Origin of the sequence: Methylobacterium adhaesivum (assembly GCF_022179065.1) — a bacterium.
In the GTDB taxonomy this organism is placed as follows: Bacteria; Pseudomonadota; Alphaproteobacteria; order Rhizobiales; family Beijerinckiaceae; genus Methylobacterium; species Methylobacterium adhaesivum.
This window is the reverse complement of record NZ_BPQD01000042.1, coordinates 1-44,165: the sequence shown is the minus strand read 5'-3', so window position 1 is coordinate 44,165 and position 44,165 is coordinate 1. Positions and strand designations below refer to the sequence as shown.

35 protein-coding genes and 1 other RNA gene are annotated in these 44,165 nt (G+C 69.0%); 17 read left to right on the top strand and 19 right to left on the bottom strand.

What is annotated here, in order from left to right; all coding sequences use genetic code 11:
• Positions 1 to 270 precede the first annotated feature (270 nt).
• The 6 genes from MFF01_RS20840 to MFF01_RS20815 all read left to right on the top strand — a co-directional run bounded on the left by MFF01_RS20840 (position 271) and on the right by MFF01_RS20815 (position 7,049).
• Positions 271 to 1,362, top strand: coding sequence for a branched-chain amino acid ABC transporter substrate-binding protein (locus MFF01_RS20840; RefSeq protein ID WP_238228278.1), 1,092 nt, complete (start codon positions 271 to 273; stop codon positions 1,360 to 1,362).
• A gap of 136 nt (positions 1,363 to 1,498) precedes the next feature.
• A complete protein-coding gene (locus MFF01_RS20835) occupies positions 1,499 to 2,593 on the top strand; it encodes a TRAP transporter substrate-binding protein (RefSeq protein ID WP_238228277.1) in 1,095 nt (364 codons plus the stop codon).
• A 464-nt stretch (positions 2,594 to 3,057) separates the two neighbouring features.
• Positions 3,058 to 4,455 carry a deoxyribodipyrimidine photo-lyase gene (locus MFF01_RS20830; protein WP_238228276.1) on the top strand — a complete coding sequence of 466 codons (1,398 nt, stop codon included), beginning with the start codon at positions 3,058 to 3,060 and terminating at the stop codon, positions 4,453 to 4,455.
• 100 nt (positions 4,456 to 4,555) lie between these two features.
• Positions 4,556 to 5,878: a chloride channel protein gene (locus MFF01_RS20825; protein ID WP_238228275.1), complete on the top strand. Its 1,323-nt coding sequence runs from the start codon at positions 4,556 to 4,558 to the stop codon at positions 5,876 to 5,878.
• A gap of 103 nt (positions 5,879 to 5,981) precedes the next feature.
• Positions 5,982 to 6,161, top strand: a complete 180-nt coding sequence (locus tag MFF01_RS20820) for a DUF1328 domain-containing protein (RefSeq protein WP_238228274.1) — start codon at positions 5,982 to 5,984, stop codon at positions 6,159 to 6,161.
• Positions 6,162 to 6,179: 18 nt separating this feature from the next.
• Positions 6,180 to 7,049, top strand: coding sequence for an SDR family NAD(P)-dependent oxidoreductase (locus MFF01_RS20815; RefSeq protein ID WP_238228273.1), 870 nt, complete (start codon positions 6,180 to 6,182; stop codon positions 7,047 to 7,049).
• Between the two features lie 343 nt (positions 7,050 to 7,392).
• Here the strand turns inward: MFF01_RS20815 and MFF01_RS20810 are convergent, their stop codons facing one another.
• Positions 7,393 to 9,072 carry a lysine--tRNA ligase gene (locus MFF01_RS20810; protein WP_238228270.1) on the bottom strand — a complete coding sequence of 560 codons (1,680 nt, stop codon included), beginning with the start codon at positions 9,070 to 9,072 and terminating at the stop codon, positions 7,393 to 7,395.
• A 160-nt stretch (positions 9,073 to 9,232) separates the two neighbouring features.
• Positions 9,233 to 10,054, bottom strand: coding sequence for a transporter substrate-binding domain-containing protein (locus MFF01_RS20805; protein WP_238228279.1), 822 nt, complete (start codon positions 10,052 to 10,054; stop codon positions 9,233 to 9,235).
• Between the two features lie 161 nt (positions 10,055 to 10,215).
• Here MFF01_RS20805 and MFF01_RS20800 point away from each other — a divergent pair, with 161 nt between their 5' ends.
• The gene (locus MFF01_RS20800; RefSeq protein ID WP_238228268.1) at positions 10,216 to 12,072 is read left to right on the top strand and encodes a glycosyltransferase family 2 protein; all 1,857 of its coding nucleotides are present in this window, start codon (positions 10,216 to 10,218) and stop codon (positions 12,070 to 12,072) included.
• Between the two features lie 16 nt (positions 12,073 to 12,088).
• Here the strand turns inward: MFF01_RS20800 and MFF01_RS20795 are convergent, their stop codons facing one another.
• Both MFF01_RS20795 and MFF01_RS20790 read right to left on the bottom strand, forming a co-directional pair.
• Positions 12,089 to 12,667: an SCO family protein gene (locus MFF01_RS20795; RefSeq protein WP_238228266.1), complete on the bottom strand. Its 579-nt coding sequence runs from the start codon at positions 12,665 to 12,667 to the stop codon at positions 12,089 to 12,091.
• A 94-nt stretch (positions 12,668 to 12,761) separates the two neighbouring features.
• Complete coding sequence (locus tag MFF01_RS20790) at positions 12,762 to 13,106, bottom strand: metalloregulator ArsR/SmtB family transcription factor (protein WP_238228265.1); 345 nt, start codon at positions 13,104 to 13,106, stop codon at positions 12,762 to 12,764.
• Between the two features lie 126 nt (positions 13,107 to 13,232).
• Between MFF01_RS20790 and MFF01_RS20785 the strand changes: the two genes are divergently transcribed.
• Positions 13,233 to 14,150, top strand: a complete 918-nt coding sequence (locus MFF01_RS20785) for an acyl-CoA desaturase (protein WP_238228264.1) — start codon at positions 13,233 to 13,235, stop codon at positions 14,148 to 14,150.
• Positions 14,147 to 14,629: a hypothetical protein gene (locus tag MFF01_RS20780; protein ID WP_238228263.1), complete on the top strand. Its 483-nt coding sequence runs from the start codon at positions 14,147 to 14,149 to the stop codon at positions 14,627 to 14,629. Before MFF01_RS20785 ends, MFF01_RS20780 begins: the two co-directional genes overlap by 4 nt.
• 24 nt (positions 14,630 to 14,653) lie before the next feature.
• On the opposite strand, the gene cysG is transcribed toward MFF01_RS20780, so the two are convergent.
• The 10 genes from cysG to MFF01_RS20730 form a co-directional block, all read right to left on the bottom strand.
• Complete coding sequence (gene cysG, locus MFF01_RS20775) at positions 14,654 to 16,147, bottom strand: siroheme synthase CysG (RefSeq protein ID WP_238228262.1); 1,494 nt, start codon at positions 16,145 to 16,147, stop codon at positions 14,654 to 14,656.
• Positions 16,148 to 16,317: 170 nt separating this feature from the next.
• On the bottom strand, positions 16,318 to 18,987 hold the full coding sequence (locus tag MFF01_RS20770) for a nitrate reductase (protein WP_238228261.1): 2,670 nt from the start codon (positions 18,985 to 18,987) through the stop codon (positions 16,318 to 16,320).
• 244 nt (positions 18,988 to 19,231) lie between these two features.
• On the bottom strand, positions 19,232 to 20,830 hold the full coding sequence (locus tag MFF01_RS20765) for a sulfite reductase subunit alpha (RefSeq protein WP_238228260.1): 1,599 nt from the start codon (positions 20,828 to 20,830) through the stop codon (positions 19,232 to 19,234).
• Positions 20,827 to 22,614 carry a NirA family protein gene (locus MFF01_RS20760; protein ID WP_238228259.1) on the bottom strand — a complete coding sequence of 596 codons (1,788 nt, stop codon included), beginning with the start codon at positions 22,612 to 22,614 and terminating at the stop codon, positions 20,827 to 20,829. Before MFF01_RS20760 ends, MFF01_RS20765 begins: the two co-directional genes overlap by 4 nt.
• 11 nt (positions 22,615 to 22,625) lie before the next feature.
• Entirely contained in the window at positions 22,626 to 23,855 is a 1,230-nt protein-coding gene (locus MFF01_RS20755) for an NAD(P)/FAD-dependent oxidoreductase (protein WP_238228258.1), read from the bottom strand.
• Between the two features lie 16 nt (positions 23,856 to 23,871).
• Entirely contained in the window at positions 23,872 to 24,666 is a 795-nt protein-coding gene (locus MFF01_RS20750) for an ABC transporter ATP-binding protein (protein ID WP_238228248.1), read from the bottom strand.
• An 11-nt stretch (positions 24,667 to 24,677) separates the two neighbouring features.
• The gene (gene ntrB, locus MFF01_RS20745; RefSeq protein WP_238228245.1) at positions 24,678 to 25,544 is read right to left on the bottom strand and encodes a nitrate ABC transporter permease; all 867 of its coding nucleotides are present in this window, start codon (positions 25,542 to 25,544) and stop codon (positions 24,678 to 24,680) included.
• Positions 25,544 to 26,833, bottom strand: a complete 1,290-nt coding sequence (locus tag MFF01_RS20740) for a CmpA/NrtA family ABC transporter substrate-binding protein (protein WP_238228243.1) — start codon at positions 26,831 to 26,833, stop codon at positions 25,544 to 25,546. The genes ntrB and MFF01_RS20740 overlap by 1 nt, the downstream gene beginning before the upstream one ends.
• A gap of 402 nt (positions 26,834 to 27,235) precedes the next feature.
• Positions 27,236 to 28,267: a CmpA/NrtA family ABC transporter substrate-binding protein gene (locus MFF01_RS20735; RefSeq protein ID WP_238228241.1), complete on the bottom strand. Its 1,032-nt coding sequence runs from the start codon at positions 28,265 to 28,267 to the stop codon at positions 27,236 to 27,238.
• A 24-nt stretch (positions 28,268 to 28,291) separates the two neighbouring features.
• The gene (locus MFF01_RS20730) at positions 28,292 to 28,879 is read right to left on the bottom strand and encodes an ANTAR domain-containing response regulator (protein WP_238228240.1); all 588 of its coding nucleotides are present in this window, start codon (positions 28,877 to 28,879) and stop codon (positions 28,292 to 28,294) included.
• A gap of 242 nt (positions 28,880 to 29,121) precedes the next feature.
• Between MFF01_RS20730 and MFF01_RS20725 the strand changes: the two genes are divergently transcribed.
• The 6 genes from MFF01_RS20725 to pgl all read left to right on the top strand — a co-directional run bounded on the left by MFF01_RS20725 (position 29,122) and on the right by pgl (position 38,913).
• Positions 29,122 to 29,790, top strand: coding sequence for a hypothetical protein (locus MFF01_RS20725; protein WP_238228238.1), 669 nt, complete (start codon positions 29,122 to 29,124; stop codon positions 29,788 to 29,790).
• Positions 29,791 to 29,941: 151 nt separating this feature from the next.
• The gene (locus MFF01_RS20720) at positions 29,942 to 31,813 is read left to right on the top strand and encodes a glycoside hydrolase family 15 protein (protein ID WP_238228237.1); all 1,872 of its coding nucleotides are present in this window, start codon (positions 29,942 to 29,944) and stop codon (positions 31,811 to 31,813) included.
• Positions 31,814 to 31,931: 118 nt separating this feature from the next.
• Entirely contained in the window at positions 31,932 to 34,007 is a 2,076-nt protein-coding gene (gene tkt / locus MFF01_RS20715) for a transketolase (protein ID WP_238228236.1), read from the top strand.
• Positions 34,008 to 34,143: 136 nt separating this feature from the next.
• A complete protein-coding gene (locus MFF01_RS20710) occupies positions 34,144 to 36,996 on the top strand; it encodes a bifunctional transaldolase/phosoglucose isomerase (protein ID WP_238228235.1) in 2,853 nt (950 codons plus the stop codon).
• Between the two features lie 160 nt (positions 36,997 to 37,156).
• Entirely contained in the window at positions 37,157 to 38,131 is a 975-nt protein-coding gene (gene gnd / locus MFF01_RS20705) for a phosphogluconate dehydrogenase (NAD(+)-dependent, decarboxylating) (protein WP_238228234.1), read from the top strand.
• A gap of 59 nt (positions 38,132 to 38,190) precedes the next feature.
• Positions 38,191 to 38,913, top strand: a complete 723-nt coding sequence (gene pgl, locus MFF01_RS20700; protein ID WP_238228233.1) for a 6-phosphogluconolactonase — start codon at positions 38,191 to 38,193, stop codon at positions 38,911 to 38,913.
• Positions 38,914 to 38,918: 5 nt separating this feature from the next.
• Here the strand turns inward: pgl and MFF01_RS20695 are convergent, their stop codons facing one another.
• On the bottom strand, positions 38,919 to 39,569 hold the full coding sequence (locus MFF01_RS20695) for a hypothetical protein (RefSeq protein ID WP_238228231.1): 651 nt from the start codon (positions 39,567 to 39,569) through the stop codon (positions 38,919 to 38,921).
• Between the two features lie 802 nt (positions 39,570 to 40,371).
• On the opposite strand from MFF01_RS20695, the gene MFF01_RS20690 reads away from it, so the two are divergent.
• Both MFF01_RS20690 and MFF01_RS20685 read left to right on the top strand, forming a co-directional pair.
• Positions 40,372 to 40,758, top strand: a complete 387-nt coding sequence (locus MFF01_RS20690) for a hypothetical protein (RefSeq protein WP_238228230.1) — start codon at positions 40,372 to 40,374, stop codon at positions 40,756 to 40,758.
• A 44-nt stretch (positions 40,759 to 40,802) separates the two neighbouring features.
• Entirely contained in the window at positions 40,803 to 41,456 is a 654-nt protein-coding gene (locus MFF01_RS20685) for a hypothetical protein (protein ID WP_238228229.1), read from the top strand.
• A 192-nt stretch (positions 41,457 to 41,648) separates the two neighbouring features.
• On the opposite strand, the gene ssrA is transcribed toward MFF01_RS20685, so the two are convergent.
• The 4 genes from ssrA to MFF01_RS20665 form a co-directional block, all read right to left on the bottom strand.
• Positions 41,649 to 42,022, bottom strand: a transfer-messenger RNA (tmRNA) gene (gene ssrA / locus MFF01_RS20680).
• A gap of 21 nt (positions 42,023 to 42,043) precedes the next feature.
• A complete protein-coding gene (locus MFF01_RS20675) occupies positions 42,044 to 42,394 on the bottom strand; it encodes a hypothetical protein (RefSeq protein ID WP_238228228.1) in 351 nt (116 codons plus the stop codon).
• Positions 42,369 to 42,548, bottom strand: coding sequence for a hypothetical protein (locus MFF01_RS20670; RefSeq protein ID WP_238228227.1), 180 nt, complete (start codon positions 42,546 to 42,548; stop codon positions 42,369 to 42,371). The genes MFF01_RS20675 and MFF01_RS20670 overlap by 26 nt, the downstream gene beginning before the upstream one ends.
• A 135-nt stretch (positions 42,549 to 42,683) precedes the next feature.
• On the bottom strand, positions 42,684 to 44,108 hold the full coding sequence (locus MFF01_RS20665) for an SNF2-related protein (RefSeq protein WP_238228226.1): 1,425 nt from the start codon (positions 44,106 to 44,108) through the stop codon (positions 42,684 to 42,686).
• Positions 44,109 to 44,165: the final 57 nt, after the last annotated feature.

The following is a 44,165-nucleotide window of genomic DNA, read 5'->3' as shown; positions in this document are numbered from 1 at the left end:
GTTCTCCACCGTCACCGCGCCTGTGTCCGCCGGTGCCTCCCTCTACGCCACGGCGCGCTGAGCGGAGATTCGTGCTGGTCCCCGCCGCTCCTATGCGCGCCCGCACGTCCCACTTGCGTTCTCGCGCGGCATCCCGCACGGGTCGGCTGATCCGGGGGCGGAACGGGCCTCCGACACATCCGCTGAAACCTTCCTGAGGTCGAACGAGGCGTGAGACGGGGCGAGACGAGGTTCAGACGCACGACCCGGCGCCTTGGGCTCGACGGGTGGTTGGCGGCCCCCCTCCTCCTGCTCGGCGCCCTGCCGCTCGGGATCGCCGACGCGCGGGCGGATGTCGTCATCGGCGTCGCCGTGCCCCGCTCGGGCGCGTACGTGGCCGTGGGCGAGCAGGTGCTGCGCGGGGTCCAGGCGGCGGCCCGAGACGCCAACGCTCGGGGCGGCCTCGACGGCCAGACCATCGTTCTCGACGTGCAGGACGATGCCTGCGATTCCAACAAGGCCGTGGCGGTGGCCAACCATTACGCCGCGCAGGGGGTGCGCCTCGTGGTCGGCCATGTCTGCTCCAACGCCTCGCTCGCGGCGTCGGACGTCTATGCCGCCAACGGCACCCTGATGATCACGGCGGCCTCCGTCGCCGCCCGCCTGACCGATCGCGGCCTGCCGACGATCTTCCGCGTGTGCGGGCGCGACGACGACCAGGCCAAGCTCTCCGCCACGGTGCTGGCCGAGCGGTTCCGCGACAAGAAGATTGCGATCCTCAACGACGGGACGCCGGGCTCGCGCAACCTCGCCGCCGCGACGAAGGAGAACCTCAACCGCATCGGCATCAACGAGACCCTCGCCACGGCGTTCACGGCGACCGATGCGGACGACGCGGCCCTGGCCGACCGCCTCAAGGAGGCGGGCATCGCGGTGGCCTATTACGGGGGTGACGCCCGCGAGATGGGCCGCCTCGTACGGATCTCGGCCGAGCGGGGCTTCAAGCCACAGTGGTTCGGGACCTCGGCCATCGCCACCCAGGAATTCGCCACCATCGCGGGGCCTGCCAGCAACGGCGTCTTGATGACCTTCTACCTCGATCCGCGCCGGAAGCCGGAAGCCGCCGCCGTCGTCGCGGCCTTCAAGGCGGAAGGCGTCGAGCCCGAAGGGTCGACGATCTACGGATACGCCGCACTCCAGGCCCTGGTGGCGGCGGGCGACTTCGCCCACAGCCAGGATTCGAAGCGCCTCGCCGCGACCCTCCACACCGAGCGCTTCGACCTCGTGCTCGGCTCCGTCGGTTTCGATGCCAAGGGCGACGTCACGGCCCAGGGCTACGTTCTCTACGTCTGGAACGACGGAACCTTCACGTACGCCAAATGACGGCCCGCGATATGATCCGGCGTCAAACGACCCCGCCGGGGATCGTTTCGGGCGCGGCCTCGTTCGTGAACCGCAGGCCGGACGGGCCGCGCGCGCCGGCACGACGGCGCGTGGATCGATTGTGAAGCGAGGCGTCATGCCCCAAACCTTTCCACGACGCGCCCTCCTCGCCGCCGGCGTCGGCGGAGCGGCCGCCGTCGCCGCGCCCGCCATCGCGCAGGGGGCGCCGGAGCTGCGTTGGCGCCTCGCCTGCGCCTACCCGAAGAGCCTCGATATCCTGTTCGGCGGCGCCGAGACCCTGGCCCGCCTCGTGGCGGAGGCCACGGACGCCCGCTTCCAGATCGCCGTGCAGGCGCCGGGCGAGCCGGTGCCGGGGGACGGCGTCCTCGATGCGGTGGCGGCCCGCACGGTGGAGATGGGATACGCCCCCGCCACGCAGGGCGTCCCCAAGGATCCGACCTTCGCCCTCGCCGCCGCCGTGCCCTTCGGCCTCAACGCCCGCGGTCAGAGCGCGTGGTGGCTCGATGGGGGAGCTTCCGAGCTGTTTGCCGAGATTTTCTCCCGCAATGGCCTCGTCGCCCTGCCGGCCGGCAACACCGGCGCGCAGATGGGTGGCTGGTTCCGCAAGGAGGTGAAGGCGGTGGCCGATCTGCAGGGGCTCAAGGTCCGCATCGCCGGCCTCGGCGCCCAGGTCCTGGCCAAGCTCGGCGCCGTGCCGCAGGCGACCCCCGGTCCGCAGATCTACGCGGCCCTGGAGGCCAAGACCCTGGATGCAGCCGAGTGGATCGGGCCCGTCGACGACGAGAAGCTCGGCCTCCAGAAGGTCGCGCCGATCTACCACTATCCGGGCTTCTGGGAGGGAGGCGCCCTCCACCATGCCTGGTTCAACGCCGAGGCCTGGGCGAGCCTGCCGAAGGCCTATCAGGTGATCCTCCGGGCCGCAGCCGCCCAGGTCCATGCCGAAGTCCAGGCCCGCTACGACGCGCGCAACCCCAAAGCCCTGCGCCGCCTCGTGGCGGCCGGGGCACAACTTCGCCCGTTCCCACAGGACGTGATGGAGGCGGCGCTGAAGGCCGCCACGGACGTCTATGCCGAGATCTCGGCCAAGAATCCCGACTTCAAGCGGGTCTACGAGGCGATGCGGACCTTCCGGAACGAAGAATATCTCTGGTTTCAGGTCGCGGAGTACACCTACGACAACTTCATGATCCGCGCCCGCGCCAGGGGCTGATGGGACCCGCCCGAACGGCACGGCCCCCGAGTGGGCAGGCCCGCGCGGGGCCCGTCCAAGACCTCCGGACAGAAAAAAGGCCGCTCCGAAGAGCGGCCCGAAGTCTAGGGAGGAAACGCCCAAGAAGGGCAGCGGGACCGCGACGCCATCGCGTTCCCGCAATGCACAATCTGATCCTCTTGCTTAAAATTGCAAGATCGTTGGGGCAGCATCCCTGTCGCTTTTCAGGCAACCGCTCACATTGCAACAATTCTGTATCCAAAATGACGCAGGGGGCTTGCCAAAGCGCCGACGTCTTCCATTCCGCTTTGCGCCGCCGCAAGTCTTTGATCGGACGAGTCATTTTGCTCTGCCTTCGGGATCATTCCGGTCCATCCGCCGTTTGAAACCTGCTTTCGTCCCCCGTCATGGACGTTCGCCGGACAGTCCATTCTTTCAGCACAGGTACGGGAGCCGAACCCACGATGGCACTTCAGGCGGGGCGAATCAGGGTCCTCAACGACGTTCCGCCGCGTGAGGACGGCGCCTATGTCGTCTATCTGCTTCAGCAGGCGAATCGGGCGTATTTCAATCCTGCCCTGGAATACGCCGTCACGGAGGCCAACCGCCTCGGCGTGCCGGTCGTCGCGTGTTTCGGCCTCCTCGACGGGGCGAACGGCTTTCCCGAAGCCAACGCCCGGCACTACGCCTTCCTGCTCCAGGGGCTGGCCGACGCAGGACGTGGCCTCGATGCCCGGGGAATCGGTTTCTGCCTGCGCAAGGCCTCGCCCGCCGAGATCGCCATCGACCTCGCCCGCGACGCCGCCCTCCTCGTCCTCGACCGGGGCTACCTCGCGATCCAGAAGAAATGGTACGGCGCGATCGTCGCGGCCGTGGAGACCCGCATCGTTCAGGTCGAGGGCGATGTCGTCGTCCCCGTGGAGGTGGCCTCGGACAAGCACGAATTCGCCGCCCGCACCCTGCGTCCGAAGCTCCACCGCCTGTTCGACGAATACATCGAGGGCCTGTCCGAGCGCACCGTGAAGCACCGGGCGGGGCGCGGCCTGCCAAAGGGCGATGTCGACATCGCCGATCCGGACGCCGTGCTCGCCGGCATGACCCTCGACCGGGACGTCCCCCCGGTGAAGCGCTTCGTCGGGGGCGAGACGGAGGCGCGTCGGCGCCTCGACGCCTATCTGACCGGGCCGTTCGCCGCCTATGGGACCGACCGGAACAAGCCCGAGGCGGGCGCGGCCTCCCACATGAGCCCCTATCTGCATTTCGGCCAGATCTCGCCCGTGGAGATCGCGCTGGCCGTCCGGGCCGCCAAGGCCGGCGGCCCGGAGGACAGGGCGGCCTATCTCGAGGAGGTCGTGGTGCGGCGCGAACTCGCCATGAATCACGTCCACTACACGCAAGGTTACGATTCCTACGATCGGGCGGTGCCCGAATGGGCGCGCAAGACCCTGGCCGAACAGGCCGACGACCCGCGCCCCCACACCTACACAGAGAAGGAGCTCGCCGAAGGCCGGACCCACGACACCTACTGGAACGCCGCCCAGGCCGAGATGCGCGAGACCGGCTACATGCACAATCACCTGCGCATGTACTGGGGTAAGAAGATCCTCGAATGGTCGCCCTCCCCCGAGGAAGGCTTCCGGCGCACCCTGCGTCTCAACAACCGCTACTTCCTCGATGGGCGCGACGCGAATTCCTTCACCAACGTCGCCTGGGTCTACGGCCTGCACGACCGCCCCTGGGCGCGGCGCAAGGTGTTCGGCACCGTGCGCTACCAGAGCGAGAATTCCTTGCGGAAATTCGATGCCAAGGCCTACCTCAAGGTCGTCGCGGCCTTGTGCGCGGCGGAGAAGGACGGGGCGTGAGCCCGATGGCGGGTACGGGCCTTGCCTAAGACCGCCGCTCCGCCCGATGCGCCGATGAGCCCGCCGCGCCGCTTTCCCCGACACCAGAGCCGACACTGCGATGCAGCCCCGTTTCCGCGTCCGCCCCGCCTTCACGCGCCTGCGCGGCGGAGCCGCCGATGCCTTCGCCCTGTGGCGGCGTCGGCTCATGTTCCTCCTCGGTGGCATCGGCGTGGGCCTGGCCGCCGTGCTGATGGCCAAGCTCGCCGATGCGGCACAGGGCGGGTTTCGTGCGCTCCTGTCCCTGTCGCCCTGGATCGCCCTGGTGGTGACGCCGGCAGGATTCGGCCTATGCGCCTTCCTCGCCCGCTCGGTGTTCCCGAACTCGCAGGGCTCGGGCATTCCCCAGGTGATCGCGGCCCGCCACACCGCGAATCTCTCCCTGCGCCGTGCCCTGGTTTCCCTGCGCACGGCCGCCGGCAAGATCGTGGTGATGACGCTGGGGCTCCTGTTCGGCGCCTCGACGGGGCGTGAGGGGCCGACCGTTCAGGTCGGGGCGGCGATCATGGCCGCCGTCGGCCATCTGACGCCGCATCGCCAGCCCGGCCTGATCCTCGCCGGGGGCGCGGCCGGCGTGGCGGCGGCCTTCAACACGCCCCTCGCCGGTATCGTCTTCGGGATTGAGGAACTCGGGCGTGCCTACGAGGCCCGAACCGGCGGCCTGATCGTGGCGGCCATCGTGGCAGCCGGTCTGACCGCCATGGCGATCGTGGGCAATTACACCTATTTCGGCACCTCGGGCACGACCCTGCCGTTCGGCCCCGGTTGGATCGCCGTGCCGGTGCTCGGCGTGCTCGGCGGGTTGATGGGGGGCCTGTTCGGCCGCATCGTCATCCTGTTCGCCCTGGGGCTGCCCGGCCGCCTCGGCGGGGCCATCGCGCGTCGGCCCATCGCCTTCGCGGTGGCCTGCGGTCTCGGCGTCGCCCTCTGCGGCCTCGCCTCGGGCGGCACCGTCTACGGTACCGGTTACGAGGAGGCCCGTGCCCTCCTCCACGGCACGGGCGAGGGCTCCTTCGCCTTCGCGCCGCTGAAGTTCCTCGCGACCCTGCTCTCGGCGATCAGCGGCATTCCGGGCGGCCTGTTCGCCCCCTCCCTCAGCGTCGGGGCCGGCCTCGGCGGCGCCCTCCAGGGCGCCTTCCCGGAGGTTCCCGTCGCCGCCCTCGTCCTCATCGGCATGGTGGCCTACCTCACCGGTGCCCTTCAGGCGCCGATCACCGCCTTCGTCATCGTCACCGAGATGACCCAGGATCACGCCCTGATGATCCCCCTGATGATCGCCGCCCTCATCAGCGACGCCGTCTCGAAATCCGTCTGCCGGGAGGGGCTCTACCACGCCCTGGCGGGGATTCTCCTGACGCGGGAGGAAGGACGCCGAGCGCCCTGAGCCTCCGAAATCTCGGCCCGCATCCGCCGATCTGCCGGTTCGGCGGGAACGGAAGCGTGGCCGCAGGGTTGATCGCTCGATTCCGCGTGCTGGAGTGCTGCGCATGACCCTGCTGAAATGGGCCCTTATCTGTTTCGTCGTCTCCCTCATCGCGGGTGGCCTCGGCTTCACCGGGATCGCATCGGGCGCGGGCTCCCTCGCCCGGATCCTGTTCGGCCTCTTCCTCGTCGTGGCCATCGTCATCGTGATCGTGGCCTTCGCCATTGGTCAGGCGGTGTTCTGAGCCCAGGTCCGAGAGTCCATGACGGAGGTGGCGCCGGTGCAGGACAAGATCGCCCTCGTCACCGGCGCCACCTCTGGGATCGGGTTCGAGACCGCCCTGGGGCTGGCCCGGCAGGGTTTCCGGGTCGGCCTCGTCGGGCGTGATGCTGCGCGGACCCGAGCCGCCGCCGAGCGCATCCGATCCGCCGTCCCGGAGGCGCGGGTCGATCCGTTCACGGCCGATCTTTCCGTGCAAGCTGAGGTCCGGCGCCTCGCCGAGGAGGTCCGAGCGCTCTATCCGCGCCTCGGCGTGCTCGTGAACAATGCCGGCGCGATCTTCGATCGCCATGCGCTGACGCGGGACGGGATCGAGCGCACCTGGGCGCTGGATCACCTCGCCTACGTGCTTCTGAGCCTCGAACTCCTCGATCTCCTCAAGGCGAGCGCCCCGTCGCGCATCGTGAACGTCGCTTCGGCGGCGCATCGACGTGGCCGGATCGCGTTCGACGACATCGGGCACGCGCGCCGCTTCTCCGCCATGGCGGTGTATTCCCAGGCAAAGCTCGGCAACGTGCTGTTCACGGCCGCCCTCGCCCGTAGGCTGGCGGGGACCGGCGTGACCGTGAATGCCCTGCATCCCGGCGTCATCGCGAGCGGATTTGCCGGCGATACCGGCGGCTGGTTCGGCCTGGGCTGGCGCCTCGTCCGGCCGTTCATGAAGCCGCCCGAAGAGGGCGCGCGCACGTCGCTCCACGTGGCGACGGCCCCAGACCTCGATGGGGTCACGGGGCAGTACTTCGCCCGGTCCCGACCCACGCCGACCTCGCGTCGCGCCGCCGACCCTGATCTTCAGGAGCGAGTGTGGCGGCTGAGCCTCGATCAGCTCGGTCTGCCGCGGGCGGCGGTTTGAGCGATCCCCGTTGTGCTCCTACGACGTGGCCTGAACCGCATCGAGACGGCCAAACGGTCCCTTACGGTCAAGGTGAAAACGATTCCCTGCATTTTGCGCATACCCCCTCCGCCAATTCCAGGCGTTGTCGGGTGCAGTGCAAAATGGCATTTCACATACATGCACTGCGGCGATGGCGTCGCCACAGTGTGCCCTTCTTGGGCGTTTCCTCCCTAGACTTCGGGCCGCTCCCACCGGGGCGGCCTTTTTTTGTCTCGGTGCGACAGGCTTCTAACCGCACACCCCGCCGCCGACAAGCACAATGATGCGCCGGAGGGCCGGGGTGTGGGTTTTTGTTGCACGTTCAGGCGGTTGGCGAGACGAATGCTCCTGATAGAGCTTTCGCGATGAGCGTTCGCGTCTCGGCAACACCGTAGAGAGCGACGAACGAGCCGAAACGGGGGCCGCGCGCCTCTCCGAACAGCACGTTGTAGATCGTGGTGAACCAAGCCTGCGACACGCCGGGGCGCCCGTCCGGGCTCTTCGCCTTGCCCGACAGGTCGGGGAAGTGCCGGCGGCCGACCTCGTAGACGACGGCCTGCAACCCTTCCGGATCGATCGAACCCTCGTGCGCCGCCAGGGTCTCGGCCAAGTCGCTGAGGGCCGCCGCCTCGGTCTCCGTTGCCGTCCGGTAGGTCTTCTGTGGCCGCACCACGTCGCGGTAATAGGCCAGCGCATGGCCGACGAGTCGCGCCAGCACCGGGTGGGTCTGCGGTCCCACCGTCGGGTCGTACCGGCGGATGAAGCCCCACAGCACCGCCGGGTCCTCGGTGTTGGCCACCGCCGCGAGGTTGAGGAGCATGGCGAAGTTCAGGGCGCCGCCCTTGCCGACCGCCTCCGCCGCAGGCGGACGGCCAGCATGGAGATGCCAGACCGGATTGCCGAGCTGCTGCGTCGGCTCCTGGCCGGGAAACTTCTCGAGGAAGCCGAGATAATCGTCGACCTGGCGCGGCACCATCTCGACGAACAGGCGCTTGGCCTCGCGGGGCTTGTTGTACATGAACAGGGCGAGACTGTCGGCGGTGCCGTAGACGAGCCAGTCATCGATGGACAGGCCGTTACCCTTCGACTTCGAGATCTTCTTCCCCTCCTTGTCGAGGAAGAGTTCGTAGTTGAAGCCCTCCGGCGGCTCGCCGCCCAAGGCCCGGGCGATCTCACCCGACAGCTTGACGGAATCGATGAGGTCCTTGCCGGCCATCTCGTAGTCGATGCCGAGCGCCACCCAGCGCATGGCCCAGTCGGGCTTCCACTGCAGCTTGGCGTGGCCGCCGGTCACGGGGGTCTCGTAGGCTTCCCCCGTCTTCGGGTCGCGCCAGACCAGGGTGCCGGTGTTCGGCCGCACCTCGTCGATGGCGACCTGCATCACCGCGCCGGTGACCGGATGGATCGGCAGGAACGGCGAGTAGCTCGCCGAGCGCTCGGCCCGGAGCGACGGCAGCATGATCGCCATCACGGCCTCGTAGCGCTCCAGCACCGTCAGCAACGCCTCGTCGAACAGTCCCGCCCGGTAGCATTCGGTGGCCGAACGGAACTCGTAGTCGAAGCCGAAGGCGTCGAGGAAGCGGCGCAGTTCGGCGTTGTTGTGGGCGCCGAAGCTGTCGTGCGTGCCGAACGGATCCGGCACCCGCGTCAGGGGCTGGTTGAGCGCCCCGATGAGCATCTCCTTGTTCGGCACGTTGTCCGGCACCTTGCGCAGGCCGTCCATATCGTCCGAGAACGCGATGAGCCGCGTCGGCACGCTGTCCTTCGTCAGCACCCGGAAGGCGTGTCGAACCATCGAGGTCCGCGCCACCTCGCCGAACGTGCCGATATGCGGCAGGCCCGAGGGACCGTAGCCGGTCTCGAACAGCACTTCACTCTTGGGGCGCCGCTCGAGCCGTGCCAGCAGCTTGCGCGCTTCCTCGAACGGCCACGCCGTAGCGGTGGCGGCGGCTTCCAAGAGGGCGGGATCGAGGACGAGCGGTGACGAGATCGGGGACGACATGAGGCCGGGGTGAGTTCCAGTGAGCGCTTTGGCGAAGGGCGCCACCCTAAGCAGGATTGCGCCGGCAGGCCAACGCTATCCCGCTCCGGCCACGACGAGCCCGGGTGCCGTCCTCCAAGACGGCGTCCCGCCGCATGTCCCCGGCCGGGGACATGCGGATTCAGAACGGGCTGACGGGAAAGAACCGCAGGTAGAGTTCGGCGTACTTGCCGTCGTCCCACACCCGCTGGAGGGCGTCGTCGAGGGCGCGGGCGAGGGCCGCGTCTTCAGGGCGGGTGACGAGGCCGATCCCCTCCCCGAAATAGCGGTTCTCAAGGTAGTCGCCGCCGATGAAGGCGCAGCACTGGGCCGACTCGATCCCGCCGACCCACAGGGCGAGGTTGAGTCCGTCGGCGAAGACGTAGTCCACCTCACCCCGCCGCAGGGCGCCCTCGGCGGCGGCCAGATCGGTGAAGTCGCGCACGGTGGCCTTGGGGAAGAACGCCGCGAGATAGGCCGCGTGCGCGCTGCCCGCCACGACGCCCACGCTGCGCCCGGCCAGGGTTGCGGCGGACGGAACCGGCAGTCCCTTGTCCGTGCGGGCGACGAACCGTCCCGGCCAGCGGAAATACGGCCGTGTCGCCAGGAAGCGCGCCCGAAGGGCCGGCGTCAGGGGAATCGCGGCGGCGACCACGTCGCCCTGCTTGTCGGCCAGCGCGTCGAGGAGAGTGTCGAAGCGCCGGGCCTGCACCGTGCAGGTCAGGGCGAGCTTCTCGCAGACGGCGCGAGCGAGTTCCACGGAGAAGCCCGTGGGCGTGCCGTCCGGGCCGGGGAAGTGAAGGGGCGGGAACTCGTCGTCCGTGAGGAAGCGGATCGTACGGCCCGGCTGGGGGGCGTCGATGCGCTCCTGGCGGGCACGGGGATTCCAGAAATTGGGGATCCCGACGCCCTGCCCCGCCGGAGCCGGCTCGGCCCCCGCGCTCGGCGCATCCAGGGCCAACATTCCCATGGCCAACATTCCCATGGCGAAGCCGATAGCCACCGGGAAGAACCGGCGGCGTCTTGACCTCTGGGTTGTGTTCGTGGTGCGCTGGTTGTGCGCGGAAACGGTCTGGCTCACGCCGTCTCCCTAGCACGTTCTCGGGCCATCGGGAGGCGATCCCGTTGTCGATCCTCGGTTTCCCCTTCGCGTCGCAAACCGGCATCTCGCCGTTGCCGCCGGACCTCGCCTTTCTCCTCGGCCACGGCGTCGATCCGGCGGTGCTGGCCCGGGCCGCCGATCGTGCCCGCGCCTGGGGAATCGATGGGTCGAGCGCCCTCCTCGCCACGGGGGACCTCAGCGAGGAGGCCTATTACCGGGCCCTGGCGGCGGAGCTCGGTACCCCCTTCCTCGCGGGTTCGATTCCCCTGGGGCCGGGCGCGCGTTACCCCGACAGCCTCGTGGCCGGCGTCGCCCCCCTCGAGCGGGGCGCGCCCGCCGCCTTCGTCCTCGCTCCACGCGGCGGCGGCATCGCCGAATTGCTGCGCGGGCGCAGCCCTACGGGCCGGATGCCCGCCCTGACGACACCGGGCGCCCTGCGGGCGGCGATCTTCGCCGCCAACCCCAAGGGGATCGCCGCCCACGCGGCCGACGCGCTGCAGGTCCACCGGCCGGACTGGGCCCTGAAGGCCCGGCCCATGGGACCGTCGCTCGCCATCGCGGGCCTCGTCGCGGGCGTCGTCGCCCTGGCGATGCTCCAACTCCCGCCCGCCCTCGTCCTCGGCCTGTGGACCGTCGCCCAGCTCGTGCTGCTGGCCATGGTCGCCCTGCGGGTCGCGGCCGTCGGCATGGAGGACGACGACGCGGACGCGGCCCGACCCTTGGCCGACGCCGATCTGCCCATCTACACGGTGTTCGTCGCCCTGCACCGGGAGGCGGCCGTGGTGCCGCGTCTCGCCGCCGCCCTGTCGGCCTTCGATTATCCGGCGGCCAAGCTCGATCTCAAGTTCGTCATCGAAGCCCACGACACCGAGACTGCCGCCGCCCTGGCGGGGGCCGCCCTGCCGCCGGGGGCGGAGATCGTGGTGGTGCCGCCCGGCCTGCCGCGCACGAAGCCGCGTGCCCTCAATGCCGCCCTGCCCCTCGCCCGCGGCAGCTGCCTCGTGGTCTACGATGCCGAGGACGTGCCCGATCCGGGCCAGCTGCGCGCCGCCGCCGAACGGTTCGCCCGCAGCGATCCGCGCACCGCCTGTCTCCAGGGCCGCTTGGTCATGGACAATGAGCGCGACGGCCCCTTGCAGAAATGCTTCGCCCTCGAATACGCGGCCCTGTTCGACGTGTTGATCCCGGCGCTCGCGGCCTGGAACCTCCCGATCCCGTTGGGGGGCACCTCGACGCATTTCCGCACCCATATCCTGCGCGCCGTCCACGGATGGGATGCCTGGAACGTCACGGAGGATGCGGATCTCGGCCTGCGCCTTGCCCGGGCGGGGTACCGGGTCGGCGACCTCCCGAGCAGTACCTTCGAGGAAGCCCCGGTCACTCTCGGGGCTTGGCTGCTCCAGCGCGCCCGCTGGATGAAGGGCTTCATCCAGACGAGCTTCACCCATGGTCGCCATCCGGGCCGAACATTGCGGGACCTCGGCCCCCTGGGGAGCCTCGCCGCCCTCGCCCTGGTGCCGGGCACCGTGGTCTGCGCCCTCGCCTACCCGTTCCTCATGGGGCACGCCGCCTACCGGTTTCTGTTCGCCGGGGTCGAGCCACAGGCCGGTTTCTGGGTCAACCTGCCCACCGGCACGGCGATGACGGTGTTCCTCTCCGGGTTTCTCGCCATGCTGCTGCCCGCGGCCTTCGGCTGCGTGCGCCGAGGCTGGTGGGATCTGCTGCCCTACGTGCCCGCGATGCCGGCCTACTTCCTCCTCGTCAGCGCCGGGGCTTGGCTCGGGCTCGTCGAACTCATCCTCGCCCCCGACCGCTGGAACAAGACCGAGCACGGCCTGTCCCGCAGCTCCCGCAGCGGTGCGCTGAACCGCGTCGGTTGACCACAGCATCTCGTGATCACAGCATCTTGGCGAGTTCGGCGGCGGCGGCCTCGGGCGGGCGGGCGAGGTTGAGGGCGTTCACGAAGCGGTTCTGGCCGTCCATGACGTAGACGAGGGCCGTGTGCTCCATGGTGTAGTCGCCGTCCTTCGTCGGCACCTTGCGGACGTAGGCGCGATAGCCCTTCACGGCGGCGGCCACCTCCTCGGGCGTGCCCGTCAGCCCGACGATGCGCGGATCGAAGCTCGCCAGATAGGACTTCAGGGCGGCGGGGGTGTCGCGCTCGGGGTCCACGGCGATGAACAGGGCCTTCACGTCGCGGCCCTTCGGCCCGAGGGCCTGAAGCACGTCCCCGATCTGCTGCAGGGTCGTCGGGCACACGTCCGGGCAATGGGTGAAGCCGAAGAACACGAGGTGCGTCCGGCCGGCGAAATCCGCCTCGGTGACGCGTCGTCCGTCCTGATCCGTCAGGGTGAACGGGCCGCCGACGCTGCTGGCCGTGGCCACGTTGGCCTTGGGCACCAGCACGACCACGGCGGCGATGCCGAGAGCGACGAGGCCGATGGCGAAGAGGATGAGCGGCAGGGCACGGCGCATGGGAAAGCCTTGCGGTCGAGAAGGAAGATGGCTTCTGACCACAGGCGCCAGACCCGAGCAATCGATCAAACCGTCACTGGCCTCCCGGCGCCCTTCACGAGCGATCCGAACCGTCCGCGTCGGCCGCCTCTCTGCGCCGAACTTCGGCCAGGGCGGCACTCTCGCGCCGGAGGGGCCGTCCGACTGGGCAGGCCTCCTGCACGAAGCCGTTGAGGGTGTTGAGGAGGCTGTCCTCCACCTGTCGGTAGAACACGAACTGCCCGCGCTTCTCTCTAACGATCAGGCCGGCCGCTTCGAGCACCGAGAGATGCTGCGAGATCGACGGCTTCGACATGGAAAAGCGCCCGGCGATCTCGCCCGCGCTGAGTTCGCTGTGGGCGAGGTAGGCGAGGATTTTCCTGCGCACGGCGGAGGATAGAGCTTCGAAGACGCGCTGCATGGGATGGGGGCGACTCGATGAGCACGGGACGATGTCCGTCTGACATTTAGGTGCTGAACTAACCATTGACAAACTTGACGGTACCTTATTTAGGTAATTACCTAATTGTTATGCACTGAGGGTTTCATGGAATGCGTTTCGACACCGCGACTCGTCGCAGGGGCCGCCACATCGGCCACCGAGGGGCGCGTGGTCTGGGCGCCAGCGCGCTCCCTCTGGGTCGGCGGTATGACGGCAGCGGCCTTGATGCTGGGCCCGATCTTCGTCACGCCCGGTGCCGTGTTGCTGTTCTTCGTCACCAGCGCGGTGACGCTCTGCGCCGGGCACTCCATCGGGATGCACCGGTTGCTGATCCACCGCAGCTTCGCCGCCCTGCCCTGGGTCGAGTACGGTCTCGTCTACCTCGGCACCTTGGTCGGCATGGCCGGCCCCTTGGGCATGGTGCAACTTCACGACACCCGCGACTGGGCGCAACGCCAGACGGCGTGCCATCCGTTGCATGCGCACAGGGCCGGCTTTCTGCGCGATGCCTGGTGGCAGATGCATTGCCGCCTCGTGCTGACGCATCCGCCACGCTTCGTGCCGGAAGCGCGGCTAGCCCAGCATCGGGGGCTCGCCTTCTTGGAAGCGACCTGGATGGCGCAGCAGCTTCCCTGGGCCCTGCTGTTCTTCTGGATCGGGGGGATGCCGTGGCTGGTCTGGGGCATTCCGGTGCGGATCGCGGTCAGCCTCACCGGGCACTGGCTCGTCGGCCACCTCACCCATCGCCGGGGCCCGCAGGGCTGGGCCGTCGATGGCGTGGCGGTCCAGGGGCACGACCTGCCGTCGGCCTCCCTCGTCACCTTCGGCGAGGCCTGGCATGGCAATCACCACGCTTGGCCGGATTCCGCCCGGCTCGGGCTCGAGCCCGGCCAGCACGATCCGGGCTGGTGGGTGCTGCTGGCTATGCGTCGGCTCGGGTTGGTCTGGGACCTTAAGCAGCCGGGGGACCTGATGCGGCGCGCGGGGCTTCGCCGCCTCGGGCGAGCGGAGAGCCCGTCATGATCGGCAGCTCTGCCTCATGGCCCATCTCGGTCCGCATCGCATTTTCGGGATTCGTCGGCGTGGTCGTTTCGGTGCTGCTGGTTCTGGCGCACGCCGACCATGGCGATCCATCGTCTGACAGTTCCCTGTTCGTCGGCGCCCTAAGCGCATTCGCCGTGGCGATGATCGTCCTCGAGCTCGCTCTGATCCTTGCCGGACCACTCATCGTCATCGCGATCGTGTGCGGCGTGCTGCTGAGGCGGTCGATCGAACGGCACCTCCTGACGTGGAGCCTCGCGGCGCCGATCATCGTGTGGCTGTTCGCCTGCGGGGTGATGGCGTCGACGTCCGCAAGCCCGGCCGCCGCCGCGCAGGGGTTACTTCGCCGCCTCGCCGCGGCGATCCTAGCCAAAGAGAACCTGCTTTTTCTCTTCGGGCCGGGCGGGTCCGGCGTGGCCTTCTACGTCCTATCGGCCGTTCGAAAGCGGCGGCGGGTCTGATTCGCCGTCCCTGCAGGGGCCGGATCAGATCGCGAGCTTGTCCGGCTCCATCGTCGCCAGGACCGCATCGGCACCCGTCCGGCGCAGGGCCTCGCCGACCATGAGCAGGGCCGGGCCCTCGAAGCCCGAGGCTTCGACCCGGTCGGCGAGGTCGAGGGCGCTGGCTTCCACCACGCGCTGGTTCGGCCGAGTGGCGTTGAACACGAGGAGCGCTGGTGTGCCGGGGGCGAGGCCCTCGGTCATGGCCCGCTCCAGCAGCACCCGTAGGGTCTTTTTCGGCATGTAGACCACGGTGGTGACGCTCGGGTCGGCGAGCGCCCCCCAATTCAGGTCCTCGGGCAGGCCCCCGCGCCGGTCGTGGCCGGTGACGTATTGCAGGCGTCGCGCCGCGTCACGATTGGTTAGCGAGACGCCGAGCGAGGCCGCAGCCCCCTGCGCCGCCGAGACGCCGGGCACGATGGCGACGGGCACGCCCGCCTGCCGGCAGGCGTCGATCTCCTCGCCGGCCCGGCCGAACACCAGAGGGTCGCCGGATTTCAGCCGCACCACCTGTTTGCCCGACTTGGCGAGCTGCACCATCAGGGCGTTGATGTCGTCCTGGCGGCAGGACGGGCCGTGCCCGGTCTTGCCCACCAGCATGGTGCGGGCCTCGCGCCGGGCATAATCGAGGATCTCGGGCGCCACGAGGTCGTCGTAGAGGATCACGTCGGCGTTGCGCAGGGCCCTGAGCGCCTTGAGGGTGAGGAGTTCGGCGTCGCCCGGCCCGGCGCCCACGAGGGTGACGGCGCCGCCCTTCGGCGCGGCCTCGGTCTCGCCCAGCAGCTCGGCGAGATCCCGGTCGGTGGGCACCCGGTCGGGTTCGGCGAAGGCGCGGTCCGTGAACCGCTCCCAGAAGGCGCGCCGGTCCGAGAAGCCGTGGAAGCGGGCGGTGACCTCTTCGCGCCAGTCGCGGGCGGCGCCGATCCACGCCTTGAAGCCACGCGGCAGCATGCCCTCGATGCGGGCGCGTACGGTCTGACCGAAGACCGGGGCGGCGCCCTCCGTCGAGATGCCGACCACCATGGGCGAGCGGTTGACGATGGCGCCGAACTTCACGTCGCAGAGATGCGGGCGGTCGACGGCGTTGACGATGGCGCCCGCCCGTCGCCCGGCCGCGACGAAGGCGATGCAGTCGGCCTCGTCCTCCATGGCGCCGATGACGAAGGCCGCGCCCTGGAGGTCGGTCTCCTGCCACTGGCGTTCGTGCAGGGTGACGGAGCCGGCCACGATCTCGCCCGGTACGGCCCGCAACTCGTCGCTGGGCTCGGGGGCGTAGACGTCTACGTCGGCGCCGGCGGCGGCGAGGAGCTTCACCTTCCACGGCGCCCCGCCGTTGGAGCCGGCGAGCACCGCGCGCTTGCCCTGCAGCGGCACGAAGACCGGCAGGACGGCCAAGGGTTCGAGGCCGGCCGGGCCTGCACCGCGTGTGGACTCGGGGCTGGCGGGCCGGGTTTCGCGGGGCTGGCGGGAGCTGCTCATCAACGTGTCCGTTACGCGAATTCCTTCTCCCCTCTGCGGGAGAAGGTGGCCCGCGAAGCGGGTCGGATGAGGGGAGCGCGTTGTCTGGAAACGGCGCTCTTCTCTCCCCGTCGCTTCGCGACCACCCTCCCCCGCAAGGGGGGAGGGTGAGGTTCTTCGTGAAAGTGAGCCTATGCTGCGTTGCGCGCAAGCACCTGCGGCAGCAGCTTGCGGATCTCTGGGATGCACGAGCCGCAATTCGTGCCGGCCTTGCAGGCTGCGCCCACCGCCTCGACGGATCCGGCGCCGGCGGCGATCACGCCCGTGATGACGTCGAGGCCGACGCCGTGGCAGGCGCAGACCGTGGGACCGGCGGAGGCCGATTCCGCCCGGCCCGACAGCAGGGCGCGGCGGGCGGCCGGCTCCGGTTCGGCCTGCGCGAAGTAGGCCTTGGCTGCCTCCCAGCCAGGCTTGGCCGCGCTCGGGGCCAATGCGAGGCAAGCGACGAGGCGGGCCCCGTCATAGACGGCGCAGCGGTAATGCCCCCTCGCATGGTCAGCGTATTCGGCAAGTTCCAGGCCCTGGAACAGGCCACGCATGGCGAGGGCAACGGCGCGCGAACTTTCCTGCGTGGCGAATTGAAGCCCCGAGCCACCCTCCACCGTGGCGCGCGCCCACCACCAGCCCGAAGGCGGCGTGTACTCGGCCCGCGTCAGCAGGAAGCCGCGGTTGCGATAAGGCGCCGGGGTCAGGGCCGCCGGGGTCGCCTTGAGTTCGGGCTGGCCCGAGACGGGGTCGGGCACGCCGCGCACGAGGGCGCCGACGCGGGCATCCGAGGCCGTGGCGTCGCTCCAGTGGAAGCTGGCGAACAGGTTGCCCCGGCGCACGCCGTCGGTCAGCATCGCCTCGAGGATTGCGGAGCCGTGGGGGGTGGAGACCCGGGCGAGATCGCCCTCCTGTACGCCGAGGCGGGCTGCGTCGTCGGGGTGGATCTCGACGAACGGCACGGCACGGTGGGCCGAGAGCCGCTGGCTCTTTCCCGTGCGCGTCATGGTGTGCCAGTGGTCGCGCACCCGGCCGGTGTTGAGGACGAAGGGCTCGGCCTCCGTCACGGCTTGCGCGAGGGCCGGCGCCTGCACGGCGACGAAGCGGGCGCGCCCGTCGAAGGTGTAGAACCGGCCGTCGGCGAACAGGCGTGCCTTCGCCTTGCCGCGTTTCGGAAGGGGCCATTGCAGGGGAAGCGTGCCCGCGTAGGTGGCGTCCGGGATGTCGGCGAGCCCGCCGATGTCGAAGTCGCGGGTGCCGTTGTTCTCGTAGGCCGAGAGGGCCGCGTGCTCGCGGAAGATGGCGGCGGCATTCGGGTAGGCGAAGGCGGCGCCGTGGCCGAGGCGCTTGGCCACATCCGCGATGATCGCCCAATCGGCCCGCGCCTCGCCCGGCGGCTTCAGGAAGGCCCGCTGGCGCGAGATGCGGCGCTCGGAATTCGTCACCGTGCCGTCTTTCTCGCCCCAGGCGAGGGCCGGCAGCAGGACGGTCTTTTTTCCCGTCGCCCGCGCCGTGTCGCTGTCGGCCACGGCCTCGGAGACCACGTAGAGATCGAGCCCTTTGATGCTCTCGCGGATGGCGTCGGCCCGGGGCATCGAGACGATTGGGTTCGTGCCCATCACCCACAGGGCCTTGATCTTGCCCCGTGCCACCGCCTCGAACAGGGCCACCGCCTTCATGCCCTCGCCCGTGATGATGTTGGGCGCTTTCCAGAACCGGCGGACGCGGTCCACCTCCTCGGGGGCGAAGTGCATGTGGGCGGCGAGCATGTTGGCCAGCCCCCCGACCTCGCGTCCGCCCATGGCGTTGGGCTGGCCGGTGAGGGAGAACGGCCCGGCGCCGGGCCGACCGATGCGGCCGGTGGCGAGGTGGCAGTTGATGATCGCATTGCCCTTGTCGGTGCCCTGCGCCGACTGGTTGGCCCCCTGCGAGAAGGCCGTGACCACGCGCTCCGTGCCGGAAAACAGCGCGAAGAAGGCGGCGACGTCGGCCTCGCTGAGGCCCGTGGCGGCGGCCGTGGCGGCGACGCTCGGCGCGATGGCGGCGGCGCGCTCCAGGGCGCCGTCGAAGCCGCTGGTGTGGTCGGCGACATAACGGGCGTCGACGGCGCCGGTGGCCGCGAGATGCACCAGCAGGCCCGAGAACAGGGCGGTGTCGGTGCCGGGCTCGAGGCCGAGGAACAGGTCGGCCTCCTCCCCCGTCTGGGTACGGCGGGGATCGACCACCACGAGCTTGGTGCCGCGCTTCTGGCGCGCGTCGATCATCCGGCGGAACAGGATCGGGTGGCACCAGGCGGTGTTGGATCCCACCAGCACGATGACGTCGGCCTCGTCGAGGTCCTCGTAGCAGCCCGGCACCGTGTCCGAGCCGAAGGCGCGCCGGTGGGCGGCGACCGCGCTCGACATGCACAGGCGCGAGTTGGTGTCGACGTGGGGCGTGCCGAGGAAGCCCTTCGCGAGCTTGTTGGCGACGTAATAGTCTTCCGTCAGGAGCTGGCCCGACAGGTAGAAGGCGATGGAATCCGGTCCGTGCTGCTCGGCGATTTTTCGCAACGACCCCGCGACGGTGCCCAATGCGGCTTCCCAGCTCGTGCGCGCGCCATCGACATGCGGGTGCAGCAGGCGACCGTCGAGGGAGACGGTCTCGCCCAAAGCCGAACCCTTGGAGCAGAGGCGGCCGAAATTGGCCGGATGCCCGGTGTCGCCGGCGATGGCGACGCCGCCCTGCCCGTCCGGGGTGGCGAGCACGCCGCAGCCGACGCCGCAATACGGGCAGGTGGTCTTTACGGTGGTGGGCGCCTGGACGTGCGCGTTCATGGCGTGAGCCTCGGCGGGTTCGTTCGATCGTGTGATGTTTGCAAGACTCGGGCCTGCGCGCGCCAAACCCTCCCCCCTCTGCGAGGGAGGGTGACCCGCGGATGCGGGTCGGGAGAGGGGAACGACGGTTTCGAACAAGCCCGGGCGATGGTGACGAGGCCTGATTGAGAACCGTCGCGCCGCCCCTCTCCCGGTCGCTCCGCGACCACCCGCCCCCGCAGAGGGGGGAGGGTTCTTCGCGCCCTCAGTACACGTCGGCCTGATACCGCCCGGTCTTCTTCAGGTGGGCGAGATACGCCACGGCCTCGTCGGGGTTCTTGCCCCCGTGTTGGCCGGCGACATCGATGATGGCGCGCTCCACGTCCTTGGCCATGCGCTTGGCGTCGCCGCAGACGTAGAAGTGGGCGCCCCCTTCGAGCCATTTCCACAGCTCGGCGCCGTTCTCGCGCATGCGGTCCTGCACGTAGGTCTTCTCAGCCCCGTCGCGCGACCAGGCCAGCGACAGGCGGGTGAGCACCTTCTTGTCCTTCAGGCCGTTGAGTTCGTCCTTGTAGAAGAAGTCGGACGCCTGTTTCTGGTGGCCGTAGAACAGCCAGTTGCGGCCGGGCGCCCCTGTCGCGTCGCGCTCGCGCAGGAAGGCGCGGAACGGCGCGATGCCGGTGCCGGGGCCGACCATGATGACGTCCTTGGAGAGATCCTCCGGCAGGGCGAACCCGTGCGCCTTCTGGAGGTAGACCCGGACCTTCATGCCCTCGGGCAGGCGCTCGCCGAGATGCGTGGAGGCGACGCCGAGGCGCAGGCGGGAGCGGTGGCTGTAGCGCACGGCGTCCACCGTGAGGGAGACCCGGCCGGGGTCGGCCTTCGGCGAGGACGAGATCGAGTAGAGCCGGGGCTGCAACTCGTCCAACGCTTCCAGGAACACCTCCGCGTCGGGCCGCGCGCCGGGGAACTTGTGCAGGGCGCCGAGCACGTCGAGATGGGCGGCATCGCCGTCCGGGTCCTCGCCGGCGGCGAGGGCCTGCGCCTTCTTGCGGGCCTCGCCGGAGGTGAGGAGCGAGAGGAGCTGGTAGAGCCCGTCCGGCGCGCCACCGAGGGCATAGTCCATCATCAGGCGGTCGCGCAGGGTTCGCCCGCCGATCTTGCGCTCGGGGCGGGCGCCGAGTTCGGCGATGACGGCATCGACCAGGGCCGGGGCATTGGACGGGAACAACCCGAGGGAATCGCCGACCACGTAGTCGATGGGCGTGCCGGTGAGGTCGATCTCGATGTGCCAGGTCTCCTTCTCGCCGCCCGGCGCGTTGAGGCGCAGGCGCGAGACGAATGTCGCCTCGACGGGGTTCTCGCGGCACAGGCCGAGGGGGCCGAGGGTCGGTTCGGCCTTGGGCGCGGCGTCGCCGGCGGCCTTCGGGGCGGCGCCACCGCCGGCGCCGAACTCCTCATCGAGTTTCTTCAGCATCCGGAGCGTGTCCTTGCCGCCGGGCTGGCACAGGTTCAGGCGCTCCTCGTTCTTGAGGAAGATCGCGTTGGCGTAATCGGCGCAGTTGTAGCCGCACTGGCCGCAATCCTGCTGCGCCATGGCGGCCATGAGCTTCTGCGCTTCCGGCCGGTCCTTGGCGAGGTCCATCCGGTCGGGCAGTGGCATCGACGGATCGTGCCAGGGGGCGTCGTCGTTGTCGGCGAGTTTTTGGCCGCCGCCCATGTCGCCGGGGGCCAGCGCCGTGGCGCCTTCGACGGCGGGGCCCAGGAGGGCGGCGAAGTAGCCCGACAGCCACGAGCGCTGATCGGGGCTGAAGGGGGCGTTCTCGGGGATGAGAACGAGCGGGGGCGTGACGTGCTCGCTCATGCGGCTGCCTTCAGGACGGGTTGCTCTTCGGCGGTGTGGCGCAGGGAATCGGGACCCGTGCGGGCGGTGAAGGCCTGGAAGCTTTCCCCCGGACCCTGGCGGTTTCCGAGGTAGCTGCGCAGGAGCGCCTCGATCCGGGCCGGGCAATCCTCGGCCTTCACGGCCTTCCAGATCTCGGTGCCGATCTTTGGGGAATCGCCGAAGCCGCCGCCGACGACGATGTCGTAGCCCTCGACCGTGTCGCCCTCCTCCGAGACGACGACCTTAGCGCCGATGAGGCCGATGTCGCCGATGTAGTGCTGAGCGCAGGAATGGTGGCAGCCGGTGAGGTGCACGTTCACCGGCACGTCGAGTTCCTTGAGGTTCGCCTCGATGTAGTCGGCGATGACGAGGGCGTGGCCCTTGGTGTCGGAGGCGGCGAACTTGCAGCCCTGGTTGCCCGTACAGGCGACGAGGCCGGCGCGGATGCTCGACGCTTCCGTGGTGAGCCCGAGGGCCGCCACCCGCGACTGGACCTCCGCGACCTTCGCGTCCGGAACCCCGGAAAACAGGAAGTTCTGCCAGACGGTCATGCGGATGGCGCCGTCGCCGCATTCCGAGGCGATCTTGGCGAGCGCCCGCATCTGGTCGGTGGTGAGCTTGCCGACGGGCAGGATCACGCCGATCCAGTTGAGGCCGGGCTGAACCTGCTTATGGACACCGACATGGGCGAAGCGGTCCATGGAGCCGCGCGGGGCGACATGCGTGGGATCGACCCGGGCGAGCTTGTGCCCGAGTTCGTCCTCGACGGCGGCGAGGTACTTGTCGAAGCCCCAGGCGTCGAGGACGTACTTCATCCGGCTCTTGTTGCGGTTGGTCCGGTCGCCGTTCTTGATGAAGACCCGCAGGATGGCGTCGGCCACCCGGTTGCAGTCCTCGGGCTTGAGGACCACGCCGGTGTCGCGGGCCAGATCCCGGTGGCCCGAGATGCCGCCCAGCACGAGGCGCATCCAGATGCCCGGCTCCACGGCCGCGCCGTCGAGCACCCGCACGGCCTGGAAACCGATGTCGTTGGTCTCCTCCAGCACCGGCATGACGCCGCCGCCGTCGAAGGCGACGTTGAACTTGCGGGGCAGGCCGAACAGCGAACGGTCGTTGAGGATGTGGTTGTGCCAGGATTTGGCGAGCGGCCGCGTGTCGAGGAGTTCCTGGGCGTCGATGCCGGCCACCGGCGAGCCGGTGACGTTGCGGATGTTGTCGGCGCCCGCGCCCCGCGCTGTGAGGCCGAGGTCGATCAGCCCGTCGAGGAACGGCTGACCGTGCTCAGGGCTGATCTCGCGGACCTGGAGGTTGGCGCGGGTGGTGACGTGGCTGTAGCCGCCGCCATGGGCGTCGGCGAGATCGGCGATGCCGGCGAACTGCCAGTGGTGCAGGATGCCGTTGGGAATGCGCAGGCGGCACATGTAGGAATTCTGAGCCGGGGCGACCCAGAACAGGCCGTGGTAGCGCCAGCGGAAATTGTCCTCGGGCTTCGGGGCCTTGCCGGTGGCGGCTTCCGCGATGAGGCGGTTGTGGCCGTCGAACGGGTTCTCGGCGCGCTTCCACTTCTCCTGGTCGCAGAGCTTGCCGCCGGCCTTCACTGTGGCGTCCTGGGCCTTGATGTGGATCGCGTCCGGCCCCGTGGGCTCGGCCGGCGGGGCCGCCGCCTGGCCGAGGGCGAGGCCGCCGGTCAGGCGGGCCGCGGAGATGCCGGAGGCGAAACCTTCGAGGTAGCGCTTCTGCTCGGCGTTGAAATCGTCAGCCATGAAAGCCTCCGTCACGCTGCGAGGGGTTGAGGGGCAAGGGGAGAGGAGGCTTGACGCCCGAACATGAGGTCGTCGCGGTGACCGCCGATCGCGGCGCCGGTGCGGATGAGTTCCTTGCACCAGCCCTGCTCGGCGATGTCGCCGACGAAGACGGCCCCGAGCAGGCGGTCGTCTGCGACGATGAGCTTGCGGTAGAGGCCCAGCCCCGGATCGCTCATGAGGATCGTCTCCGAGCCCTCCGGCGCCTCGATGGCGCCGGCCGAGAACACCGGCAGGCCCGAGACCTTGAGGCTGGTGGCGAGCGACGTGCCCGTATAGGCCGCCTCCTCGCCCACCAGATGGCGGCTCAGGGCCTCAGCCTGCTCGTAGGCGGGCTCGACGAGGCCGTAGACCTGGCCGCGATGCTCGGCGCACTCGCCAAGCGCGAAGATGCGGGGGTCGGAACTCTGCATCCGGTCGTCGACCTTGATGCCGCGTGCGGTCTCGATCCCGGCGCCCTGCGCCAGGGCGATGTTGGGGCGCACCCCCACCGACATCACCACGAGGTCGGCGGGTAGCACGGTGCCGTCCGCCAGGACGAGGCGCTCGACCCGGCCGTTGCCCTCGATGGCCGCCGTGTCGGCCTTGAGCAGCACGTGCACGCCGCGCGCCTCCATGGCCCGCTTCACGAGGCCGGCGGCGGCGTGGTCGAGCTGGCGCTCCATCAGGCGGTCCATGACGTGGAGCAGCGTGGTGTCGACGCCGAGGCGCGCGAGGCCTACCGCCGCTTCGAGCCCGAGGAGGCCGCCGCCGATGACGATGGCCCGGGCGTGCTCCACCGCCGCCTTGCGGATGGCCGACACGTCGGCGAGATCGCGGAATGTGAGGACGCCGGGCAGGTCCATGCCGGGTTTAGGCAGGCGGATCGGCACGGAGCCCACCGCGAGCACGAGCTTGTCGAAGGGCAGGACGTGGGTCTCGCCGACCATGACGAGGCCGTTCTCGCGGTCGATCTGGGTCACGGGGGCGCCCGTGATGAGGCGGATGCCGTGGCCCTCGTACCAGTCGAGGCCCCGGAACGCGCACCCCGCCTCGTCCACCTCGCCGCCGAGCAGCGACGAGAGCAGAACGCGGTTGTAGGCCGCCTGCGGCTCGGCACCCACGACGGTGACGTCGTAGAGGCCCGGCGCCCGTTCCGTGAGCCGTTCGAGAAACCGCAACGACGCCATGCCGTTGCCGATGACGACCAGTCTGTCCTTCATCACGCGCGCCCGGTCCTCACGCCGCCATGGCCGGCTTGGCGTGCCGCGCGTAGAGGAACTCGAGGACCGCCGCGCGGGCATGGGTGTAGGTGGGGTCCTCGACGAGGTCGAGGCGGCGGCGCGGCCGGGCGAGGTCGACGGTGAGGATCTCGCCCACCGTGGCCGAGGGGCCGTTGGTCATCATCACGATGCGGTCGGAGAGCAGCACCGCCTCGTCGACGTCGTGGGTGATCATGATGACGGCGTTCTTGAGCCGAGCATGGATGTCCATGAGCGAATCCTGGAGATGCGCGCGGGTAAGAGCATCGAGGGCCCCGAAGGGCTCGTCGAGGAGCAGAACCTTCGGCTCCATGGCCAGCGCCCGGGCGATGCCGACGCGCTGCTTCATGCCGCCCGAGATCTCGCTCGGGCGCCGGTCGGCGGCGTGGGTCATGTTCACGAGCGACAGGTTGTGGTCGATCCAGGCGTTCCGCTCGGCCTTGGATTTCTTGCCCTTGAAGACCTTGTCCACGGCGAGCGCCACGTTCTCGCGGACCGTGAGCCACGGCAGCAGCGAGTGGTTCTGGAACACCACGGCCCGGTCGGGGCCGGGGCTGTTCACTTCCTTCTCTTCCAGCAGCACGCCGCCGGTCGAGGCTTTCAGCAGGCCGGCGACGATGTTGAGGACCGTGGACTTGCCGCAGCCGGAATGCCCGATCAGCGAGACGAACTCGCCCTTTTCGATCTTCACGCTCACGTCCCGCAGCACCTCGTTGGTGCGGCCCGCGCGGGTGAAGGAAATGCCGACGTTCTCGATGCTGAGATAGGTCATGGGGTTGCTCCTCAGGCCGTCGCGGTGCCGCGGGTGACGAGGGTGCCGACGAAGGCGACGAAGCGGTCGAGGACGAAGCCGATCAGGCCGACATAGACGAGGGCGACGATGATCTCGGAGATGTGGGAGGAGTTCCACGCATCCCAGATGAAGAAGCCGATGCCGACGCCGCCGATGAGCATCTCGGCCGCCACGATGGCGAGCCAGGACAGGCCGACGCCGATGCGCAGCCCCGTGAAGATGTACGGGGCGGCAGACGGCAGCATGATCTTGGCGAAGAACTCCAGGGGGTTGAGGCGCAGCACCGCCGACACGTTGCGGTAATCCTGCGGGATGTTGCGGATGCCCACCGCCGTGTTGATGATGATCGGCCAGATCGAGGTGATGAAGATCACGAAGATCGCGGAGGGCTGGCCGTCCCGGAAGGCGGCGAGCGACAGGGGCAGCCAGGCGAGCGGCGGGATCGTGCGCAGCACCTGGAAGATCGGATCGAGGCCCCGCATGGCCCATTCCGACTGGCCGATGAGGGTGCCCACCAGGATGCCCATCACGGTGGCGAGGGCGAAGCCGAGGGCCACGCGCTGGATGCTGGCGAGGATGTGCCAGAACAGGCCCTTGTCGGTGCCGCCGTTGTCGTAGAACGGGTCGACGATGAGATCCCAGGCCTCCGTCACCACCCGCGAGGGCGGCGGCAGGCCGGCGCCCGGCCGCGAGCACAGCAGTTCCCAGATCACCAGGAAAGCGATGAGCACCACCACCGGCGGGATCAGGTTTTTCGCGATGGTGTTCAGGGTCGACCTGGTCACCAGGGGCGCGCGCTTCGGCTTGGACGCTTTGACCGTGACGACGGGGGCGGCGATGGTGGAGGTGTTGGCCATCACGCGGTCCTCTTGATGCCGAGGCTGGACAGGTAGGCGGCGGGATCGGCCGGATCGAACACCTTGCCGTCAAAGAACGTCTCCTTGCCCCGCGAGGTCGAGGCCGGGATCGCGGTGACGCCCAGCGCCTTCGCCGCCTCGCGCCAGATGTCCTCGCGGTTCACCTTGGCGACCAGGGCCTTGGTGTCGGTCTGGGCATCGAACTTGCCCCAGCGGATATCCTCCGTGAGGAACCACAGGTCGTGGGACTGGTACGGGTAGGAGGCGTTGTCGGCGAAGAACTTCATGATGTGCGGGCTGTTCTCGACGACGCGGCCGTCGCCGTAATCGATGGTGCCCTTCATGCGCCCGGCCACATCGGCCACCGGGATGTTGATCCATTGGCGCTTGGCCACGATGGCGGCGAACTCGTCGCGGTTCTCCGGCTTGTCGCACCACATCTGCGCTTCCAGCACCGCCATGGTCAGGGCGCGGGCGGCGTTGGGGTGTTTCTCGACCCAGGAGGCCCGCATGGCGAAGGCCTTCTCGGGATGGTCCTTCCAGAGCTCGCCGGTGGTGAGCGCCGAGAAGCCGAGCCCCTGCTGCACGAGCTGCGCGTTCCACGGCTCGCCGACGCAGAAGCAGTCCATGGTGCCGACCTTCATGTTCGCCACCATCTGGGGCGGCGGCACCACGATGGTCTCGATGTCCTTGTCGGGGTCGATGCCACCGGCGGCCATCCAGTAGCGGATCCAGAGGTCGTGGGTGCCGCCCGGGAAGGTCATGGCCGCCTTCACGGACTTGCCCGAGGCCTTCTTCTTCTCGATGGCGGCTTTGAACACCTTGGCGTCGAGGCCGACCTTCTGGTCGAGGTATTCCTTGGCCACCGAAATGCACTGGCCGTTGACGTTGAGGCGGGCCAGGATGTGCATCGGCACGGGGACGTTGTTCTGCGTCACGCGGCCGGCGGTGATGAGGTAGGGCATCGGCGAGAGGATATGGGCGCCGTCGATGCCGTTGCCCTCGGAGCCGAGCACGAGGTTGTCGCGGGTGGTGCCCCAGGATGCCTGCTTCAGCACCTCGACGTCGGGCATGCCGTGCTTGGCGAAGAAGCCCTTCTCCTTCGCGACGAACAGCGGGCCCGCGTCGGTGAGGGCGATGAAGCCGAGCTTGGCGCCCTTCACCTCGGGACCCGCGCCCTGCGCGAAGGCGCCGGCGGGCAGGGCTGTCCGAGCGAGGGCCGCCAGGGAGAGGGCTGCCGTCGCTCCCTTCAGGACGCTGCGCCGGCTGCTGCGAAAACCATCACTCATCGAATCCGAAATCCTCGCCAGGGCTGCAGTGCGCCAAAACAGAAAACCGCCGACCAAGCACATCCATCGGACGCGCAGACGAGGCACGTCGGGGGGAGTCTCGGGTCAGCGGCTTTGCCGACGGATCAAGCCCGTCGTCGTTGACGAGCCCGAGGGTCTTTGCAGGAGACGTGCCAAAGGGCCTGCGACCCAGTGGGAGGGGGTGGCCGCGGGTTTTTGCCCGGACCTAAAGGTCTGATGCGTAGAAGGTTTTTTCCTCGGCGCCGAGACGCCTTCGCGGGCGGATGAGGGGCGGCGGTTCGACCCCCGACCCTGACGCAAGGCGAGGCGCCTTGTCGGGCGCGGCGCTCTCGCGCTGCACAATCGGCGGGCACGCTGCCGGTGGCGCGGGCACGTCTTCCTTCAGGAGGACGCGTCGCCCCCCGCCAGGGCGGCGTCGAACAGATCCGGGCGGTAGAGGGCCCGGGCGCGTTCGGTCAGGGCGGGCGCGGGCACGATCTGGCCCGCCGCCGCCATCCGGTCGAGGAGCCAATCCACGTGGGCGGGATTCGGCCGCTCGACCGCCGCGCCGAACGTCACGAAGTTCGGCGCGTCCCGCCGCGTGCCGTCGGCATCGACCACCACCGTGCCGGCCAGCGCGCGCCGGACGAGGGCGGGTGCGATACCGAGGTGATCGGGACCCGCGAGCAGGCGGGCGAGGTCGTCGTGATTGCGCGGCTCGGCGCACCAGCGGCCGGCCCGGCGCACGGCCCGCACCAGGGCACCGCTGGTCGCCGCCGCGTAAGCCGGCAGGGCCAGCACCTTCTCGGGGCAGTCCGGCGCGACTTCGCTGCCGAAGGCCACGATCCGGCCGTATCCGTCCTCGACCGCGAGGCTGTTCCAGGGGCTTCCGGCGCAGAAGCCGTCGATGTGCCCGGCGCGCAGGGCCTCGGCGATGCGGGGCGGCGGAATCACCACCGTCCGGACCGCGTCGTCGAGGTCGAGCCCGCCACGGGCGGCGAACAGCCGGAGCTGGTAGGTATGGCTCGAGAACGGGTGCACGGTGCCGAGCGTCAGGGGGCACCCCTGCGCCGCCCGCGCCCGCGCCACCCGCCCGAAGGCGCGGGCGACGGCCTCGAGACTCTCGCCTTGCGGGTTCATCTCGGCCCAGAGCGGCCGGGAGACAGTGATGGCGTTGCCGTTGAGGTTGAGCGCCAAGGGCACGGCGAGCCCGGTTTCGGGGCCGCTGATCCCCAGGGCGCTGGCGATGGCGAGGGGCGCCAGCATATGCGCGCCATCGAGGTGGCCCAGGGCGAGCTTGTCCCGAAGGGTCGCCCAGGAGGGTTCGCGAACGAGGTCGACGCTCAAGCCCTCGGCGGCGGTGAATCCGCCTTCCACGGCCACGATGAGGGCGGCCGCGTCGACGAGGGGCACGTATCCGAGGGCGAGGCTCATGGGGTCAGTTTCATCGGGCAAATCTCATCCGAGAAGATCCGCCGCCGTGACGATGGCACGGGCGATGTCGGCGATCTTGCGCTTCTCGTTCATGGCCTTGCGCCGCATCAGCCGGTAGGCCTCCTCCTCCGGCATCCCCTTGGCCGTCATCAGGATGCCCTTGGCGCGCTCGATGAGCTTGCGGTCGGCGAGTTCCCCGCGGGCTTCCAGCAACTCGCGCTGGAGCCGCGCGAACGCATTGAAGCGCAGGATCGCCACGTCGAGGATGGAGCGGATGCGTTGCGGGTGCAGGCCGTCGACCACGTAGGCCGAGATGCCCGCATCCACCGCCGCCTGCATCATCGGCACGTCCGAGCGATCGACGAACATCGCCACGGGTCGCTCGACGTGGCGCGACAGGCCGGACATCTGCTCGAGGATGTCCCGGCTCGGGCTCTCGACGTGGATGACCACCACGTCCGGATTGAGGGCCGCGACGCGGGCGGGCAAGTCGGCGGTGTCGGGCAGGATCACCACCCGGGCGATGCCGGCCGCCGCCAGCCCCTCTTCCAGAATCGCGGCGCGCGCCGGGCTCGGGTCGATCACGGCCACGGTGAGGGAGGGCTCGGTCATCGGGATCCGACGGACGGGATGGCTGCCGCCTGCTGATCGCACGTCGTCCCGAATTTCGGCAAGACCAGGCGTTGAGCAGGATGAAATTTTAGGCAGGCGCCCGACCCCGGCCGGTGCTCGGTGGAAGGGTACCCGTCGCTCCGGCCGGCGGGTTACCGTCGTGAAAGGAAATAGCCCAGCTTCCGCCGCAAACCGTCCTGCTAATGGGGGTGGGGATAGCGAGCGATTGCGAGGATGCCGGAATGACGGTGCGAAACCACTGCGGGTCCGTCGACGAGGGTCTCAGCATGGACGCCACCTCGGGCGTGACGCCGCCCTTCCTCCCGACTCTCTTCGTCGCCCTCCTGCTCGGCGCGGCCTCGCTGGTCTGCCGGGAGTCCGACGCGCCTGCCCCGGATCCCACAACGTCGATCAGCACCACCCTGGCGCCGCGCAGTGCCACGGCTCCGGTCGCCACGATTGCTGCGGGGATGGTCGAAGAGGCCGAGGCTGCCGTGACCTTCGTGCCCGCCGCCCTCGCCTTTCCGCGCCAGTTCCCCCTCGTCTTAGCCACCCAGGTCGCGGCGGCGCAGACCGCCACCCCGCAGGTCGTCGCACAGGGGCCGCACCGGCCCGCCGGCCCCCGGATCGCGACCCTGCGCCGGAGCGCGGCCGGCAAGACCACCCACGTCGCCGAGCCTCCCCGTGGGGAGGCGCCGCAGGCCGACCCGATTCCGCATGTCGCGAAGGCCGAGACGTCCGGCGATGTCATGCCCGATCTGTCTCCGCCCGACTTCGCCCTGCCCTTCGCGCCCGCAATCCAGACGGTGGGCCGGGTGCGGGATTTCGTCGGCGTCCAGGGTGCCGCGGCGCGCACGCAGGTCACGGCCCTGGGCGGTGCGGTGGTGGAGTTCGTCGAAGCCCTGCGCTGATCGCGGCGCGGTTTCCCGCCGCTTTCCCCTGCGGCACTCCTGCAATCGCCCGGCCTACCCTGGACCCTGCCCCCTCGGGGGATTAGGTGGACGCCATCGATGATGCGCTGCCGCGAGGCAGGAGGCGTCGAGGGCTGAGGCGAGGGCGCGGATGGCAGGACGGATCGAGGATTACGCGCTCGTCGGCGACGGCCGCACCGCAGCCCTGATCGGGCGCGACGGCAGCGTCGACTGGCTGTGCTGGCCTCGCTTCGATTCCGCCGCGTGTTTCGCCGCCCTCCTCGGCACCGAGGATCACGGCTTCTGGAAGCTCGGCCCCGCCGACCCGACGGCCAAGTCTTCGCGGCAGTACCGCGCCGGCAGCCTCGTCCTCGAGACTCAGCACGAGACCGGGACCGGATGCGTCCGGGTGACCGACTATATGCCGGCCAACGACGGGTCGCACCTCGTGCGCATCGTGGAGGGTTTGAGTGGCGCGGTCGCCATGCACATGCGGCTCGCCGTGCGCTTCGATTACGGCTTGGCCGTGCCGTGGGTGTCGCACAACGAACTCGGGGACCTGCGCGCCATCTCCGGGCCGCACAAGGTGGTCCTGCGCACCCTCGTGCCCCTGCATGGCGAGAACCAGACCACCGTGGCCGACTTCTCCGTGTCGGCGGGCGAGAGCGTGGCCTTCACCCTGAGCTACGGCCCGTCGCACGAGGACGACCCGCCGCCGATCCAGCCGCGCAAGGTGCTGTTCGAGACCGACCGCCACTGGCGCGACTGGTCGAGCCGCGCCGCCCACGGCACGCCCTGGGACGCCATCCTGCAGCGCTCGCTCCTCACCCTGAAGGCGCTGATCTATCACCCGACCGGCGGGATCGTGGCCGCGCCGACCACCTCCCTGCCGGAGGAGATCGGCGGCGTGCGCAACTGGGATTACCGGTTCTGCTGGCTGCGCGATTCCACCTTCACCCTCATCGCCATGATGGATGGCGGCTACCTCGACGAGGCCCGCGCCTGGCGCGACTGGCTGGTGCGGGCGGTGGCCGGCAACCCGGAGCAGGCCCACATCCTCTACGGCATCGCCGGTGAGCGCATGCTGCCCGAGATCGAGCTCGACTGGCTTCCCGGCTACGAGAACTCGAAGCCTGTGCGCATCGGCAACGCGGCGGTGGAGCAGTTCCAGCTCGACGTCTACGGCGAGATCTTCGATGCCCTCTACCAGGCACGCCAGCGCGGGTTGCTGGGCGATGCCGACGGCTGGCGTGTCGGTCAGGCGCTCCTGCGCCACCTCGAGAAGGTGTGGAACACCCCCGACGAGGGCATCTGGGAGGTGCGCGGCGGGCGCCGCCACTTCGTCCATTCCAAGGTGATGGCCTGGGTCGCCTTCGACCGGGCGATCCGCTCCTACGAAGAAGGCGAGCCCTTCGGCGCGCCCGTCGACCGTTGGCGCACGATCCGCGACGAGATCCACGCCGAGGTTTGCGAGAAGGGCTTTGACAAGGAACTCAACAGCTTCGTGCAATCCTACGGCTCGAAGAGCCTCGATGCGAGCCTGCTCCTCATCGCCCATATGGGCTTCCTGCCTCAGCACGATCCGCGCGTGGTCGGCACCGTGGAGGCCATTGGCCGGACCCTAACCCGCGACGGCTTCGTGCTGCGCTACGACACCGAGGACCAGACCACGGACGGCCTGCCCGGCAACGAAGGGGCGTTCCTGCCCTGCAGTTTCTGGTATGCCGACAACCTCATCGGCCTCGGCCGTTGCGAGGAGGCACGGGCTCTCATCGAGAAGCTCATTGGCGTGTGCAACGATCTCGGCCTCGTGTCCGAGGAGTACGACGTGGCGGGCAAGCGCCTCGTCGGTAACTTCCCGCAGGCGTTCAGCCACGTCACCCTGGTCAACACCATCCTGAACTACAGCCGGGCCAACGGACCGGCGAAGGAGCGGGGGGCGCAGGCCGGGGACATGCTTACGAGCAACGGGGCCTGCCTCCCGGCGGACCGGGCGGCCGAACGCGAACAGGTGACGGCCTGACGGGCGGGCCGTGTGAATCGAGGTGGGTGGAGCCGGTGTCGTGCCGGCGGCCCCCACGGGACGAGGGCCGGTTCCGCATGGCGGGCGGCTCAGACAAGACTTCAAGGAAGGCAGGACCATGAGCGGAGCCGACACCAAGCCGAGCGAGAGCCTCAGCGCCATCGACAAGCTCAGCATCGACACCCTGCGCACCCTGGCCATCGACGCGGTGCAGAAGGCGAATTCGGGACATGCGGGCGCGCCGATGGCGCTCGCCCCCGTGGCCTACACCCTGTGGAACCGGTACCTGCGCTACGATCCGGCCCACCCGCACTGGCCCAACCGCGACCGGTTCGTGCTCTCGGCCGGCCACGCCTCCATGCTGCTCTACGGCCTGCTGCATCTCGCGGGCGTCGCCCAGACGGATGGCGGCAACGAGCCGGCGGTGTCCCTCGACGACATCAAGAAGTTCCGCCAGCTCGACAGCAAGACGCCGGGCCACCCGGAATACCACTTCACCACCGGCGTCGAGACCACCACCGGGCCCCTCGGCCAGGGCGTGGCCAACTCCGTCGGCATGGCCATGGGCAGCCGCTTCCTCGGCGAGACCCTGAACCGGCCCGACCTGCCGCTGTTCGACTTCAACGTCTACGCCATCTGTTCCGACGGTGATCTCATGGAGGGCGTCGCGGCGGAAGCCGCGTCCATCGCCGGGCATCTGCGCCTGTCGAACCTGTGCTGGATCTACGACAACAACACCATCACCATCGAGGGCCACACGGAACTCGCCTTCTCGGAGGAGGTGGCGACGCGCTTCCTCGGCTACGGCTGGCAGGTGCTGCGGGTGGCCGACGCCAACGACGTCCACGCGATCTCGGGAGCCCTCGAAACCTTCCTGCAATCGAGCGACCGGCCGACCCTCATCATCGTCAACTCGATCATCGGCTTCGGTGCCCCGAAGAAACAGAACACCCCCAAGGCCCATTCGGACGCCCTCGGTGAAGAGGAAGTGAAGGGCGCCAAGCGCGCCTATGGTTGGCCCGAGGATGCCCAGTTCCTCGTCCCCGACGGGGTTCGCGAGAACTTCCAGGCCGGCATCGGCGCGCGCGGCGCCGCGCTCTTTGCCGATTGGGAGCGGTTCATGGGCGAGGCCAAGGCCGCCGACCCGGCGCTGGCCGAGGAGATCGACGCCCTGCATGCCGGCCGCCTGCCCGAGGGCTGGGATCGCGACATTCCGGTGTTCCCGGCGGACGCCAAGGGCATGGCGACGCGCGAATCGTCGGGCAAGGTCCTGAACGCCATCGCCAAACACGTGCCGCATCTGCTGGGCGGCTCGGCCGACCTCGCGCCGTCGAACAAGACCAAGCTCGAATTCGAGGGCGCCGGCACCCTGTCGCCGTTCGAGCCGGGCGGCCGCAACATCCATTTCGGCGTGCGCGAGCACGCCATGGGATCGATCGTGAACGGCCTCGGCCTCGTGGGCCTGCGCGCCTACGGCGCCACCTTCCTCGTGTTCGCCGACTACATGCGCCCGCCCATCCGCCTCGCGGCCCTGATGGAGCTGCCGGTCTTCCACGTCTTCACCCACGATTCCATCGGGGTCGGCGAGGACGGGCCGACCCACCAGCCGGTGGAACAGCTCCTGACGCTGCGGGCCATTCCCGGCCTCGTCACTCTGCGGCCGGCCGATGCCAACGAGGTTGCGGAAGCCTATCGCGTGATCATGGGCCTCAAGGACCAGCCGGCGGTGCTGGCCCTCTCGCGTCAGCCCCTGCCGACCTTCGACCGCGCGGTCTACGCAAGTGCCGCGGGCGTCGCCAAAGGCGCCTACGTGCTGGCCGACTGCGACGGCACGCCGGACGTGATCCTCATCGGCACGGGCTCGGAGGTCCAGCTCTGCGTCGGCGCCTACGAGGCCCTGAAGGCGGAGGGCGTGAAGGCCCGCGTGGTCTCGATGCCGTCCTGGGAGCTGTTCGAGCGCCAGGAGGAGGCCTACCGTAATTCGGTCCTCATCCCGGACGTGCTCGCCCGCGTCGCCGTCGAGCAGGGCTCGGTCATCGGCTGGGACCGCTACGCCGGCTCGGCCGGCACCATCGTCGGCATGAGCACCTTCGGCTCCTCGGCGCCGATCAAGGATCTGCAGGCGAAGTTCGGCTTCACCCCGGAGAAGGTGCTCCAGGCGGCGCGCGACCAGATCGCACGGCACAAGAAGTAGGGTTCGGGGGTTCTCGAACGACGGAACGTGCCTCTCCTCCTCATCGGGAGGAGGGGCACAAGTCCGGACGACGATGGTTGAACGGTGCCGCCCCTGCGCGGGCGACTCACGACGACGGACGACTGGGAGTTTTCGCATGAACCCGCTCAAGGCTCTCTTTCCCGAACAGGGCCAGGCCGTGTGGCTCGATTTCGTCGCCCGCGGCTTCGTCCTCGACGGCAAGCTCAAGGCCCTGGTGGACGAGGACGGCCTGCGCGGCGTGACCTCGAACCCGTCGATCTTCGAGAAGGCCATCGGCGGGTCGGCGGAATACGATGCCGCCTTGAAATCCGTGATGAGCGCGGGCGATGCCCGGGTCATCGACCTCTACGAAGGCTGCGCCATCGCCGATATCCAGGCCGCGGCCGACGTGTTGCGCCCGGTCTATGAGGCGAGCGACGGGGCCGACGGCTACGTCAGCCTTGAAGTCTCGCCCTACCTCGCCCTCAACACCGACGACACCTTGGAAGAGGCCCGGCGCCTCCACAAGACCGTGGCGCGCGACAACCTGATGGTGAAGGTGCCGGCGACCCGCGAGGGCATTCCGGCGATCCGGGCGCTGACGGCCGACGGCATCAGCGTCAACGTCACCCTGCTGTTCTCCGTGGAGACCTACGAGGCCGTGGCCCGCGCCTTCATCGACGGGCTTGAGGCGTTCGGCGCCAAGGGCGGCGACGTCTCGAAGGTCGCCAGCGTCGCGAGCTTCTTCATCAGCCGCATCGACGTCGCCGTCGACAAGGCGCTGGACGACCGGATCGCCGCCCTCGAGAGCCCGGACGCCAAGGCGCCCCTCGAAGCCCTGCAGGGCAAGGTGGCCATCGCCAACGCCAAGCTCGCCTACCAGCGATTCAAGGCTGTTTTCTCGGAGCCGAAGTGGCAGGCTCTGGCGGCCAAGGGTGCCAAGGCACAGCGCCTCCTCTGGGCGTCCACGGGCACGAAGAACAAGGCCTATTCCGACGTGCTCTACGTCGAGGAGTTGATCGGCCCCGACACCGTCAACACCATGCCGCCGGCCACCATGGACGCGTTCCGCGACCACGGCACGGTGAAGGCCGCCATCGAGACCGATCTCGATGGCGCCCGCGCCGTGATGGACGGTCTCGCCCGCGCCGGGATCGACATCGAGAAGGTCGGGGATCAACTGGTCGAGGAGGGCGTGCAGCTCTTCGTCGATGCCGCCGACAAGTTGCTGAGCGCGGTGGCGGGCAAGCGCATCGACTTCCTCGGGCCGAAGCTCGATGGCCAGACCCTGGTGCTTCCGGAGCCCATCGCTGCGGAAGCGAAGAAGGCGACGGAAGCCTGGCGCGCTTCGGGGGCCATCCGCCGCCTATGGGCCCACGACAAGTCCGTGTGGTCCAACGCCGACGAGGACAAGTGGCTCGGCTGGCTGCGCATCGTCGAGGACGAGCTCGCCCATGTTTCCGAGTACGCGGCCTTCGCCGACGACGTGCGCCAGACCGGCTTCACCGATGTGGTGGTGCTCGGTATGGGCGGGTCCAGCCTCGGCCCCGAAGTGCTGGCCGAGACCTACGGTCCTCGCGAGGGCTTCCCGAAGCTCCGCATCCTCGATTCCACCGATCCCGATCAGGTCCGCGAGACCGAGGCCGCGATCGCGCTCGAGACGACTTTGTTCATCGTCGCCTCGAAATCCGGCTCGACCCTCGAGCCCAACGTGTTCCGGGACTACTTCCTCGGCCGGATGAAGGCAGCGGTGGGCGAGCGCGCCGGGGCCCACTTCGTCGCCGTGACCGATCCGGGTTCGGCCATGGAGGCGGCGGCCAAGGCCGACAACTTCCGCAAGATCTTCTACGGTGTGAAGCAGATCGGCGGGCGCTACTCCGTGCTCTCGGCCTTCGGCCTCGTGCCGGCGGCGGCCTCCGGCATCGACGTCGAGGCGTTCCTGAACACCGCCCGCACCATGGTTCGCTCCTGTGGACCGGCCGTGCCGCCGGTACAGAATCCGGGCGTGCTCCTTGGAACCGCCCTCGGGGCTGCCGCACGTCACGCGGGGCGCGACAAGGTCACGTTCATCGCGTCTCCCGGCATCGATACGTTCGGCGCCTGGGCCGAGCAACTCATCGCCGAGTCCACGGGCAAGGACGGCAAGGGCCTGATCCCCATCGACGGCGAGCCCGTCGATGTCCCGGCCGTCTACGGCCACGACCGATTCTTCGTATACCTGCGCCTCGACAGCCGGGCCGATCCGCGCCAGGACGAAGCCGTGCGCAACCTCGAACGCGAGGGCCACCCCGTCGCCCACATCACCCTGGCGAACGCGGAGCAGCTGCCGCAGGAATTCTTCCGCTTCGAGATCGCCACGGCGGTGGCCGGGGCCATGCTCGGCATCAACCCGTTCGACCAGCCCGACGTGGAAGCGAGCAAGATCGAGACGAAGAAGCTGTTCGATGCCGCCGAGGCGAGTGGGTCCCTGCCCGCCGAGACGCCGCTCTACGTCGACGATACCATCGCGCTCTACGCCGACTCGAAGAACGCCGAGGCCCTGCCCCAGGCGTCCGAGGGCCTCGACCCGGCGCTGAAGGCTCATCTGGCGCGCGCGAAGCCCGGCGATTACGTGGCTCTCCTCGCCTACGTCTCCCGCAATGCGGGCCATCACGCGATCCTGCAGGATGCCCGCGTGGCCCTGCGCGACAAGACCCGCCTCGCCACCTGTCTCGAATTCGGGCCGCGTTTCCTCCACTCAACCGGCCAGGCCTACAAGGGCGGTCCCGATACCGGCGTGTTCCTCCAGATCACCGCCGACCCGTCGGAAGACCTGTCGATCCCGGGGCGCAAGCTCGGCTTCGGCACCGTCGTGGCGGCGCAGGCGCGCGGCGATTTCGCGGTGCTGGCCGAGCGCGGCCGGCGGGCGCTGCGGGTTCATATCAAGGGTGGTGATGTCGAGGCCGGCCTGAAGCGCGTCGCCGCCGCGATTAAGGCGGCGCTGACCTGAGACCATGCCGGACGTCCCGGGTTCTCCCCGGACGCCCGCGACCTCGCCCGGAGGTGCTGCGCCTGGCTCCAGCGCCTCCGGATGATGTCGGAATGAGGACGGGTCCCCGGTCTCGCGACCTGGGGCCGAACCGGGCCAACATCGCGACAGGAGATCACCCATGCAACTCGGCATGATCGGCCTCGGCCGGATGGGCGGCAATATCGTGCGCCGGCTCCTGGCGGGCGGACACACCGCCGTGGTGTTCGACCAGAACCCCGAGGCCGTGGCGGCCCTCGTCGCCGAAGGCGCCACCGGGGCGGCGAGCCTCGAAGAGTTCGTCCGGACACTCGACGCGCCGCGCACCGCCTGGGTGATGCTGCCGGCGGGCGAGATCACCGAGGGCACGGTGGTGAAGCTCGGCGGGCTGATGGCCGCCGACGACGTGATCATCGACGGCGGCAACTCGTTCTACAAGGACGACATCCGCAGGGCCGCCGAACTGCGACCCAAGGGCGTCCACTATGTCGATGTCGGCACCTCCGGCGGCGTCTGGGGTCTGGAGCGCGGCTACTGCATGATGATCGGCGGTGATACGGACACCGTCACGCGCCTCGATCCGATCTTCGAAACCCTGGCACCCGGCATCGGCACGATCCCGAGGACGCCGGGCCGCGAGGGGCGCGATGCCCGTGCCGAGGCGGGGTACATCCATGCCGGGCCGAGCGGAGCCGGGCATTTCGTCAAGATGGTCCATAACGGCATCGAGTACGGCCTGATGCAGGCTTATGCCGAGGGCTTCGATATCCTCAAGCATTCCAATTCGACGGACCTACCCGAGGGCCAGCGCTTCGACCTCAACATCGGCGACATCGCCGAAGTCTGGCGGCGCGGCAGCGTGGTCTCGTCCTGGCTCCTCGACCTCACGGCCGGTGCACTGGCAGGCGATGAGAACCTGACGAATTTCTCCGGCTTCGTTGCCGATTCGGGCGAAGGGCGCTGGACCCTCAACGCGGCCATCGAGGAATCCGTGCCGGCCAACGTGCTGTCGGCGGCCCTCTATGCCCGTTTCCGCTCGCGCGAGGATGCCAGCTACGCCGACAAGCTGCTCTCGGCCATGCGCAAGGGGTTCGGTGGGCACCAGGAGCCGAAATAGGGTCTTGCCGCTGTGCGGGTGGCGCGACCCGGCTCATGGGATTGTCGAAAGGACCGGTGATGATTCCGCTGCCGACGAATTCCGAAATCCTCGCCGATTCCGATGCCGTGGCGCGGGCAGCGGCCGAACGTCTGACGGCGCTCTGCGCTGCGGCGCCGGATCGACCCATTGCCGTCTGTCTCTCGGGCGGATCGACGCCGAAGCGCCTCTATGCCCTCCTGGCCGGCCCCGACTATCGCGGCGCCCTCCCCTGGGCGCGCCTGCATTGGTTCTTCGGCGATGAACGCCACGTGCCGTGGGACGACGCGGCGAGCAACGTTCGCATGGTGCGCGATGCCTTTGCCGACGCACCGATCCCGCCGGGCAATCTCCATGGCATCCCGGCGAACGGTTCGCTGGCAGAGGATACCGCTGCCTACGAGGCCGCGTTGAAGGCGTTCTACGGCGCCGCAGCTCTCGATCGGAATCGGCCGCTGTTCGATCTCGTGCTGCTTGGTCTCGGCGAGGACGGTCACACCGCCTCGCTGTTTCCCGGCAAGGCCGCGATCGATGAGGCCCATGCCTGGGTCGCCCCGGTGCCGGAGGCGGGGCTCGCCCCGTTCGTCCCGCGCATCACCCTGACGTTTCCGGCCCTCGCTTCAGCCCACGGCGTCCTGGTGCTGGTGACGGGCGAGGCCAAGCGCACACCACTCCAACGCCTCGCCGAGGGCGAAGACCTGCCAGCCGCCCGGATCACCGGCCCCGTGACGTGGCTTCTCGATCGCGCCGCCAGCGACACCTGAGCGCGCTACTTCGAAGCGGCCACTGTCCAAGGCGCGATGATCCGCATGGAGGCGGTCTCGACGGGCACCGGCATCGTGGTGATCAGGGGGATATTCCGTGCGCGGGCCGCGATCCGCCGGGCCTCCGCCGCCGGCATGGCGCCGACGGGCATGACCATCGCCGAGAGAAGGCTGCGCGTATGCCGGTCGACAAAGGCCGAGCGCCCGATGCTCTCGAAGTCGCGGGCGGCGTGGTGCTTGTCCGGCTCGCCAGTGAAGACCTTCACGCCGTCCTTGAGGACCACGATGTCGCCGGGGCGAAGGGTCGGATCCTTCATGAAGGCGGCGGCGGCTCCCGCACTCATGTCGATGGGCGTCTGACGATCGGTCACGCGAATCTTGAGCGGCTCGGCCTTGGGCAGGGCGGCGTAGCGGATGGTCCGGGGCCGGGCGTTCAGGGCTCGCGCGGCCCGGCGGACATCCGCCCGGCGTGTGGATTGGGCAACGGCTTCGGGGGCGGGCGCCGGTTGCATCGCAACAGGCTGACTCGGCTGGAACAGGCGCTGGAACAGGCCGCCCAATCCATCGTCGGCTGCCAAAGCCGTGCTCGGGAGAACGGGGAGGAGGAAGAGCGCGGCGGCGACGCCGCTGCGCACGAAAGGCCGGGCTCGGGTCATGGGAAAATCGGCTCTCGTTGTCGATCCCCGCCGCACGCTGGGATGAGCCGTTAACAGATTCTCAATCTGAACAGTTCCAGCGAGAATCGTCAGTTTGCCGCGGATGCTTAAAGATCGCTGGCTCCACACTCCACGCATGGAGAGGTAACCGGTCGGTCGTGGGTATCGCCGATTGGCAATGCCCTAGAAATCGCTGTGGTTACGGCGTTCCTTCGCGCGTGGAAGTGCTGCGTTCGCGCGACGGACGCAAGTTTCTTCGTTGACGCGCTGCGAGCGATCAGCGCCGGAAGACTTCAGTCTACCGCTCCGTCGTCTTCTCCGACGAGCCCATGGGATGCCGAGCTGGAGTGCCGTTCGAGACACCGTCGGTCGTGAACGAAACCAACGCTCCCCTGCTTTTCGGTGCCGTCGCGCCGGTTCCGGCCTGCACGGCGTCACCCGGCGATTGCCGCACCGGCTTCGCACCCGTCACTCACCGGAGATCGCCTCCCCGCGCGTTCGGCGTCGAGCGCCGCCGAGGTTGCCGTGCCATGTCTCGATTCAAGCAGGAAAAAGGTAGGGCGTATGATGTATTCGTGCAGTTGCTATTCGTAGAAAATTTCCAGAGGAAAGCACCTTGAGCGAGGATCGACAGCGCGATCTCGTTCCTATGAACGCGCATGGCGGAAAATATACTGATCGACTGTCGTTCGCTCCGACGAAGTATCGAATGGGCGCGTGCGTGAATGATCCGGCGTCACGGAATGCGGAACGATTGGGCGGTCTCGATGATTGAATAGGTCCTCACGACAAGGAGAAGACCGTGATCCGGACTCTGCACACCCTCGCGTTCCTCGCGGTCCTCGGCGCCGCCCCGGCTCTGGCCCAGACCACGGTGACCGGAACGCCTGCGCCCGACGCAAAGTCCAGCGCCACATCAGGTGGACAGGAGGCGGTGACCCGCCCGAACACCGACAAGCCCGATGCCACGAAGCCCGGCACCGCCCACGCCGCCACCGGCGCGAAGCTCGAAGAGGGTGCCAACAGCTTCACCGAGTCGCAGACGCATCACCGTCTTACGGAAGCCGGCTACAAGGATATCAAGGGCCTGATGAAGGACGACAAGGGGATCTGGCGCGCCGACGCCCTCCTCGACGGCAAGCCCGTGAAGGTCGGTGTCGACTTCAAGGGCAACGTCGCCGCGCAGTGAGCGCGGCGTCACCCATTCGTTCCAGATCCGAACAGGAGTGCATCATGGCACAGCAGACCATTACGGCCCTTTACGACGATTATGACGATGCCAGCGCTGCCGTCGCCAAGATCGAGGCCCTGGGGGTTCCCCATAGCGACATCAGCATCGTCGGCAGCAACGAGGGCGACCGCCACGCAGGCCGCATCACCGCGCCGAACGCGGTGGGCGATCGGACCGACACCACGGACAGCGCCGCAACGGGCGCCGGCACCGGTGCGACGGTCGGAACCGTTCTTGGTGGTGCGGCTGGCCTCCTCACCGGTCTGGGCCTCCTCGCTATTCCAGGTGTCGGCCCGGTCGTCGCAGCCGGCTGGCTCGTCGCGACCCTCACGGGGGCCGGCATCGGAGCGGCGGCAGGCGGTCTGGCCGGCGGTCTCACGGGGGCTGGTCTTAGCGAGACGGATGCCCACACCTATTCCGAGGGCGTGCGCCGCGGTGGGACCCTGGTCACGGTTCGGGCAGATGAAACCCGTGCGGTCTCGGTCATGGATATCCTCGAAGAGCATGGCTCCATCGACCTCGACGAACGTGCCGAAGGTTGGCGCGCCGAGGGTTGGACGGCACCGCAGGCGGCCGCCGCCCCGAACCCGTCGGCCATCGCCACCCCCTCAGACGGTCGCACCCGCGTGCGGTCCTACCCGTCGACGCCCGTGTAAGGGGCGCATCCGAACGGCATGGCCCCGACGATCAGTCGGAGGCCATGCCGTCGGGTCTCCACCCCTGACGTCCCGAAGCCCCGCGATCCGTCGCGGGGCTTTCTGTCGAGGCCATGCAAAAAACCGGTCTCGCGTCGTCCGCGATCCGGCTGATGTTTCAGGGTTCTTCGGAAGAATGGGTCCCGGGGCCGAAGCCCCGGGTTCTGTTTCGACGGTTACCCTACCGCAAGATGCTTACGCCGCGAGGCGGGCATCCATGACAACGTTATCGTTGGCATTTAGAGTTTTGGTCAGATGCCTGGAATAGGGGTTACCTACGCCAAACCGGTCGAAACCTTACCGACAGTCGCATCGTATCCCACCGAAGTGAGACTGAACTCGCGATCCCTTTACCGCCCAGTCGATCCTATTTCGCCCCCATCAAAAACCCACCCCCGCATATTCATCGCGCAGTGGGCTCGTGGTGGAGGCGCCGGAGTACTGCCCTCCGGGTCCTGAAACGTTATTACGAACCGGTCATCAACCGCAGCCTCAATATAAGTGACGCCTCGCCCCGGGTCCAGTCCGGCCCACACGGAAAGCGCGGCTCACTCCGCTTCGTGCTGATCCGCGTACCAATCCGCATAGGGTGTGTTGCGTACCAAGCGACGGTTGAGATCCGGCGCCCCATCCGTCCACCAGATCGGACCGCGCTCGCCCAGCCCTTGCTTTGCCCGTTCGACGGCGGCCCGCGCCGTCGCGATGGCGGCGGCATCGTCGGCTCGCCGCCCGGCCTTCACCCCGCGGCGGGCCTCCATGAGATCGTGGACGAGGCGGTCGCGTTCGGCGGGCGGAAGATCCGGTCGGGCGCGCCGCCAGAGCCGTCCCCTCACCACGATGTAACGGCCGTCCGGCGTTTCCAGAACCCGACGGTCAGGCGCGGGCGTGGCGCTGTTCATCAATGAGCGCTTCGACGGCCGCGATGGTGTTTTCCAGATCGGCGATCCGGCGAAGCATGCTGTCGGGAGGCAGCATGGGGACTTTCGCGGCATCCAGGATGAGATCGCGCTGAGCAGTCTTCAGGCGATCGAGAAGAATTTCCAAGTCTGACATGGCTTTGCCTTACGGCATCGCTCGGAAAAGTAAAATCCGATTCTCGAGGGTACCCGTTCCGGTGCAGGCGTCTACCGTTGCGACACCGGGCTTTTTCAGATCTGCGTCTGCGCGATCGCACGCATCGGGCGAAGTTCAGGCATCAGGTCCGTCCGGTGTTTCTTCGATGAGGGCCGCGATGGCCTCGAGAAGCGCCGTATCCTCCCCCGCCATGGCGTCCATGGTCTTCATTCGGCGCAGGACCGTGCCGGTGATAGCTTCCTCTACCGTGGCCTCGGCAAACGCGTAGTAGATCGTCGCCTGTTCTCCGTCGCGATGACAGCGGCCCTCGATCTGCGCGAGTTGGATCGCGCTGTGACGCATATCGTGGATCACCAGAGCGCGCACGGCGTCACCGCCCGGCATCTCGTTGCGATGGAGGGAGATCGATTCCGTGACGGTGAAGATCATCACGTCACGCCCTCCGGTCTGAAAGGCGACCCGCTCGGCTTCATTCGCACCGGCGTCGCGTGTCCCATCGATGGCGCCGGTCCGCCATCCACGCCGGGTCAGGGTCTCGGCCAGGGCGGTACCGGTTTCGAGGAAGGCGACGGAGATCGCCACCGCCTGCCCGGATTCGAGCAAGGTCTCAACGAAATCCGCCGTGCCCTCGACGCGAAGCAGGCTCGCCTTCTGCCGGAAACGGAGATCGGCGGCCCACCCGGCCGGACGACGCGCAGAGCCGCCGAGCAGACCCCAGCTTTGCCGAAACGCGCGCCAATTGGCGTCGTAGAGCCGTCGTGACGCGGCATCGAGGGCGGTGGCGGCCAGTTCGCGTTGCACTTCCGGCCAGCCCGCGATGTCGCCTGGTCGTCTGCGCAGGCCGATGGCGTTCGGCCCGGCATAGAGCAGGTCGGCCATCACGGCGCAGTCGCGGGCATTGGCCATCCAGCGCCAGTTGGCCCACCGGCCCTTGGCGCCTCCGATGCCGAGCTGGCGCAGGAGGGCGCGGAAGTCCGCAAGGGTGTCGCAGGGCATGCCGGCAGCGGCTCCAAGAAGTCGGCCGAGATAGGACAATTCGTGCGGAGCTTGGCCGGCCGTCGCGCTGAGATAGATCGTGAACAGGGCAGCGTCGGCCACGTGGCGACAGACCAGGCTCTTCTGAGCGGTCGGGTTGCGCAGGCGGTGGCTCTCGTCGAACGCAACCAGCGACCATGTACGCTTGAGGTGCCCATGCTTGGCCAGGGCATTGTTCTTCGCGCGTGCCGAGCGCCGCGTGCTCGCCGCTGGGGGGGCCATGAGCGATTTGGTGCGCTCGTAGTTGATCAGCGTCACGGATTTCGCCGTTAACCCGGCCTGCGCCATGGTGCGCCGCCATTGCGGCATGGCACCCTTCGGGCAAACGATGAGGATATTGGGTTCGGGCATGCACGCGAGCGCGCTCCACACCGACAGGGTCTTACCGAGGCCGGTCATGTCACCGAGCAGAAACCCCGGCTTACCCGCCGCGCGCGCCGCCAGGATTGCCTGGGCTGCTTGCACCTGATGCGGCCGCGGGACGAGGATGGGCAGCGCGGTCATCACAAGGGTTCCCTAAACGCACAAAGCCCCCGCTTGTGTGCGGGGGCTTTGGGTGGT

Bases quoted from the DNA above. Each gene is read 5' to 3' on its own strand.
- MFF01_RS20785 (WP_238228264.1), top strand. From the start codon at position 13,233: ATGGAATGCGTTTCGACACCGCGACTCGTCGCAGGGGCCGCCACATCG.
- MFF01_RS20795 (WP_238228266.1), bottom strand. From the start codon at position 12,667: ATGCGCCGTGCCCTGCCGCTCATCCTCTTCGCCATCGGCCTCGTCGCT.
- MFF01_RS20750 (WP_238228248.1), bottom strand. From the start codon at position 24,666: ATGACCTATCTCAGCATCGAGAACGTCGGCATTTCCTTCACCCGCGCG.
- tkt (WP_238228236.1), top strand. From the start codon at position 31,932: ATGAGCGGAGCCGACACCAAGCCGAGCGAGAGCCTCAGCGCCATCGAC.
- MFF01_RS20670 (WP_238228227.1), bottom strand. From the start codon at position 42,548: ATGTCAGACTTGGAAATTCTTCTCGATCGCCTGAAGACTGCTCAGCGC.
- MFF01_RS20665 (WP_238228226.1), bottom strand. From the start codon at position 44,108: ATGACCGCGCTGCCCATCCTCGTCCCGCGGCCGCATCAGGTGCAAGCA.
- MFF01_RS20740 (WP_238228243.1), bottom strand. From the start codon at position 26,833: ATGAGTGATGGTTTTCGCAGCAGCCGGCGCAGCGTCCTGAAGGGAGCG.
- MFF01_RS20790 (WP_238228265.1), bottom strand. From the start codon at position 13,106: ATGCAGCGCGTCTTCGAAGCTCTATCCTCCGCCGTGCGCAGGAAAATC.
- MFF01_RS20830 (WP_238228276.1), top strand. From the start codon at position 3,058: ATGGCACTTCAGGCGGGGCGAATCAGGGTCCTCAACGACGTTCCGCCG.
- MFF01_RS20825 (WP_238228275.1), top strand. From the start codon at position 4,556: ATGCAGCCCCGTTTCCGCGTCCGCCCCGCCTTCACGCGCCTGCGCGGC.
- cysG (WP_238228262.1), bottom strand. From the start codon at position 16,147: ATGAGCAGCTCCCGCCAGCCCCGCGAAACCCGGCCCGCCAGCCCCGAG.
- MFF01_RS20835 (WP_238228277.1), top strand. From the start codon at position 1,499: ATGCCCCAAACCTTTCCACGACGCGCCCTCCTCGCCGCCGGCGTCGGC.
- ntrB (WP_238228245.1), bottom strand. From the start codon at position 25,544: ATGGCCAACACCTCCACCATCGCCGCCCCCGTCGTCACGGTCAAAGCG.
- MFF01_RS20810 (WP_238228270.1), bottom strand. From the start codon at position 9,072: ATGTCGTCCCCGATCTCGTCACCGCTCGTCCTCGATCCCGCCCTCTTG.
- MFF01_RS20695 (WP_238228231.1), bottom strand. From the start codon at position 39,569: ATGACCCGAGCCCGGCCTTTCGTGCGCAGCGGCGTCGCCGCCGCGCTC.
- pgl (WP_238228233.1), top strand. From the start codon at position 38,191: ATGATTCCGCTGCCGACGAATTCCGAAATCCTCGCCGATTCCGATGCC.
- MFF01_RS20760 (WP_238228259.1), bottom strand. From the start codon at position 22,614: ATGGCTGACGATTTCAACGCCGAGCAGAAGCGCTACCTCGAAGGTTTC.
- MFF01_RS20675 (WP_238228228.1), bottom strand. From the start codon at position 42,394: ATGAACAGCGCCACGCCCGCGCCTGACCGTCGGGTTCTGGAAACGCCG.
- MFF01_RS20820 (WP_238228274.1), top strand. From the start codon at position 5,982: ATGACCCTGCTGAAATGGGCCCTTATCTGTTTCGTCGTCTCCCTCATC.
- MFF01_RS20735 (WP_238228241.1), bottom strand. From the start codon at position 28,267: ATGAGCCTCGCCCTCGGATACGTGCCCCTCGTCGACGCGGCCGCCCTC.
- gnd (WP_238228234.1), top strand. From the start codon at position 37,157: ATGCAACTCGGCATGATCGGCCTCGGCCGGATGGGCGGCAATATCGTG.
- MFF01_RS20685 (WP_238228229.1), top strand. From the start codon at position 40,803: ATGGCACAGCAGACCATTACGGCCCTTTACGACGATTATGACGATGCC.
- MFF01_RS20815 (WP_238228273.1), top strand. From the start codon at position 6,180: ATGACGGAGGTGGCGCCGGTGCAGGACAAGATCGCCCTCGTCACCGGC.
- MFF01_RS20720 (WP_238228237.1), top strand. From the start codon at position 29,942: ATGGCAGGACGGATCGAGGATTACGCGCTCGTCGGCGACGGCCGCACC.
- MFF01_RS20780 (WP_238228263.1), top strand. From the start codon at position 14,147: ATGATCGGCAGCTCTGCCTCATGGCCCATCTCGGTCCGCATCGCATTT.
- MFF01_RS20770 (WP_238228261.1), bottom strand. From the start codon at position 18,987: ATGAACGCGCACGTCCAGGCGCCCACCACCGTAAAGACCACCTGCCCG.
- MFF01_RS20725 (WP_238228238.1), top strand. From the start codon at position 29,122: ATGACGGTGCGAAACCACTGCGGGTCCGTCGACGAGGGTCTCAGCATG.
- MFF01_RS20805 (WP_238228279.1), bottom strand. From the start codon at position 10,054: ATGTTGGCCCTGGATGCGCCGAGCGCGGGGGCCGAGCCGGCTCCGGCG.
- MFF01_RS20765 (WP_238228260.1), bottom strand. From the start codon at position 20,830: ATGAGCGAGCACGTCACGCCCCCGCTCGTTCTCATCCCCGAGAACGCC.
- MFF01_RS20730 (WP_238228240.1), bottom strand. From the start codon at position 28,879: ATGACCGAGCCCTCCCTCACCGTGGCCGTGATCGACCCGAGCCCGGCG.
- MFF01_RS20710 (WP_238228235.1), top strand. From the start codon at position 34,144: ATGAACCCGCTCAAGGCTCTCTTTCCCGAACAGGGCCAGGCCGTGTGG.
- MFF01_RS20755 (WP_238228258.1), bottom strand. From the start codon at position 23,855: ATGAAGGACAGACTGGTCGTCATCGGCAACGGCATGGCGTCGTTGCGG.